We start from the raw sequence: 57,671 nt of genomic DNA on the forward strand, positions 1-57,671 counted from the left end.
CGACCCCTTGGGGAAGTACGTCCCCGACATCCCCCACGGGGATGCGATCACCGTCCATCACCTCCTGGGCATGCGCGGCGGCGTGTACGACTTCGCCGCAGACGAGCAGTTCATGGCGCGGTACGTCGCCGATCCGCTCCTGCCGGGGTGGTCCCCCTACGACGTTCTCGAGATCATCCGCGCGCACGCCGACGAGGCCACCCCGCCCGACCAGGCGACCGTGTACTCCAACTCCGAGTACGTACTGCTCGGGCTGGTCATCGAGCAGGTCACCGGCCGCTCGGCACAGCAGTACACCACCTCGGTGATCGAGGACCTCGGCCTCCCGGAGACGTCGTATCCCACGACCGCGGCCGTGCCGGAGCCGTTCACCCACGGCTACATGAACACCGACAGTCAGTTGGCACCGGCCGACCCCGCCGCGGAGGAGCCACGGGACGTCACGCTCAGCAACCCCGCGGTCCCGTTCACCGCCGGTGCGGTCATCTCCACCGTGCCGGACATGACCCGCTACGCCGAGCAGCTGGCGACCGGCGCGGGCCTCGCACCGGAGACCGCGCGGCTGCGCCAGGAGTGGACGCCGCTCACCTCGACCGGCATCCGGGTGCAGTACGGCCTCGGCGTCCTCCAGCTCGGTGACTGGGTGGGCCACAACGGGTCGATCTTCGGCTACAGCGACATGGTCTCCCACCTGCCGGAGGAGGAGGCGAGCGTGGTGGTCATGGTCAACGCGGCCGACGGCGAGGCCGTCCCCGCGACCGACCTCTGGGGTGGGATCGTCACGCTGCTGTACCCCGACAGCCTGCCGACCTGGTGACCGTCAGGGCACCGCGGCCCACCCCGACCCCGCGGCACCGGGGCACGTCCGGGCGAGACCCCGTCGACCACCGTGGCAGCATCTCGACGAGATCACCGCGCAGGCTGGCGCAGGGTGCGCTCGGGCCACCTCGACGGCGGCGACCAACCTGGTGACCGCGCCTATCTCCGGCGGCACGTGGGCAGCCAGCCGCCGCGCGCTGGCAGCAGTCCCGGCTCAGGACACGGCGGCGACCGGTCAGAGGACTTCACGTGGGCCAGAGGCGTGTGCGCATGTAGCGTGTCGTCCCTCGGACCCAGTCTCACCCCGGTCTTCCTGCAGCTCAGGAGCTCGGGGTGTCTTGCTGTCGGGGTCCTGAGGCCCTCGTGGTACCTGCGTGATCCTTCGCGCGCCGAACCAGCCCTCGAGCAGCGCGGCGAAGCGGTCGGGCGCCTCGCGGTCCACCGTCGACTTCTCGGCGGCGGCACGTCGGGCTGCAGTCCCATCCGCACCCATCGGCGCCCGACCCACTCGGGGTGGTCGCGTGCTACTCGTGCCCGGTCGATGCCGACCCGGTCGCCGGCACGTCGGGCCTTGGCGGCAGCGGCAACGTCCCCCGTGCATCCGCACCCGAGAACGGCCGCACCTCATCGGTCACGTCCCCGCACACCCGACTCGCGTTCAGGCACCCCTCCACCAACGTCTGCATCTCTCCTGGGTCCCACGCCAGGATCGCGTCCGCGTGCAGCCCGTACGGCGACAGCCCGCCCTCGAACCCCATCCCCTCGTACGTCGACCCCTCCGCGTACGAGGACTCCAGCGACAGCTGCGGAATCGCCACCGGATGCGACGCCGGGCACTCACCGCCCCGCGGATACGCCATGTGCGCCACCCCCTTCAGCCACAGGTTCACCCCGTCCCAGCACTGCGGGAACTCGACGTCCGACCGCAGGAACTCCCCCGGCCCACAGTCCACCGCGGTGCCGTGGACGGAGTTCACCAGCCCATACGACGTCCCCAAGCACAGGTAGTCGATGTCCAGCGGTTGCCGCGACGTCGCCATCGGATCCCCCGCCACCAGACGCAGACCGAACGGCGCCGGCTCGATCAGCTGTGGATCCACCTCACCCGCCCGGTAGTAGGCGCGGAACGACTCCGGCACCACCGGCTGACCGGCCTCTTCCACCAACGTCGGCTGCCAGTACGCCGACCGGTCCGCCGAGTCCTTGCACCCCGAGCCCTCTGCGAACAACTGGCCGGCCGTCGACGACGCGTGCACCGCGGGGTTGCCCCCGAACGTGTGCAGATGAGGCCACGACCCGCCCGGGTTCAGGATCGGGTCGATGTGCGCCGTGCCGACCTGGTCGCACTCCACGATCCAGTGCACGTCCACCGGCACGGCCTGCACGGCGGCCCCATCCGGGGCGGGAGTCATCGCCGCCGCCACCACGAACACCGCCGCCACCGACGCCGTCACACGACCCCACATGGGCCGAGTCTGGAGGTGTTCAGCTTCACGGTGTCCAAGTCCCCTCTCGGACACCGGAAACTGAGAGGCAAGCTCCGCCCGATCCCACGCTGCCAGGGCGGCTGGTGGGGTCCGTGCACGTCCGCTCGTGTCCATTGCTGCTGGTCGACGCCGGGTGTGGTCGTCAGGGAGTCGCTGCGGACGACCGTGAACAGCAGGGTATGGTCACCGCCGTGGCCCCACCCAGAGGCCGCCTGTCCAGGCCTCTGGCGGGAACAGGAGTGGGAACGCCGTCTTCGCCGAGGGACGTACCCCGGTGCACAGTCGACCGGAGTCCCGCCCACCGTTGGCGGTGTTCCCCGCTGGTTCGAGCCAGCTGTTCACGGACAGACTGCGTCGTCGACCCGCGCCCGATGACACGACCGAGGAGACGCCATGAACCACCTGCGCCGACTGCAGGTTGAGCAGCCTGTCATCTTCTGGGTGCTGGTGGCGCTGGGCCTCTTCCTCGGCTTCCAGCTCGTGCTCTCTGTCGTGGGCCTACTGCTCGGACCGTTCGGGCTGCCGTCGTGGGTGCCCATCGTGGTCGTCGTGGGCGGCCTCGCCCTCATCGCCCGGGGCCAGCAGCGGTCCCGGTGAACACGCCTGCCGCCCTCCGCTCCTGACCCGGGGCTTACTGACGACCTGCTGTGTTCGGGTCGAGCCCGGCGAGGGCGCTCGCGGCCAGTCGACTGCAGTCGACTGGGGCACCGACCGGGTAGGCCCTCCTTCGCCGCAGCCTCACCATCACATGCTGCGAGGAGCGGGATGTGGGCAGCAAAGGTCGCGACTCCTGCGCCGAGCCGGGAACGGGTGGGACACGCCTCAAGACCCCCAGTCACATTCGCGGGGTTCGCGATCGTCCTCGGTTGTGCTGTGCGCGCAGGCCACGAGCCCGCAGCGTCCGCCGTCGTTCGGCCAGGTACGGGCTCGTTCGGACCGCGTTGCCGTACCGGTTGCTGTCGTTCTCCCCGGCACCCGGGCGTGTCGTCCATTGCGGCGAGCATTCCAGTGCTGAACCCGGGCGGAAGCCTGGTGCCTGAGCGGTCGGGGTTCCGACTTCTTCGTCAGCCACGCCGGCCGGGACACCGCCTGGGCGGAGTGGCTGGCGTGGCAGCTGCAGGACGCCGGGCACAGCGTCGAGCTGGCCGTGTGGGACTGGGCGCCGGGCGAGGACTTCGTGGCCCGCATGCAGCAGGCGCTGGCTCCTGCTCGGCGGCGACGCCGCCGCCGATCACCCGAGGCGGCCGCAGTGAACGCCCCATCCTCCGCCAGGAACCTGGAACCTTGCCTATGAGGATCCTGCGCGGCCAGCGGCGTCAGCACATCGCGGCCGGGCGGATGCGGTCGGCCAGAGCTTGATCACCTCGGTTCTGCAGCGGCTGCAGCGCTTCGGGGCGAGCTGCGCCGGTGTTTGGGCCGGCGCGGGGATGCGCCGTTCGGGCTGGTCGACGCGCTGCTGGCGGCCGCAGGGGATGCCGTCGCTGCCGCATCTGAGCCTGCTGCCGACTCGTCGGCGTGGTCGGGGCAGCGTGTATGCCACCCTGGCCGCCGGGGAACTCGACGCCGAGGAGTTGGCCCGAGGTGCTGGTCGCTGACCGCGGCGGCGAGGGGGCGCCTGCCTGCGCGGTGGATGCCGGCACCTGGGCTCGCGGCGACGCCGAGTGCTCCCCGGCCGGGGGTTCCACTACCCGCCGACCGGCACTCGGCCGGTCAGTCGATCGTGGCCTGCAGGTGCTCCTCCTGGATCGCCCAGCTGAGCTGGGCGCGCGACTCCTGGACCGAGCCGCTGGATGTCCGGCTCGACGCTGTCCCACAGCCCGTCGAGCACCAGCGTCCGACCCAGCCGTCCCATGCCCGGAAAGCTCCGCGCGGCAGTCGAGGTCGGACGGCTGCGGCGAGTACTGGGCGAGGAGGCGTCGTCCGTTGCACCTCCCCCTGAGGGGAGCGTCGGACGGGTCCGCTGATACGACGATCCCTCGGCGAACTGGCCCCACTCCGGGGGCGCAGAGGGTATGTCAACCGAATGGAACCCCGCAAGGGTGAGGATCAGCGAACTCTGACGCCGTTCGTCGTTCCTCGATGGATAGGAACGGCGGTCAGCCCAATCGACGGCTCATGACCGGGTAGGCGTTGACGCCACCGTGACAGCCGGCTTGTAGGTGTTGCCGGGTGAGCACGGATGCGGGCATTCAGGCGTCGGGGCTGGCGGCAGCCGATGTGGCGGCCGCACTGGCCGAACTCGCGGCCGCCCGGAACCGGGTCTACTACGACGCCGAGACCGACGCCGTGGCCGCCGACGCCTACTACCACGGGGTCGCGCTCGAGCGGTACGCCGACCTGGTAGCGCGTTCGCACACGCGCCGGCCTGCGTACAAGCCGGCGCAAGAGCTGTATCCGTGGGTGGATCTGCAGCCCTCCGGCATGCTGCGCAGCCTGTACACCGGTCACGAGTGGGAGCCCGAGGCGCTGATCCGCGCCGATCTGGCCATCGCCGAAGCCCGCGCCCAGGAGCTGACCGCCCGGCTCGCCGCCCTGCAGGCGCGGGCCGATGGCCCGGCGCGAGCCGAGGTGGAGGCCGCGGTGGAGGCGGCGTTGCCGTTCAACTGCGAGCACGTGGTGCCGCAGAGCTGGTTCGCCAAGCGGGAGCCGATGCGCGGCGATCTGCACCATCTGTTCGCCTGCGAGGCCGGCTGCAACAGCTTCCGGGGCAACACCCCGTTCGCCGAGTTCCCGGACTTTCCCGAGCCCACCGCGGTGCGCGCGGCGCTGCGGGTGGTGCGGGGCGAATGCGGCAAGAGCGAGGGAAACGGGTTCGAGCCGGTCCGCGGCAAGGGGGCCGCTGCGCGGGCCGTTCTCTACTTCTTGCTGCGTTATCCCGGAGAGGTGCAGCCCGGCGAGATGCCACCGCCGCGGCGGCAGATCCTGCTGGCCTGGCACGCGCAGGACCCGGTCACCGAGTGGGAGCGGCACCGCAACGCCGCCATCTTCGACCGGCAGGGCAATCGCAATCCCTTCATCGACCATCCCGCACTGGCCGAAGACCTGCTCGCCACGGCGACGACGCCGCCGCCGTGAGGCGAGGACGCCGGCACAGGACCCGGGCGGAGGACCAACGGCCCCTGGTGCCCGGCGAGGCAGCCTCACCGATGAGCCTGCAGGCGCGGAGTCACAGACTGCCTCGGAGGGCAAGGTCGACTGCGCGGTCGCCTCGGATGTGTGCACGCGGCAGGTGGCGGGCTGGTCGATCGACGCCTCACCGACCGCGGCACTGGTCACCAGCGTCGGCCCTGATCGGGAAGGGAGGGCTAGCGCGCTGGTACCGCCTTCCCGACCTGGCGAACACCGCCTTGCGTCACGGACACGGAGCGATACCGAGGGAGCGTGATCCCGTGCTCATCACGACGATGAACGACGTGCCGGGCCACTGGGTCGAGGAGGTGGTCGGAGAGGGCTTCGGGTTGACCGTTCGCTCGCGTCACGCGGGTGACGAGCTCGGCGCGGCGATGAAGTCGCTGACCGGAGGTGAGCTGAAGGGCCTCACCAAGAGCCTGGGCAGAGCCGACAGGAGGCGCTCGAGCGACTGACCGCCGCCGAGGCCAAGGGCGCTGACGCCGTCGTGGCGATGCGCTTCGACACGACGGAGATGGGCGGCACCTGGAGCGAGGTCTGCGCCTACGGCACTGCGTGTCGTCTGACCCAGCTCTGACTGGCCTCGGTACCGGAGCCCGAGGCGTCGGTCCCGTCTGGTGCTGCCGTCGAGCGTCGGGCTGCACGCCCCCGTCGGACCGGGCTGGCTGCTCCGTTTCGTCGTCATCCGCCCGACCGACGTCTCGCGGTCAGCCGGCGACGGCGAGGGCGGCACTGCAGCCGAGGTCGACGGTGAGCACGCTCGGCAGGCGCAGCAGCCGCGCCGCCAGCAACTGGGCGCCGTCGGCATCGGCCATGGTGTCGATGCTCAGGCGCCAGCGCCCGGCGCCGGCCGCCTCGGCCTCGAAGCGGGTGAGTGAGTACGCGCGTCCGGTCAGCAGGGTGAGCACCCGCTGGACGCCAGGCAGGTCCTCGACGGTGACGCGCACCGTGACGGGTGACAGCGGAAGGGGGGACATCGCTTCCTCGGCGAGCCCAAAGGGCTCGAGGTCGACGGAGCGCTCTCGACGGCCACGCCTCGGACCCGCCGACCGGGAGTCAGGAGCCGGCGGGCCCGCGGGGAATCTGCTCGACTGCCACGGACGAACGGTACGACGTGCGGTGGTCGCCACACCAGCGTGCCGGGAGGCCCGGACCGGGTGCCCGACCTCACCGACCCGGTGGTCACGGACACCGCTCCTCGAGCTTCACCACCCCGAAGTCGATCTGGCCCTCGACGTCGCCCACGACCTGTTGGCCAGCGGGATGTTCTCGTCGCAGACCTGCCAGTTGCCCGTCCAGCACCTGACTCCGCATGCCCAGCAGGTCGTGCGAGACGGAGTACATGACGCCGTTCGCCTGCATGGTGTTCTGAGCGATCTGCACGTCCATGCCGACAGATTGGGCATGGGGAGATTGACGGCCGGCGCCGCTGCGCCTGGCGGCTGAGGGGCGGGCGCGGCCACCGGTGCCGGTGCCGGTGCCTCCACGGTCTCCGTGACCGTCGCCGGCTCGGCGCTGGCGTCGGGCTCGCCTTCTCCGCAGCCGGCCAGCCATCGCTCCCCAGGTCAGTCGGACTGATTCCGCCTCTTGCCCGCGAGGCGATCACGGGGTGCCAGGCCGGCATCAAGTTAGGACAGGCTAACCTCGCCTGATGCCGAAGAGATCGGGCCCGTCGCGCCCGTCCCGTCTCGCCGTCCCCCTCACCGTCCTGGCCCTGTCCGGAGGGCTCACCGCCTGCGGCGGCTCGGAGGACGACGGCTCCGCGCCCGTCGTGGAACCGTCCTCATCGGACGCCTTCCCGGTCACCATCGAGAACAAGTTCGGCACCACCGAGATCCCCGCGGAACCACGGCGCGTGGTCACCGTCGGCTTCAACGACCAGGATTTCGTGCTGGCCCTGGGCGCAACGCCGGTCGGTGAACGGGAGAACCTGGGTGAGTACGACGCCACGGCCCGTCCGTGGGCGGAGGAACTGCTCCCGGCGGAGGACATCCCGACCGTGGGAGGCGAGGAGATCAACCTCGAGGCGGTCGCCGCCTTGGAGCCCGACCTGATCGTGGGCGTGTACTCCTTCATGGACCAGACGGTCTACGACCAGCTGTCCGGCATCGCGCCGACGCTCGCGCAGACCGACGAGTACGCCGACGGTGCCACCCCGTGGCAGGAGCAGACTCTCCTCATCGGTCAGGCGCTCGGCCGTGCGGAGAGGGCGCAGCAGCTCGTCGACGACGTCGAAAGCCAGTTCGAGCAGGCGGTCGACGAGAACCCCGATTTCGCCGGCAGCTCGATCGCCGTGGACCTGACCGGCGTCGGCTCAGGCCACTACCTGCTCGGCAAGGACGACCTGCGCACCCAGTTCTTCACCGATCTCGGCTTCACCGTCCCCGACGCCAGCACCGACCTCAGCCAGGAGCGGCTGGACCTGCTGAACGCGGACGTGCTGGCGGTGAACGGCTACGACCGAGAAGACGCCGATGCGGACACGCTGTTCTCCAGCCTCGACGTGGTGACCCAGGGCCGCACGGTCCTGCTCGGTAGCTACTCCGGCGATGTGTCCGCCGCGCTCGGCTTCGGCAGCCCACTGTCGCTGCCTTACCTGCTGGACGCGGCCGTGCCGGCCCTGGCCGCCGCTGCCGACGGCGACCCCTCCACCGTGGTCCCGGCCCTCGGTTGAGTGCTCGACGCGCCCTCGGCCGCCCGGCCGGGGGCGCGTGCCGCCTCGGGGAGATGCCGACCTGGACGGGGCATACCAAGACGAGCGCGACGACCTTCCCGCCATCGGACCAGTGGAAGGACGCCGACTGCTCAACGGCGCCCTGACGGTGCGGCACAGCATTCACCGCGTCCGGAGTCACCGCCGGCCTGCCGATACCCACCTCATGCGCAGGACGATCATCATGACCATCGCAGCGGCGGCGCTCACCGCCGGCTGCGGGGGCGGGGACTCCGCGGAGGCGACCGCCCAGGCCACCGAGTCCAGCACGAGCGCCGCAGCACCCGAGTCCGCGAGCGCGGCCGTACCGTCCACGACCGCCCAGGCGGTGGACGCGGAGACCGCCCTGGCCACCCTGAAGGACGCCGGCCTGCCCATCACCGACAGCGCGGTGATCACGGAGACCAACGACGCGAACGCCCTCATCGGGCGGCCAGGGCAGTACGTGTCCAAGGTGGCGTTCGCCGACAGCCGCCTGGGCGTGCCGATCGACCTGGCCGAGCCGGGCAACGAGGGCGGCGGCTCGATCGAGGTGTTCGCCGACGGCGCCGACGCGCGGGTCCGGTCGGACTACATCCAGCAGACTCTGCAGAGCCTCGGCCCAAGCGCCGGCACGGAGTACCACTACCTGGCCGGCCCCATTCTCGTCCGAGTCACCGGCGAGCTGCCCCCGTCGGTGGCGGCTGAGTACGAGGCTGCCGTCGCCGGCTTGTCCTGAGACGACGAGGAGCCTGGCTGGTCGACCTCCGAGTGGTCGACGAGCCAGACTCGCGCCCAGCAGCAGCCAGTGGGCAGGATTGCGTCCGCGGCTGTGGCATCCCTGGTGCTCACGGCGGCTCGACGCGGTGGCAGAGCTCCGGCGGTGACCGACCGGCGCGGCGTGGATGCGCTACACCCCCCGGCGGTGCAGCAGGTAGCCGAGGGCGGCAACGGCCGGTACGAGGTCGCGGGAACCAGGTCGAGCGGCACGCCGGCCCTGCGCGGCAGGTGCCTGGCCTCGTCCTCGACCGCGGTGCCGGGGTGGCCAGCGCACCGAAGAAACGCGCTCACGCGACCGCCGGCAGCAGCGCGGCGGTCGTGGCCGCCAGCTCCCGCTCGGCGGCGGACGACGCCGGTCGCCACAGCAGCCACAGCAGCCACAGCTGGGCGCCGGCGACCGTGCCCCAGCCGGCGGCGCGGTGGAAACGGGCGTGCGGGGTCAGTCCAGGTTGAACACATGGGTGGCGTTCAGGTCCGCGCGCGCCGTGCCCACGATCGTGCCGACCGCGGCGCCGGTCAGCACCAGCCGACTCGTCCTCATCGCTCCTCCCTCCGCGCCGCCACCCCGGGCGAGGGCTGGCGGTGCCGCGCCGAGGAGCGACGGCCTGCTGCATCAGCGTCGGCTCTGCCCGACCGGGACATCAGGGGGCGGGCGGCCCCGCGCGCAGATGTGGACAGGTGGGACGCGCACGCCACTTCGGGGAGACGGCGAGTCAGCGCCTGCAAGCCGGGGACGTGGCGGCGGGATCGGTCGGCGTCGACCGTTTCGTTCAACGGCCGCTCCTGGGCCGACCGCGGACTCGGCGGCTCCGCCGGCCGTCACGGCCCAGTGCAGGCGCCCACGGCACCCCGTGCGAGTAGCCGGGTCCTCGGCGCCTTGCCTCCGCCGGACGCTCACTCGTCCCGAGCAGATCGATCCTGCACCACTGAACTGGATGAGATTGCAGTCTGGCGCGACGGCAGGCTAGCTGCGATGCGCCACCCCACCGTCAAGTCCGCGATGGCCTTGCCACGGCCCGATCTGGGCCAAGTAGCACCCGGCGACTGTAAGAAGCTCCCACAATGGGAACACTTCGTAGAAGGTTGCTGTCCAGTAGGCCAGCCAGACCCCGGACAATGCTACTGCAACGAGGCCGACCACGCGTTGCAGTTCACTCACTTGCAGTACCGTAATCAGGATCGCAACAGCGGCGAGCAGGATGAAACTGATGTTGACAAGGGCGCCAATGTAATACCAGAACCCGCCTGTGGCAACTAGCTTGAAGATGACGAATAAGACGATGAGTAGTGCGCAGCGGCTCCCTAAGTCACGACGAAGGGACATTCTTGTCGCGGTGGGGGGCGGGTGATGATGACGACCGCAGCGGTTGCAGTGAATCCCCAAGCGAGGATACTGAAGAAATCCAACGGACCGTGTGCAGAGAAGCCGAACTTGAGCCCGTCGGCGGCAAGTCCGGCCACTGGACCGGTCAATGAGAGAGCCGAGCCTACGACAAGACCGAAAGCCAAGGCCGTCCCCCTGGTCCTTCGACGGGGCCATAGCAGTATCGCCGCCACCAGAAGTGGTACTCCGACTCCTACTGCGAGAGGGATTGCCATGAACCCGCCACTATAGAATCCAGGTATGGCCACGGAAATAAGCAGGGTGACGAGGCCTGACAGGATAAGAACTAGCAGGCTCGGGCGCTCGGGTGGCCGACCGACCTCTGCGTCCGCTCTCTCGTCCGTTTCCTGCTCGACCTCTACCGAGGGGGCGTCCCGTACGTCGTCTTGAGTGGCTTGCTGATCGTCTTCCCCTGGCCGGTTCTCAGCCCCCCGCGCGGCGATGGCGGGCGAGCCGGTCGGAGCCTGATCGTGCCCGAGTTGCTCGACCGCCTCGGTTTTGGTCTCGGTGACCGGCTGTGAATCATCCGAGAGCCTGTCCTCTAGCTCGTTCCAGGAGCGCGCCGTGCGTCCTTCCGTAGTAAGAGTCCGAGGGGACGGTACGACGTGCTTATCGAGATGCCGTTCGGCTTCTCGAAGTCCCTCGGAAGGTGTCGGCGACGCAGTCACCGCCGGCTGCTTCTCGAGCAGGAATCTCCGGAGCCGTTTGAGCCCGTCTTCAAAGTATTCGGGGAGCGACATCCGTACGGCGTTGAACCCGGCAATCTCACGGATGGCCTTCGGTGCCGCGGCGAGGACGTCCCTGACATCCGAAGCCTCGAACGAGAAGTCGACGTCGAACACGGGGATGATTGTCCGAGTTGCATTACGCGCTGTCAGGATCTCTTTCCTCAGCCAGTCATCCGGATCGTGCAACCGATCAAGGCTGCCCTTCGTGAGCACGATGATGAAGTAATCGCGTGATCCGATCTGCTCCAGGGTGATGTTCTCGAACTTCCCTGCGCCGAGCTGTTGGATGTCCATGGAAACGTCGTAGCCACACTGCTTCAAGTGGCCGTAGATTTTCTTGGCGAGATAGAAGCCGCCCTCGCGCCGGTAGCTTATGAAGATGCTGACGGCCTGCCCGCCCTGACCTGACATGTGGGTCTCCCCTGAAGTGCAGGTGTTGCTGGCATTGCGCCGGTCACTCACTGGCTCATGGGATGCTAGGGACTCGCGCAACCGCGGGCCACCACCTTCCTCGCGACGACCGGCCTATCGCTATGGATTGTTTCTGGGGAGATCGTCAGGAGCTTGATCCAGGTCGAGTAGGCGCGGATGACCCAAGAATGCGGGAAGAAGACGGCCGCAAGCATGACGACCAAACCCTTGAGGCACATGAGCCACTGCATAGGCATCTGCGCACCGCCGTGCTGGTCCGTTTCCTGACCCGGCTTGTTAGCCCGTCGGGATACGCAGCTGATCTTGACACGGGTCACGGACAGCGGTGCGTGCCGATGGGACCGCTCCGCATCCAGCTGGCATCGGGTCTCGCATGCGGTGGGTAATGGGTGTAGCACTGAGGGGTGAGCGGTCGCAGGACCGACTTCTTCGTCAGCCACGCCGGCCGGGACACCGCCTGGGCGGAGTGGCTGGGCTGGCAACTGCACGAAGCGGGCTACACCGTCGAGCTGGACGTCTGGGACTGGGCGCCGGGCGAGGACTTCGTGGCCCGCATGGCCGCGGCCCTGCAAGGCGCCGACCGGCTGCTGGCGGTGTGCACCGAGGCCTACTTCTCCAGCACCTTCGGCGGGGCGGAGCTGCGCGCGGCCTTCGCCCAGCAGGCGGCGGGGCGGATCGTGCCGGTGCTGGTCGAGCCGGTCACCCTGCCCCCGCTGTACGCACCGCTGATCCCGGTGGACCTCACCGGCCTGGACGAGGCCACCGCGGCCGCGCGGCTGCGGACCCGGCTGATCGGCGGGCGTCCGACCGGCCCCCCGCCATTTCCCTGCCCGGGTCCGACGCCTGTGTCGAGGGACAAGCCAGGGTTCGCCGGCCGTCTGCCGGCGGTGTGGAAGGTGCCGCCGCGCAATCCCCGCTTCACCGGCCGGGACGGCATGCTCACCGAGCTGCGGAAGCGGCTACGCGCGGACGAGCCAACGCTGGTGGTGCAGGCGCTCTACGGGCTGGGCGGGGTCGGCAAGACCCAGCTGGCCCTCGAGTACGCCCACCGCTTCGCCGCCGACTACGACATGGTCTGGTGGATCGACGCCGAACAGCCGGTGCTGGTGCCGGAGCAGCTCGCGCGGCTGGCTGCGCGGCTTGACCTGCCCCTCGGGCCGACGGTGGCCGACACCGTGGACCGACTGTTGGCCGAGCTGCGCCACCGCGACGGCTGGCTGCTGATCGTCGACAACGCGGAACGGCCGGCCGACGTCGCCCCCTACCGGCCGAGCGGTCCTGGGCACGTGCTCGTCACCTCCCGGTCGCCGGGCTGGGGGGCGCTGGGCGGGCGGCTGGAGGTCGACGTGCTGGCCCGCACCGAGACGATCGCGCTGCTGCGCGCCTGCATCCCGGCCCTGGATGAGGAGCTGGCCGACAAGCTCGCCGCGGAGCTGGGCGATCTGCCCCTGGCCGCGGCGCAGGCCGCCGGCTATCTCGAGCAGACCGACCTGCCGCCGGTGGACTACCTGCGCCGCTTCCGCGCCCGACGGACAACCCTGCTCGCCCGCGGCGAGGTGCTGGACTATCACGGCCGACTCGACACCGCCTGGGCGCTGTCCCTGGAGCGGCTGCGCGGCGAGGACCCGGCCGCCGTCCGGCTGCTGGAGCTGGCCGCCTTCCTCGCGCCCGATCTCATCCCCCTGTCCCTGTTCGGCGACCACCCCGACCTGCTCGACGAGCCGCTGCGCACCGTCGCGGCCGACCCCGACGCCCTTGCTGACACCGTCGGTGCGCTGGTGGGCTACTCCCTGGTGCGTCGCTCCCCCGACGGCTTCGAGGTGCACCGGTTGGTGCAGGCGGTGATCCGCCACCGGCTGCCCCTGGATCAGCAGCGGACCACCGCCGAGCAGGTGGTGGCGCTGCTGGCCGCCGCATCCCCTGGCGATCCGGAGGATCCGGCCAGCTGGGTCGGCTACGCCCAGCTCGCCCCGCACGTGCTGGCCACCGCCCCGCTGGGTGACTACCACCCCGCCGGTCGGAAGATCATCCTGGACACCACCCGCTACCTGCACGCCCACGGCGACAGCTCCGGCAGTCGGGCCGTCGCCGAAGAGCTGCTGGGCCGCTGGCGCGCCATCCTCGGCCCCGACCATCCCGACACCCTCGCCACCGCCAACACCCTGACCCTTGCATTGTTCTGGGCTGGCGAGGCGGAGCCAGCGCGCGCCCTGGGTCAGGACACGCTGCAACGCTGCCGCCGGATACACGGCCCGGACCACCTCATGACCCTCTGGGTGGCGGGCGCCCTGGCCCTTGCTCTGGACCAGCTGGGCGAGGCCGCACCGGCCCGCGCCCTCGGTGAGGACACCCTGCAGCGCGCCCGCCGCGTGCTCGGCCCGGACCACGCCACCACCCTGCTGGCGGCGACCGCCCTGACCGTCGCCCTGGTCGAGCTGGGCGAGGCCGCACCGGCCCGCGCCCTCGGTGAGGACACCCTGCAGCGCGCCCGCCGGGTGCTGGGCCCGGACCATGCGGCCACCCTGTTCACGGCCGCCGCGCTGACCTACGCCCTGAACGGGCTGGGTGAAGGGGACGCCGCCCGCGCCCTGGGCGAGGACACCCTGCAGCGCGCCCGCCGCGTGCTCGGCCCAGACCACCCCACCACCCTGGAGGCGGCCGCCGCCTTGACCTACGCCCTGAACGGGCTGGGTGAAGGGGACGCCGCCCGCGCCCTGGGCGAGGACACCCTGCAGCGCGCCCGCCGCGTGCTCGGCCCAGACCACTTCACCACCCTGGGGGCGGCGACCGCCCTGACCGTCGCCCTGATCGCGATGAGCGAGGCGGAACCGGCCCGTGACCTGGGTGAGAACACCCTGCAGCGCTGGCGCCGGGCGTTCAGCCCGGACCACCCAACGGGTCTGTTGGCAGCGGCTGCCCTGACCGTCGCCCTGATCGCGATGAGCGAGACGGGGCAGGCCCGTGACCTGGGTGAGGACACCCTGCAGCGCGCTCGCCGCATACTCGGCCCGGACCACCCGACCACCCTGCTGGCTGCCGCCGCCCTGTCCCTTGCGCTAGTTGAGCTGGGCGAGGCGAAGCCGGCCCGCGTGCTCGGCGAGGACACGCTGCAGCGCAGCCGCCGGGTGCTCGGCCCGGACCACCCGATCACGCTGCTGGCGGCAGTGGCCCTGACCGGCGCCCTGGCCCGGCTGGGTGAGGCTGAGCCGGCCCGCGTGCTCGGCGAGGACGCGTTGCAGCGCTGCCACCGGACTCTCAGCCCGGACCACCCATTCGCGCTGTACCTCACCCAGTTCGCCCGCAGCGGCCATCCCGTACCCAGTGGCCACGGTGCAGCGGACCGCCCGAGTCGGCCGCTGTGAACGTGGACCTGCGGAGCTCGTGCGCCTCGTCGGGGAGAGGACCCTGCGGGCCGCCGATCCGTCATCTTGTCCGACGGCCGCGCTGCGTCTCGACCATGTCCACGAAGCCGGGCACACCGCGCCCCTCCCCACCTGGACGGCCGCTGGTGGGACCGCTGCCACCTCGCGGTGCCCAAGTCCCCGCCTCGGACACCGCTTCACCCCCGTGCTCCTGCGGGTCAGGAGCCCGGGGTGTCTTGTTGTGGGGTCTCTGAGGCCCTCGTGACACTCACGTGTCACTTCGCGTCGATGAGCCCTCGAGCAGCGCCGCGAAGCGGTCGGCCACCTCGCGGCCATGCCCGGGTGGACGTGCTGGTAGACGGTGAGCGCGATGGTGGCGCTGGCGTGCCACAGACGCTCCGAGACCACCTGCACCGACACGCCGTCGGCCAGCAGCACCGTGGCGTGGGTGTGCCGCAGGTCGTGCAGCCGGACCACCGGCAGTCGCTCCTCCCCCAGCACCCTGCGCGCCCGGGCGACCTGGCCTGCGAAGCGGCGGGAGAGCCGCTCGGGGTGCCGGTAGCTGCCGTCGAGGTGGCTGAGCACGAGCGCCGGGTCGCGCACGAGGTCGAGAGCCAGCGCCGTCCACGAGCTGCCCGGCAAGCACGGAGCGCGGCCACGGGGTACCCGTGCCGAGGTCGACCACCCAGGACCGGCCCGACGTGGTCGCGCCCTCGGCCAGCCGCTCGCCGGCGCCCTTGGTCCTCACCACGCCGCCGCTGCGGCGCACCGTGGGCCGGCAGCCACGACCCGCCGACCAGCATCGTCGCCCGCGCTACTCGCTCCGTGTGCCGTCAACCGTGGAACCCGACCAGGGGGATCGAGGTGGCTGACGACCTGGTACCACTCGCTGTGCCTGACCGCACCGACGAGGCCGAGCACGTCTCCCTGGCGTTCGAGTGCCGCGCCGAGCCCGCACACGCCGGCCTGGTGCTGATCGACGACCGGGCGTTCCTCGCGTTCGCGTGCCCCGAGCATGAGTCGAGGCTGATCGCCGCGCGCCGGAGGCTCGACCGCGACCGCGCAGGACTCGGACGTCGCCGCCGCTGCTGGGCGTGAGCCCGCGCCGGGCACCCGCCGCTGCCGATCGGGCCTCTCCGGACCGGGACGGCCGCGCAGCCCTCTTCGCGGAGGCACTGGCCTGGGCGGCCGACCGCGCCGAGGACGGACAGCCCGGAGCTCTCACCCCTGATCGGCAGCAGGTCGTCCTGACGGCTGGAAGGCGTTCCCATCGGGGGAGACGTGCGCCGGGACCTCGATGTCACAGATGGCCGGGGCTGTCTCGTCACCGGTCTGAGAGCCAATCCTGGGATCGGGAAGGTGATGGTCATGCGGGTTTTCGTGGCCGGTGGTACCGGGGTCATGGGGCGACGGCTGGTACCGCAGCTGGTGGCCCGGGGTCACCAGGTGACGGCTACGACGACGGGCTCCGGCAAGTTGGGCCTGCTGGAGGAGCTCGGTGCCGATGGTGTCGTGATGGACGGGCTGGACGCGGTGTCGGTCGGTGGGGCCGTGGCGGCCGCCCGGCCGGACGCGATCGTGCACCAGATGACCGCGATCAGCCCCGCTCACGCCGGCAAGCCCGACATGAAGCACATGGATCGGTTCTTCGCCACCACGAACCGGCTGCGCACCGAGGGGACCGACCACCTGCTGGCCGCGGCCGAGGCGACCGGCGTCTCCCACGTCGTCGCCCAGGGCCACGCCAGCTGGAACGGGATCCGCGAGGGCGGATGGGTCAAGACCGAGGAGGACCCGCTGGACCCGGGCCCGCCGAGCATGCGCAGAGGGATGGCGGCGATGCGCCACGTCGAGGACGTCGTCGTCGAGGCTGGCGGCGCGGTCCTGCGATACGGCGGGTTCTACGGGCCGGGCGCCACCGATGACGTGGTCGAGCTCGTGCGCAGGCGGCAGTTCCCGCTCGTCGGAGGCGGCACCGGCTACAGCTCGTGGGTGCACCTCGACGACGCGGCGAGCGCGACCGTCCTGGCCCTGGAGCAGAAAGCGACCGGCGTGTTCAACATCGTCGACGACGAACCGGCGCCGGCCAGCGAGTGGCTGCCCTACCTGGCTGCGTGCACGGGCGCGAAGCGGCCCGTGCGGGTCCCCACGTGGCTCGCCAGGCTGCTGGCCGGGGACGTGGCGGTGACGATGATGACCGAGGGGCGCGGTTTCTCCAACGCCAAGGCCAAGCGCGAGCTCGGCTGGGAGCTGCGCTATCCGTCGTGGCGGCAGGGCTTCAGGGAAGGGTTGGCGTGACCCGGGCCGAGGAGTTCGAGGAGCTGCGGTCGCTGCTGTTCGCGATCGCCTACCGGATCCTCGGCAGCGTGAGCGAGGCCGAGGACGCGGTCCAGGAGACCTGGCTGCGCTTCGAGTCCTCCCCGACACGACCCACGTCGACCAAGGCCTTCCTCTCGGCCGTCGTCACCCGGATCTCGATCGACGTGCTGCGCTCGGCCCGCGTGCGGCGTGAGGAATACGTCGGGCAATGGCTCCCCGAGCCGCTGCTCGACGACCCCTACGAGGATCCGGCGCGCTCGGCGGAGCTGGCCGACTCGGTGTCGATGGCGGCCCTGCTGCTGCTCGAGCGGCTCAGCCCGCTCGAGCGCGCGGTCTTCGTGCTGCGGGAGGTGTTCGGGTTCGGCTTCCCCGAGGTCGCGTCGGCGGTGGGGAGGTCCGAGGCGGCGTGCCGCCAGCTCGCGGTGCGGGCGCGCCGGCACATGGACGCCGGGCGCCCTCGGTTCGAGGCCGACCGGAGGGAGCGCGAGGAACTCGCCAAGCGGTTCCTCGACGCCTTCAGGGAAGGGGACGTCGACGGTCTGCGGGAGCTGCTCGCCGCCGACGTCCAGCTGGTCGGGGACGGCGGTGGGAAGGCCCCGCAGCTGGCCAGGGCCGTCGTCGGCGCCGCGAAGGTGGCCCGGCTGCTCGCCGCGATCGCCCCTCCGTTGGGCCGGATCGACGTGACGTTCGAGCCGCACGAGATGAACGGCCAGCCGGGCGCCATCTTCCGCGATCGGGACGACAAGGTCCTCTTCACGTGGACGCTCGACATACTCGACGGGCGGATCCAGACGATCCACTCGCTGATCAACCCCGACAAGCTCGGGCACCTGGGTCCGGTGGCGGACGCCTGGGCCGTCACCCGCGAGGTGAACCAGGCTCGCCGGCGCACCGATTGACTCGGGAACGGAACGGATCGGTGCAGAGTCCAGCGACTGCGAGCTCAGGCCGGGGTCATCGAAGCGATCCGTGCGCAGGATCGCCGCGTGCTCGTCGGTCGCGGCCGGGCGGGCTTGGCTTCGATGGACCCGCGCACGAGCGACCGCGGTGGCCGCTGACGTCCGCATCGACGGGGCGACGAAAGCCGCGAAGCTCGTGGTCGCTGGCGACAGAGCCAGCCGCTGTGAACCGGTGACCACGCCCTGACCCGACCGGGACCCCGATCGGGTCCTGACACAGTTCGCCCACAAGCATCCCTCGAGTCCGCCGATATCGCGGAACCCTCGGGCGACTTCCGTTCCCATGCCCCGTCGTCGCCTCGGCGCGACAGCCACTCGAGCGGGTGCTCGATAGCGCCCGACATCGAGCCGCTGTCACGATGCGAGATCCGATCGCTCCCGGATTCCGTCCTCAGGCTCTCTTGCTGGGGACGGGGCAGCCCCGGCTGCCGGACACCAGAACCCACGATGATCCGGAGCAACTCGTGGCTGGACGGATCTGACCGGACCGACGTCATCAGCCGCGCTCGTGGGTCGCGGCACGACGCCACTCGGCTCTATCGCCTTCGTCACCGGGCCAGCCGGTTGCCCACACGCCGACTGCTGCGCCGTCCACTGGACCTCGCCTGCGCTCGACGTCCAGGGGACTTCGGTCCGGTAGGTGAGCAGCTTCGAACCAACCGCCAGCGTCCCGATGTCACAGACGGACCGGTTGCCTCGTCTCGGGGTCGAAGCCGTGATGCCGAGGTCGGCCCGGTCCCCTCACCGACTGAGGCGGCCCGGATCACCTGCACATCGCCAGGAGAGAACTCATGAACCTCACCCTGTGGATCGCTGCCGGACTGCTGGCCGCAGTCGCCACGGCCGGCGGCATCAGCAAGACGTTCGTGCCCAAGGCGAAGCTGGCTGCGGCCCATGGCGGAGAATGGACCGCAGGTGCCAGTGTCGGCTTCGTCAAGACCCTTGGGGTGCTCGAGCTACTGGCTGCAGTCGGCTTGATCCTGCCTGCCGTCGTCGACATCGCACCGGGAATCGTCCCGGTGACTGCCGTCTGCTCGGTCCTGCTCATGATCGGCGCGATGATCACCCATGGCCGCCTTGGCCAGTACAAGCTCGTGATGCTGAACCTGGTCTATCTCGGGCTCGCGGCCTTCATCGCCTGGGGCCGCTTCGGCCCTGGATCCTTCGCGGGCTGACGAGGACCAGGTGAGCCGGCAGGAGCCGGTCGGGACCTCGGTCGTTCGCTCGAGCCGCCGGCCTCCCACACCGGCACATCTGACGGCGCAGGCGGAGATGCCGGCTCCGTCGTCACCCCCGGGGAGGAACCCAGCACGTCCCCTCTCGCCGCTGCTGACGGGACGCGTCCCCGTCTGGCGCCTTTGGTCGTCGCCGGTCCCCTGGTCGTGGTCGGTGGCGACCGAGGCGTCGCCGGTCGGCGACGGCTCGTTCGAGCCCTGGGTGGGCCCGGTCGTCTACTCCGGTCTGCGTCTCCGGTCCGCGTCGCGGCGGTCTGCTCGTACTCCCCCGGACTGCGGGCGCTGTGGACGCTCCGGCGTCGAGGCCGGCGTAGGTCGCTACCGCCCGCCCTCGGCGCGGGGCCTTGCGCCGGCGGTCGGCCCGCCGATGACTGCCACGCGTACGACGATCACCGCGAGCCCTCCGGGCGCGCCGACCGCGACGGCGCGTCGTCCTCCAGGAGACCGCGGAAGCCTGCAGGGGACCGCGGGACGGTCACGCGGTCGTCGTCAGGCCTCGCCGCAGTTCGTCCATGGCTCGTGCGAGGCCCACCCGCGGCGCCCAGCCCCACCCTCGCGCGCGGCCGGTGCGCAGCTGCCCGGTCCAGACCGGTTCGTCGGTCCACTCGGGCGCGACACCCAGCGCGTCGGTCACCGTGCCGAGGTAGTTCCGCCACGTCGCAGGCTCGCCCGCGACGATCACCGGAGTCGTGCCGCCGGCCACGGGGCCTCGCTCCGGGTCGTCGGCGGTCGCGACGGCACCCGTGGCGACGTCCGCGATCAGGGCTGCGAGGTCGTCGACGTGCACCCACGCCCAGGTCTTCGCCGGGTTCGCCCGGCGCTCACCGTCACGGATCTCCTGCGGCCGCAGCGTGTTCCAAACCGACGTGTCGCCGGCGCCCATGATCGCCGGCGGGCGGACCAGCACGGTCGTGAGCCCGCCGACCTCCGCCAGCGCGGCGTCGGTGGCGTTCTTGGTATCGGGGTAGTCGCCGCTGCCCTCGGGCAGGAGGGCACTGTCCTCGGCCACGTCCCCGACGCCGGCCGAGCGGTCGTAGACCCCGGCCGTGGACACGTGCACGAGCCGGGCGACGCCGGCATCCCGGGCAGCCCGAGCGAGGACCGGTGTGCCCTCGACGCCCACCCGGTGCTGCACCTCTCGGGACGAGCCCATCGGGTGGACCGTCGTGACCACCGCGTCGGCGCCCTGGGTCACCGCGCGGGCCAGGCCCTCGTCGGCGAAGTCGCCGACGTGCTCGGTGACACCGTCGAGTGCGGGCGCGCTGCCGGCGCGGCGGACGACGGCGCGCACCTGCGCCGACCGCTCGACGAGCGCCCGGCACACCGCGGCGCCCACCAATCCGTTCGCACCGGTCACCACGACGACGGGAGAGGGAGTGACCATGCCGTCCACACTGCCAGCGACCACACGACGGTGCCCGCTGCGCGGCACGTCGCAGCGTCGGGGCGTCCCTGACCGCCCGGGACCCACCGGGCGGGACGGTCGGCCTCCGGCGGGCGGCGCTCCACGCCCGAGGCGTGCGCATGTGGATCGTCGCCTCTCGGACACCCCCTGCGATGTCCCGAGACACCGTTGACAGGTGTCTCGGGACGTCGTTCGTCTCGGGGCCTGTGGTCGGTGGTCCCGGGTGGGTCGAGGACCAGGTCGCGTAGTCGTCCGCGGCTGGCGATGACCGGACGTTCCCCGAGCACGGGAACCAAGGACGGTGCGCCGAGGTGGTGGCCCGGTGCGGAGCCGATGCGTCCTGGCCGCCGGCTCGGGGAGTAGGACGTTCCGGGTGTCGGTGACCGATCGGCCCCTCGGCGGCGGCCACGCGGTCCGCGACCGCCGCCGCTCCGGCCTACGGCCTGATCTCGTAGACCAGGTTGAACGGGCTCTGCGCGGCCCGCCGGAAGCGGGTGAACCCGGCCTCCGCCACCACCGCCCGGATCGCGGCCTCGCCGGCCTGCGCACCCAGTGCGTGACCCCCGGGCTGGGACAAGCTGTTGGGGACGCAGAGGAAGGTCGAGCCGGCGTAGTAGAGCCGGCCCACCGGATTGAGGTTCTCCTCGACCCGATCCGAGGCGAAGGGCTCGACGAGCAGCCACGTGCCGTCGGGAGCGAGAGCCTCACGGATCCGCCGGGCGGCCCCCACCGGGTCCCCCATGTCGTGCAGGGCGTCGAACATGGTCACCAGGTCGTAGCCGGCCCCGCTGAAGTTCTGCGCGGTGGCCACCTCGAAGGTGACGCGGTCGCTGACACCGGTCTCTGCGGCGTTCTTCCGCGCCAGCTGGATCGACTCCCTGTGGTAGTCCGAGCCGACGACGGTCGTGCGGGGGTAGGCCTGCGCCATCAGCACCGACGACGAGCCCAGGCCGCACCCGAGGTCGGCGACCCGGCCGCCGGCGGTCAGCTTCGCCTCGACGTCCTCCAGCGCGGGGATCCACTCCGGCACCAGCGCGGCGACGTAGCCGGGGCGGAAGAAGGCGTCGACCCCCACGAAGACGTCGTCGTCGTGCCGGTGCCAGCCGAAGCCCTCACCGGTGCGGAACGCCTCGGTGATCTGCGGCTCGGCCCGCAGGTAGCCGAGCACGGTGAGGAACGCCGCCGGGAGGTTCGGGCCGTTGGGGTCGGCCAGGCAGAACGCCTGCTCCTCGGTGAGCGAGAACTCCCCCGTCGCCGCGTCGTAGCTCACGTAACCGCCCGCGGCCTGACCGCGCAGCCATTCGGTGAGGTACCTCGGGGCGCACCCGGTGCGCTGTGCGAACTGCTCGGGCGTCGCCGGGCCCTCGGCCAGGGACCGGTAGAGGCCGAGCCGGTGGCCGATCACCACCAGTCCGGCCGCGCCCGTTGCGCCGGCGTCCGTGACGAACTGCCCCAGGAACGCCTCCACCTTGCTCTGATCCATCTCTGTCCTCCTCGGTGTCGTGCCGGTCGGTGCCGGTCACGACAGACGGTCGGCGCAGGCGCTCGCGCGCGACTGCCACGCACTTGCACCGCGCTGACAGGCCGGGCTGCCTTCCCCTCCCGGCTCCGACACGCGCACGCTGTCGACCGGAGGTGCGCGATGGCGGACGGGCAGACACCACCACACGTGCGGGTGGAGCTCCTGGGGCCGCTACGACTGGCCGTCGACGGGGTGGCCGTGGACGTCCGGGGCCCGAAACGGCGGGCCATCCTGGCTCTGCTGGCCCTGGCGGGGGGCCGCACCGTGCCGGTGGACGCCCTCGTCGACGCCCTGTGGGGCGGGGACCCGCCCGAGTCCGGCCACCAGGCCCTGCACAGCCACGTCTCCCGCCTGCGCGGGGCGCTCGGCTCCGCGGGCGCCCGGCTGGAGCACCGGCCGGACGGTTACCGGTTGCACCTGGAGGACGGCGAGCTTGACCTGGCGCGGGCACGCGCCTTGCTGGCCGATGCGCGGACCCGCGCGGCGCACGACCCCGCGGGGGCGGCGGACCTGCTCCGGACGGCGCGGGAGCTCTGGCGGGGGCCGCTCCTCGCCGACCTCACCGAGGTGCTGCCGATCGCCACCGCGGTCGAGGACTGCGCGCGGCTGCACCGGGAGGTGACCGACGCCCTGATCAGCAGCGCTGTCGCCGCGGGTCAGGCCGAGCGGGTCCTCGGTCTGGCGGCGGCAGCGTGGACGGACGACCCCCTGCGCGAGTCGGCCGTGCTGCTGCACATGCGCGCGCTGGCGGCGAGCGGCAGAGCAGCCGACGCGCTCCGCGTCGCACGCGAGTACCGACACCGGCTGGCCGAGGAGACCGGCCTCGACCCCTCGTCGGACCTGGACCAGCTGGAACGAGAGGTCGCCGCCGGGGCGGCCGGTCCAGCGCCGCGGCTGCGGACGGCGCCCCGGCCCACCACCCGGTTGATCGGACGGGAGGCGGACGTCGCGGTGCTCCGCCGGCGGCTGAGCGAGGAGCGGCTGGTCACGGTCGTCGGACCCGGTGGCGTGGGCAAGACCCGGGTCGCCGTCGAGATGGCACGGGTCGGCGAGGTGGTGGGGGTGCTGCTGCTCGCGCCGGTCACCGATCCCGCTGGGGTTCCACACGCCCTGGCGGCTGCCCTGGGCGTCGAGGTGGTCCAGGGCGACGTCCTCACCGCCTGTCTCGCCGTCCTCGGTGACCGACGGGGTCTGCTGGTGGTCGACAACTGCGAGCACCAGCTCGACGCGACCCGCGCCGTGGTCGGCGCGCTCCTGTCGCACTGCCCACGGCTCGCCGTGCTGGCGACCAGCCGCGAGCCGCTGGGCCTGGCGGTCGAGTGCGTCGTCCGCCTGGCCCCGCTCCCGCTGCCGGCCGGCGACCAGGAGTTCGGGCGCGTCCCCTCGGTGGAACTGTTCCTGGAGCGAGCCGGCCGGGTGCGCACAGGCCCTCCGCCGACCCGGGACGACCTGCACGTGGTCGGCGACATCGTGCGCCGGCTCGATGGGATCCCCTTGGCCATCGAACTCGCGGCCGGCCGTCTGTCGGCCCTCTCCCTGACCGACCTGCGCGGCCGGCTCGCCCGGTCGCTGGACCTCCTGGGCGGCGGGTCCAGCGGGGACGCCCGGCACCGGACGCTGCGCGCGACGGTCGAGTGGTCCTACCAACTCCTCTCGGCGGACGAGCAACGCCTGTTCCGGCACATGTCGGTCTTCGTCGACGGACTGGACCTGCAGACGGCCGAGCGGCTGGGCGCCGACCTCGACCTCGGCACCGATCCGGGCAGCGCCCTCGCCCACCTGGTCGACGCTTCGATGATCGAGGTCGCGTTCGAGCAGCGCACCCGCTACCGCATGCTGGAGACCCTGCGCGCCTTCGGCCTGGACCGGCTGGCCGCGACCGGTGAGGAGGAGGTCGCCACCCGGCGCCTGCAGCGGTGGGCGGTCGAGCTGACCGCATGGCTGAGGGACACGCTGGCGACCGAGCGCGAGCCCGCGGCCGACGCCGTGCTGCGCCGGGAACTCGCCAACCTCCGGGCCGCGTGGCGCTCCGCGCGCAGCGGAGGAGCCGTCGACGACGCCGCGGCGATGGTGACCGCGCTGTTCGAAGCGGTCGGTTACCGCGATCTGCTCGAGATCCGCGACTGGGCCGAGGAACTGGCCGGCGATCCAGGGCTCGACGGCCGCCCGCTGGCGGCGGCCGTGCTGGGCACGGCGGCCGAGGCGGCCTACCACCGCGGGGACCACGCGACCGCCGAGCGGCTCGCCCGGGCCGGGCTGCAGCAGGCAGCCGACGACGGCCTGCAGTGGTACTGCCGGTATCCCCTGTCCGTCGTCGCCCTCGCCCGCGGAGCTCACGCCGACTGCGTCGAGCACGCCCTCGCCGCCGCGGCGGGGGGGCCCGGCCCCCGGGACAGCCTCGGCATCGCGGCTCTGGCGCTGGCCTACTCCGGAGACGTGGATGCGGCGCGCACGCTGAACGATCGGGGGCTCCGCGAAGCGGCCTCGCCCTCGATGCTGTCGTGGGGGGCGTACGTCACCGGGGAGATCGAGACCTGCGCCGGACGCCGGGACCTCGCCGAACAGCACTACGTCAGGTCCGTCGAACTCGCCCGGACGTCGGGTGCCACGTTCCTCGTGGGGGTGGCCTCCGTCGGCCTGCTCGCGGCTCGAGCCGCTGCGGGCCGGGTGGCCGAGGCCCTGGTCGGCTACCGCGAGGTGATCGACTACTTCTCCCGCACCGGCAACTGGACCCACCAGTGGACGACGCTGCGCAATCTCGCCGACCTGCTCCGCCGGCTCGGCGACGCGGGGCCGGCCGAGGTGATCGACGCGGCCGCCGACGCAGCGCCCGACGCCCCGGCACGGGGTGACCGTTCCCAGCCCCCGCCGTCCGGGGCCGGAGTGGTGGACCGGGACGGCGCACTCGCGGTCGCCCGGGACGCGATCGCCCGGAACCTCACCCGGCCGTGATCCCCACGGCGGCCGGCCGGGTCATGACGGCCGGCCTCCGGTGTTCGACGAACGACTCCTCACCGACCCAGGCGCTGTAGCGGGCGGCCCCCATCACGCTGATCAGCGCGGCCGTCTGCGTCGCCTGGGCCTCCAGTGCCCGGACCTTCCGCCGCACGACCTCCGGCGCCAGCACCAGGTCGACGGTGAGGCCGTCGTCGGGGACCGTGAGCGGGTAGCCCGGCAGGTACACGCCGAGGCTGTCGTCGAGCGCCCTCCACCGGGGCACCCGACGCTCCGGGACCGCCGAGTACAGCAGCCGGCTCCCCGGCGCAGCCGCCCGGTCGAACGCCGCGGTGCCCCACGCCGACACGGCCTGGTGATCCGGATGACCGGTGATCCCATCCGGGCCGAACGTCAGCACCGTGTCCGGGCGGACCTCGTCGATCACCTCGCAGAGCCGGTCGACGGCGCCAGCGCTCGGCGCGAGCGAGCACTCGCCGTCCCGGTAGCCCAGCCACCGGTGCTCGGACACGCCGAGGATCTCCAGGCAACGGGCCAGTTCGCGGGTGCGCTCGGTGGCGAGGCGCTGCGGCGGCCACGTCTGCGGATCCGGTGTGCCGAGTTCGCCGCGGGTCGCGGTCACGCACACCACTCGCGCCCCGGCGTCTCGGGCCATCGCCATGACTCCGCCGGAGAGGTACGCCTCATCATCGGGATGGGCCCAGACACCGAGCACGGTGCCCAGTTCGGCGACGACGTCCGCACTGCGGGTCATGATCAGACCTCCAACTCGAGGGTGCACGATCCTCCTGCCCGGACAGACTGGCGGGAGCCGCTCACAGGGCGCTGTCACGGCACTGACGTGGGGTCTTCGAGGCCCTCGTCATGCTTCGCCCCTCGGATCAGCCCTCGAGCAGCGCGGCTGGGGACGGCCTCCGGTGGCCGAGCGACGGTCGTACGTGCTCGATGACTCCGGCCTACGAGACCACGCTGGCTACGGGTCGCTCCTGAGCGCGCTCCCCGCGTCGGGCACCCCCGGCATACCGGTCCCGGGGACGTCCTGTGCCCGCTGAGCTGCCGAGGTGGTGGTGATCCAGGCGTCGATCGTCTCCCACCACTGGTACAGCCAATCCGTCAGCTGCGTCTCGTCCCGCGGCACCTCGGCGGCCGGGACGAACCACCAGCGCAGGTGCAGGGTCTTGTCCATGGGCAGGCTCCGCCACAGGTCGCGGACCGTGCTCAGGTGTTCCAGCCCGGTGTGCGCGACCAACACGACATCGGCGTGCGGGGCCGCGTGCAGCGCCGCGACGACCCCGCCCGGACGCGGCGGCAGCAGGTTCCGCATCGCCTCGGCCCGGCGCACCGCGGCCAGCAGCCCCCGATCACGAAGTCGCTGGATGGCCCGGGTCCGGCGTCGCACGGTGAAGTTCGCCCCCTCGGGGAAGATCAGCAGCGCGTCCTCCTCACCGAGGTCACGGGCCAGGTCGGCGATCGCCTCCTCGGAGCCGGACCCCGCCGCCGGATCGGCCGGGACGAAGTGGTTGGGCAGCCTGTTGAGGTAGACGTCGATCAGCGGGTCCAGCTGCAGCACGTCCTTGAGCACGATCCGCGGCTGGCGCAGGTGGTCACGGTTCATCAACGTGTGCACGAGCAGGAACGAGTCGCCCGGGCCGGCGTGCCGGGAGAGGACGATCATGGCGTTGGTCGAGCCGGGCACCCCGTCGTCCAGCGGCGACCAGGACGTGCCGTCGGTGACCAGCCGCAGCGCGAACAGCCGCTGTGCCACCCGCATCAGCGTGTCGAGCAGCAGGCGCAGCACGGTGTAGTGCGTCGCCCGGGCCCGCGGTGTCTGCAACCGGCGACCGAAGCCGCTGAGCACCCACAGGACCGCCGCGACCGCGAGCCCGGCCACCTCCAGCGCGAGGTAGACCAGCGCGAAGGCCAGCAGCCGCAGCGCGCGCAGCCGGCCGGGCAGGAACACCGAGGCGACCACCGCCACGACCACGAGCGCGGGCAACAGGACGACCGCGGCCACCAGCGCGGCGACGAGGAGCGGACCGGTGACCCGGCGGACGCGGCGTGGCGGCAGCACCTCAGGCTCCCCCGGCCCGGGACGCGCCGATCCGGTCCAGGTGGGTACGGGCCGCGCGGTACGCCTGGTCGATCCTGACCTCGACCCCGGAGAAGTCGCGGTAGCGCAGGTTGGCGGCCCCGGGCGGAGTCGGGTCACCCGAGGGCAGCACGTGCACCGTGACGCCAGGTGGCAGGGCGGCGAGGTCCGCGGCGAAGCGGTGCCGCCGCGCGATCTCGAAGGCCACTTGCGCGACCTCCCACGGCCCGGTCGGTGGGCTCAGCGGACGGTCGATCCGCCCGACGTGCAGCACGAAGATCGTGTCGGCGCCGAGCGCGACCGCCCGGCCGACCGGGATGCTGTGCACCAGCCCGCCGTCGAGGTAGTGCTCGCCGTCGAGCTCCACGGGCGGCAGCAGGCCGGGCACCGCGCACGAGGCGAGCACCGCCTCGACCAGCGCACCCTCGGTGAACCAGTGCTCGGCGGCCCGCTCGATGCTGGCGGCGACGCACTGGAACGGCACGCGCAGCTCGGCGAAGGTGCGCACCGGGAGATGCTCGGTGAGCAGGTCCCGCAGCGGCTCCCGCGGGTGCAGGTGCGTGCGGGTCCGCACCAACGTGCGGGCCCGGCCCAGTACGGACCCGGCGAAGATCCGCTGGGAGGCCAGCTCCTCCCACACGCCGCGCAATCGGTCCACGGCGCCCGGCGCGGGGTCGGCGGCGACGAACGCGCCGTTGATCGCGCCCACCGACGTACCCACGACCAGGTCGGGTCGGACGCCGTGCTCGAACAGAGCCTGCAGCATCCCGATCTCGGCCGCGCCGAGCACTCCCCCGCCACCGAGGACGAATGCCGTGCCGCTCCGCTCGACGGGCACCCGCGGCGAGGCCATGGCCGCATCGTGCCATCCCACGGGGCACCATCAGCTCGACGGGCGCCCGGAACAGCGGCTGCCACGGCCCCGGACGCCGGCCCGCCGGCGCTGCGGCGACCGGCCTCGTGCTCCCGCCGCGGAGGTCCACGCCGAGCGGAACCGCAGGATCCGGGACGGCGACCCGGAGCTGCCATCAGCCGAGGTCGCCGGCTCGTCCACCCAGATCAGCCCGATCCGGACGGCCCGGACACCCCTCGGAGGTTCACGCGCGCCGGACCGTCGGTGGTTGACCGGTGCTGCCTCGGTTCACGCCCACGAGCCCCCGTGCTCGCGGCTCACCCCCGTAGGCGGCGTGCATGCGCGGCCCGGCGGCGCGCAGCCCGCCATCGACGGTGATCTCCTCGCCGGTCACGAACCGGGCCGCGTCACCGGCCAGGAAGGCGATGACCTCGGCGACGTCCTCGGGGGTGCCCAGGTCCGGCCACGGCTGCGCCTCCCGCATCACCGCCCGCGCCGTCTCCAGGTGCGGACCGATCAACGGCGTGACGACCAGTCCCGGGCACACGGAGTTAACCCGGATCCGGTCTGCGGCCAGCTCGGCCGCAGCGACCCGACCGAGGTTGAGCACCGCAGCCTTGGCGGCCGAGTAGGCCTGCGGGCCGGCTCCCCCGCTGAACGCTGCCACCGAGGCCGTGTTGACGATCGACCCGCCCCGCCCGGCGGCCTGCATGGCCCGAGCTCCGTGCTTGATGCCGAGGAACACGCTGCGTACCAGCACCGCGAACGTGTAGTCCCAGTCCGCTACGGCGATGTCGGTGAGCGCGCCGAAGGCACCGCCCACGCCGGCGTTGTTCACCACGCAGTCGATGCGGCCGAACGCCGCCACACAGGCACCCACTGCTCCGGCGACATCGGCCTCCTCGGACACGTCCGCCCGGACGAACCGCACCCCCGCGCCGAGCTCGGTCGCCGCCCGCTCGCCGTTCTCCGCGTTGAGATCGGCCAGGACCACCTGCCACCCCTCGGCGAGCAGCCGCGCGACGGTAGCGCGGCCGATCCCGCTGGCGCCGCCGGTGACCAGCGCAGCTCGGGCGGCAGCGGTCACGGGTGCACGGTCCACTCTGGTTCCGGTCGGTCGGAATGGCCGATGGGCACGAGGTTCCTCCTGCAGCCGACGCCTGTGTCACCGGGCGGACAACGTACCGACGTGCCCGGTCATGTCACCGAGATCCGCGTGCGCACGTGTCGTGTCCCCCTCGCTCGTCCTCATCGGTGAGCCGCGGGACCGGTCGGCCGTCCCGGTTGCCTCCCGGATCCGGTCAGGCCGATCGGCCCTCGCCGCGACGCGGGCGCCCCGCGTGGCTCCGAGCCCCTGCCCGCCGTCCTCAGGTCCACCAGCCGCGAGCCGGGTCCGCGTCTGGTGCCAGCCGGCCCCACCTCCCGGCGACTCGGGCACCAGGTCAGTCCGACCAGACCGGTGGTCGCCTGCCGAGGAAGGCGTCCAGCCCCTCGCGGAAGTCCGCCGTCGCGCCGAGCGCCACCGCCTCCTCCCGCTCGATGGCCAGGCCCTCGTCGAAGGGCAGGTCGACGCCTTCGGTGATGCAGCGCCGGATCGCCGCCAGCGCCCGCGCCGGCTTGCGGGCCAGGCCCTCGGCGTAGCCCTGCACCTCCTCGCGGAGCCGCTCGTCAGCCACCACGACGTCGACGAGGCCGATGGCATGGGCCTCCTCGGCGCTCAGCAGCGTGCCGTCGTAGAGGAAGCGCAGCGCCCGTGACCGGCCCAGCAGGCGGGCCAGCGCCTGCGTCGCGCCGACCGGCGGGATGAACCCGATGTCGATCTCCGGCTGCCCGAGCCGGGCGGTGCGCGACGCGAAGCGGACGTCGCAGTGCAGCACAATCTCCAGACCGCCGCCGACCGCGGTGCCGTGGACGGCGGCCACCAGCGGTTTCGGCGACGCGCGCATCCTCCGCACCAGGTCGTGGCACACGTCGACCCAGCGACGCATGCCCTCGTCGTCCATGTCGGCGAAGACCCGCAGGTCCGCGCCCACGCTGAAGTGGGCGTCCAGGGCGCTGCCGAACACCACCACCCGGACGGCGGGGTCCCCGAGGTGCTCCTCCAACGCCTCCGGGACCTCCCGGAGCATCTCCCAGTGGAAGGCGTTGACCGGCGGGCGGTCGTACTCGATCCACCCCACCCGGTCCTGCACCGTGACCCGCAAGAAGTCGGCCATCCGCCCCCCTCCACCGTTGCCGACCCTGGCGGCCCGGCTCGCCATCACGGCGTACACGGCTTCCCCGCGCGGCGGTAGGGCCGTGGTCAGCCCCCCACCGGCTACGAGGGGGCGGACACAGCCGTGTGGGCATGTGGCGAGTCGCCCCTCGGGCACTCAGGCGATGCCGCGGGACACAGCCTCCACAGGTGTCCCGCGGCATCCGCTCGTCCCAGGCCGTGGCCTGCGGTCACGCCCGCTGACAGGGGGCAGACCCGCGGGAGCGCCCCGCGCACGCCGGCACCGCCCCGTCCGGCAGCTGCCATCAGGCGGCCGGGCGCCACATCGGCCAGAGCGGCGGACCCCCAGGAGCCGCGATGGGCGCCGCGGCCACGAAACCGTGACGCTCGTAGAGGGCGCGGTTCCGCGGGCTGGTCGCCTCGAGGTAGGCCGGATGGCCGGAGCGGTCGGCACGCTCGAGCACCGGCGCCAGGAGTCTGCTGCCGATCCCCCGTCCCTGGGCGCCCGGCGCGACGCCGAGGAACCACAGGTACTCGTGCGGCTCAGCGGGGTGGACCGCCTCCATCTCCGCCATCACCTGCCCGACCCGGTCGCTGTACGGATGGAACAAGTCGGTGACCCGCGCCTCGAAGCGGGCCTCCGCTTCCGCGGACATCGCCGCGTGACCGTACGGGATCCACAGCGCCGCACCGTGGACGCCGTCGCCGGTGGTCCAGGCGTCGTCGTGCGGAGCGAGGACCTCCAGCACGAGGTCGAAGAACTCCTGGTTCGTGGCGGCGCGGACCTCGTCGTCGGGGATGAGCCAGCGGAACACCGGATCGTCGGTGAAGGCGGCGGCCAGGACGGAGCTGACCGCGGCAGCGTCTCGGGGCTCGGCCTGGCGGACGTCGGCGGACAGGACGGACAGGGTGCTCATGTCCCCTCCAGGGCTGTGGATCGACGGAGTGCACACACCCTGGGGGCGCCGTGTGTCACCTCCGTGTCGGCGACCTGACGAGCCGGTCGGCGTGGCCGACAGGCGACGTCCCACGACCGCGTCCCGATCGGCACCCGGCCGCTCGTGCGGCGGCTCCGGACACCCCTGGTCCCCGCCGGGTGGCCCGCCCCACCGGTCCGGCCGCGGTCCGGACGGAGGGCGTCCGGACCGCCACTCAACGGCGCGAGAGCTGGCGCGCCAACGCCACCGCGCCGGAGTCGCCCAGGCCGGCGCCCTCGGCCAGCAGGTCGTCGAAGTCGGCGCCGAGCGCCTGGCGAGCGACGGCCGCCACCCGGCGGATGCGCTCGGAGTCGGCCCCGTACACCTCGGTGGCACGGGGGCTGGCCCGGAGGGCCCCGAACAGCCGGGCGACGTCACGATGCCGTCCGTCGCGCGACAGGACCTCCATGAGGGCCCGGACGGCGATCCAGAGCTGGGTCCAGGCTCCGAGACCGTGCCAGGTGTCCAGCAGCGGGCCGAACCGCTCGACCGCCGCCGGTCCCCGATCGGCGCGGGCGGCGGCGGTGAGCAGGGTGTGCCGGGCGACACCGGCCAGGAAGGCCGCGTCGACCTCCTCGGCCAGGGTCACGGCGCGCTCCAGGTACGGGACGGCGTCCCGCTCGCCACGCTCGGCGCGCCGCTCCCCGGCTGCATAGGCGGCCCACGCCCGCGTGACCGGTGAACCGAGCTCGGCGGCCAGTGCTGCGGCTTCCCGCTCGGACCGGGTCGCCGCGGCGTCGTCGCCCGCATACGCGGCCATGATCGTCAGGTCTGCGTGTGCCATCAGCTGCAGCGCTCGATCGCCCGCGGCCGCCGACGACGCAGCGGCCTGCGCGCACAGCGAACGCGCCCGCCCGAGGTCCCCCCGGAACATCGCGACGTTGGCCAGGCCCTCGAGGGCCTGCCGCCCGGCGAGCGGATCGCCGATCGCCTCGGCGACGGCCACCGCACGCTGGCCGCGCCGCTCGGCGCCGTCCAGATCGCCGCGTTGCCACGCCGCGGCGACGGTCGCGCCCAGCAGGAGCGGCGCCAGCGGCGGCAGGGCGGAGACCGGCGCGTCGGGCTCGGCCTCGGGATCGCACCCCGTCGCGGTCAGTGCCTCGTCGGCCATCCGGACCAGGTCCGCCCGCGCCCGCAGGTACCCGAGATCGGCGAAGACCAGGCCCAGTTGCAGCAGCTCCTCGGCGGGTCCGCACCTGCACAGCCAGGAGTGGGCGCGCCGCAGGTCGGCGAGGTGGGCGTCGAACCGGCGGATCGCCGTCGCCTGGTCCGGCCGGCAGGAGGACTCCGCCACGTCGGCCCCGAGGGCTGCGGCCCAGGCCGCATGCCGCCTGCGCAGGTCGGCTGCGGCCGGGTGCGTCTCCAACCGCGCCCGGCAGAACGCGCGCAGGGTGTCGAGCATCCCGTAGGTGAGCGGGTCCCCGTCGCGGCGCACGACCAGGGACCGGTCGACGAGGTCCGGCAGCCGGGCGGCGCTCCCGCAGACCGCCGTCACCGCGGCCGGTTCGACCGCGCCGGCGAACACGCCGAGCTGGACGAACAGCTCACGTTCTCCTTCGTCCAGCAGGCCGTACGACCACTCGACGACCTCACGCAACGACCGGTGCCGCCGCGCGGCGGTGCGCCGCCCTCCGGCGAGCACGTCCAGCGGCTCCTCCAGAGCGGTGAGCAGTCCGCGCAGCCCCAGGGCAGGTACCCGGGCAGCGGCGAGCTCCAGGGCCAGCGGCAGCCCGTCGAGGCGCCGGCACACCTGGGCGAGGAGCTCCGCCTGTGCGGGGGCCGGGGCAGAGGCCGGATCGGCGGCACGGATGCGATCGGCGAGCAGGGCGGTGGCCGGTCCGTCCGGCAGCGGGGCCACGGGGAGCACCTGTTCACCGTCGACCCGCAGCGGCTCCCGCGCCGTGACCAGGACGTCGACGCCCGGCGCCCCGCCGGCCAGGGCCTCGACCAGTGGAGCGACCTGCTCGGCCACGTGGTCGCAGTCGTCCAGGAGGAGCAGATGACGGCGCACGGCGAGCACCTCGACGATCCGCTCGGTCAGGCTCGTGGCACCCACCTCGGCCAGCCGGAGTGCCGCTGCGACCGCCGGCTCCACCCGTGACGGGCCGACGTCACCCAGCCCGACCGTCACCACGCCGTCGGCGTACCGGTCGGCCACGGCCGCTGCGGCGTGCCGTGCCAGCCGGCTCTTGCCCACGCCACCGGCACCGCTGAGAGTGACGACCCGGCGTTCCGCCAGCATCGTCGTGACCCGGTCCAGGTCGGCGTCCCGGCCGACGAACGAGCTGAGCGGCAGCGCCGGTCTCCGTGGCGCGACGCCCCGCAGGACCTGTTCGTGCAGCCGGACCACCTCGTCGGAGGGGTCGAGTCCGAGCTCGTCGGCCAGCGCGGTGCGCAGCGCGGCGAACGCCCGGGCCGCGTCACTGGGCCGCCCCGCGGCCAGGAGCGCGCGCATGAGCAGCGCCGTCGCCGGCTCGCGCAGCGGGTCCTCCGCCACCAGGGCCTCCGCGGCGGTCACCGCGTCAGCGGGACGGCCGGCCGCCAGCAGCGCGGTGACGTGCCGTTCCACGCCCGTGGCGCGCAACCCCACCAGGCGCGCCACCTCGGCCTCGACGCTCGGGTGGTCGAGATCGGCGTAGGGACGGCCACGCCACAGCGCCAGCGTCGCCTCCAGCGTCCCGAGGTCGGTGGGAGCGTGCTGCAGACGGGCCGTGAACTCCTCCGCGTCGATCGCCCCGGGGTCGGCCTCCAGGACGTAGGCCCGCCGGCCGGTCCGGATGTGCAGGCCCGCGGGCAGCACGCGCCGCAGCCGCGCCACGTAGGTGTGCAGCGTGGCGTCCGGGTCAGCAGGCAGCTTCTCGCCCCACACCAGCTCGGCCAGCAGGTCGCAGCCGACCGGTGCCCGGGCGTGGAGCGCCAGCCCAGCGAGCAGGCGGCCCTGGCGGGGGCTGCCCAGCCGTACCGGTGATCCGTGCGCGTCGCACAGGACGACCGGACCCAGCACCCCCAGGAGCACCACCGCGCCATTCTCGCCGCCGCCCCCGGGGCCGGACAGCCTCTCGCGGGCGTGACAGACCGGTGACAGGGCTCCGTCACGACCGGGGCGCAGCGTCCTCGCCATGACGACCTCGACCGCTCCTGCGGAGCACCTCACCGACGGATGGGAGCCCGGCACGCCGGACAGCGACTCCATGTGCCGGCGCTACGTCCACCACTGGGCCGCCGAGTGCGCCGCGTTCGCCGCCGCTGCGGGCGGCACCGTGGTGGTCACCGACTCCTACGTGGTCACGGACTACGGCCGGGCCAGCGGGTACTTCAACGGGGCCGTGCTGCTCGCCCCGCCCCGGGACTGGGACCAGCTGCTCGCCGAACTCGATCCGCTGCTCGCCCAAGGGAGCGGCGAGGTGCTGCTCTGGAGCCTGTGGCCGACGCCGGACCTGCGTCTCCGCGGCTGGACCCTGGAGGGGCACCCCCCGATGCTGCTCCGCCCCCCAGCCTCACTGGCCCCGGTGCCCGCGCCGGTGCCCGCGCCGGTCGAGGTCCGCTCCCCCGCGGACCTGGCCAGGTGGGAAGGGGTGGCGGTCGCCGGCTACCCGCTCGACCTGGACGGCGGCGCGCTGACCGGCCCCGAGCTGCTGACCGACCCCCGGATCACCTTCTTGCTCTCCGAGGAGGAGGGCGAGCCGGTGTCGGCCTCCGCGCACTTCGTCACCTCCGGCCTGGGCAGCCTGGCGTTCGCCGCGACCCTGCCGACCGCCCGCGGCCGGGGGCACTGGACCCGGCACGCCCTGGCCCGGCTGCGCCTGCGCCCGGACCTGTGGCACAGCGGCGTCTTCTCCGACTTCAGCAGGCCGCTGGCCGAGCGCCTGGGGTTCGTCCCGATCCTCCGATTCACCTTGTGGCAGCGCTCACGCCCCGCCCCACCGCACTGAAGGCGCGCGTCAGCGAGCACGCGGTGCCGGGCCGCGGCCAGGCCGACGGTGTCGGCTCCCTGTGCGCCGGTGACGAACCCGACCGAGGCCGTCCCCGGTGACCCGAGCACCTCGTTCGACCACGCGGCGGAAGCCCCCTGGCGACCGAGGACACCGGGACCGGTGGCCGCGCCCTAGGAGGTGACCGTGCGCCCGACCGCGGTGACGACCGCGGACCTGCCGGGCGGTCCGGCGCCCTGCACGGCCCGGAGGTCGAGCGCCCGGTCCGCGCGTGGGCCCACCGGGCGGACACCAGCCAGGCTCCCCGCGCCCGATCGGCTCCCGGCACGTGGTCGGGGCGCACGATCCGGCAGCACTCGGCCCATGAGCGGCTAGCGGCGCGGGGAGGCCGCCGAGCCGGGCAGGCGGTTGGCCGCGAGGTAGTGGTTGCGTTCGTCGGGGTCCAGCTTCCCGACCGCGGCCCGGAGCATCGTCCGCGGCATCGCAGGTGCGAGTTCGTCGAGGAACGCGCGGAACGCCGGCCGGTCGGTGTCGCTGGCGTAGCGGAGCATCCAACCGACGCCCTTCTGCACCAGCGGGTGGTCGTCATCCACGAGGAGTCGGCTGATGGCGAAGGTGTCGTGGACCTGTCCGCGGCCGAGGAAGGCGGCGGTGGCGACGATCGCGCTACGCCGCTCGGGCCAGAAGTCCGAGCCGGCAAGCCCGTACAGCAGGTCTCGGGGACGCTCGAGGAGCCACGTCCCGAGCACCTGGTAGGCGGCGAGGTCGACGAGATCCCAGTCGTCGATGCGGTCGTGACGCCGCACGTACAGCTCGACGAGCCCTGCGTGCCGTTCGGGGGTGACCCTGCTGTGCGTGGCTGCCTTGCCCATCACCGAGCACGCACCCGCTCGGGCTTCGTGCACCGGGCTCTCCAGAAGAGCCTCGATCTCGGCCAGCGGCATCGCGAGGCACTCCTTCGCGAGCGCGAACACCGTGCCCATCCGCACCCCGATGAACGACTCGTCACCCGGGAAGTACCGGCGATAGGCGATGCGCTGCTCCTCGGTCGCCTCCGCCTCCAGCCGGGCCAGGAATGCGCCCGCGGTCGGTTCAGCGGCAGTCGGCATCGCGTCCGGTCCTCTCCGTGCCGGAGCGGGGGACGCGGTCCAGCTCGACGAGGCACTGCCCCATACCGATCCGGGGGAACTCCCGCGTCTGCCCTTCCGGCCAGCCGCACACCGTGACGGTCACCAGCGTCGAGCCGCCACGAGTATCCGACTCGATCACATGCCGCTGCGCCCGCGGGGAGTCCGACGGCATCCCTACCGACGGGGGGTCGACGGGCGTGCCGGTCGCGTCGCAGAGGTCGTGCATCAGCTCGATGCGGCGCTTCGGCCCGATCCGAGTGAACGACCACGGGCTGGAGGAGTCGCCGCTCCCGATCTCGGTCGGGGCGCGCACGCCCACCACCGCCGACCCGCCCTCACGCAACTCGATCACCGCGCCGGGACGGGAGAACCCGTCCGGGCCCCACCACTGCCCGAGGTAGCCGGGCTCCGAGCACGCAGGCCACACCGCCTCGGCCGGCGCCGCGATCTCACGCGACACCACGAGCTCGTCCATCCGGCCCGGCCCCTTCTCGGTGAGCACCCGGGTCGTCCACACCGACGGCGAGACCTCGCCCCGCTCCGGAACTCATCGATGCCATCGCACTCCCCGCGGCGGTCGCGGCTGGGGCACGAGCCGATCGCGAGCGATGGCCGGCGACGTCGGATGCTTCGGGTCCCCACGGATCGAGGGCCAGCTCGAGTCCACCCGGGAGGACCGCGAGCGCTCTGCGGCGCCTCGGTCCCGCGCTCTCAGGAGTCCTCGCCGCCTCGGTCCTGAGGGGACCGCTCCTCGAGAACTCCGACGAAGGCCGCGGCGACGAGGGCGACAGCGCGGTCGTCGTCGTGGGCCAGTTGGCGCAGGACCTCCTGCACGCTGGTCCCCGGCAGCTCGACCAGCGCCTGGGTCAGGCGTATCCGCGTCGCGGGGTCCGCGGTGGGCGAGGCGAGTTCGTCGACCAGTGCGGTCAGGATCCGGTCTGCGCACCCGGGGTCCTGGGACAGCGTTCCCAGGACCTCCGCCGCGTCGACGTCGCTGGAGCCCTCGACCACCATGCCGACGAGTGTCGGCACGGCCGCGGTCACGCCGAGCCTGCCCAACGCCAGAGCGGCGTGCCCGTGCACCGTCGGGTCCGGGTCCCCGAGCGCGTCCGCGAGCACCGCGGTCGCTCCCGGGGCCCGGGACATCCCGGCGATCGCCAGCACCGCGCGCCGTCGGGTGTCGACGTCCTCGGAGTGCGCGCCGGCGGCCAGCGCCGCCACACCGTCGCCGCCCGATCGGGCCAGCGCCCAGCGCAGGGCGCCCGCGACGTTGGGGTCGGATTCGGCCAGGACCGCGCCGGCCAGCAGCTCGGCGGGAACCGCCACACCCTCCGGCCGGGCCAAGGCGGCCTGCTGCCTGCGCGCGGCGCTGATCGAGTTGAGCCCCTGCATGAGTTCGACGATGCGCAGGACGCCCTGCCAGCCGGTGGGCGCCGACGCATCGATCGCGCGGAGCCGCTCGAGCAGCTCCCGGTCCCGCTCCAAGCGGTCTTCCGTCCACCTGATGAGGTCGCCGACCAGGGCGGACGGCGTGAAGGCCGGGTCCTCCAGCGCGCGCCCGATCTGCCTGAGCGAGAGCCCGAGGGACCGCAGGCTCTCCACGTGGAAGATCCTGCGGACGTCCTCGGCGGAGTACTCGCGGTAGCCGCCAACGGTGCGACCGGTCGGTCGCACCAGCCCGAGGGCGTCGTAGTGGCGGAGCATCCGGGTGCTCACCCCCGAGTGGCGGGCCACCTCCCCGATCAGCAATGCGCGGTCCCCGCAGTCCTCGCGGCCCTGGCAGCCTGGTTCGACTCGGTCGCCTCCGCGGGCTCGGCGGTCCCGGCGTCGACGGTCCCCGAGGTCCCGGCGAATCCCGACGCAGCCGCGGCGGCGGCAGCGGCTCGTTCCGGGCCGAGTGCGGCGACGCGCTTCGCCTCGTCGACGGCCGCGTCGAACCCGGTGTCCGGGTCCTGCAGGAGCAGCACGGTGGCACGAGCGTGCGCGGCCACCGCCGGGTCCGGGTTCGCCGCGGCCTTCTCCAGGGCGGGCTCGATCACGTGGCCGAGGTCGATGAGAGCCCGGCTCAGGCTCCGCTGCACATCGGCAGCGCCGCGGCCGAGCTGCATGACGAGTTCGTCGACCAGGTCCCTCTTCTCTTCCTCGGGCACGAGGGCGGCCGCGACGCGCCATGCGGTCCGCGCGACCTCGTCGTCGGCGTCGCGCAGCAGGTCGCACGTGATCCAGGCCCATGCGCGCTCGTCACCTATCTTGGAGAGCGTGTGCAATGCCTGATCGCGGGCCTGCGGGCGCTCGGAGCCGAGTTCCTGACGGAGGCGGGGCAGGGTGATCTCCGGCGAGAAGCGGGTCAGCGCCCAGGACAGCATGTCTCGCACGAAGAAGTCCGGCTCGACCGCGCACCGATCGACCAGCGTCTCCAGGAGGCCGGGGTCGGGATTCGAGCCGACCGCGAGGGCCGCCTGAAGCCGGACCGAGGAGTCCTCGGCGCCCAGGGCGCTGGCCACCCGCGACTTCTGCGGGGTTCCGTTCGTCGTGTTGATCGGGATCACCTCCTGCACCCAGTGGACGCCTTGTCACTGTGTCAAGGTCAAGCCCGGGGCAGCGGGCCTGGAGGACATGCACCGACCCTCGCGACGAACCGGGCTCGCCCTCGCAGGAACTGCGGGATCGTCACCGCGTGCGGCCCGCTGCCCGAGGGTCAGGCCTCGGCCGAGGGCATCGAGCTTCACTCGGTCACCGATCGCTCGGCAGCCGCCGGACGGTCCAGTCCGGTCCTCCCGGTCACGAGGACCAGCTGGGGACGGCGTCCCGGCAGCGCCGGGCCTGCGCGCGGAAGGCTGCCACGAGTTCCGGCGGGCCGTCGACGAGGGTGAAGTCGGCGTCGAGCGAGGTGACCATCCAGACCAGCGCGGAGACGGTGTCCGCGCCCACGTGCACGGAGCAGCTGCGCTCGTCGACCGGCTCCACGACGCCCATTCCCGGCCAGATGCGCGCGCTGATGACCTCGGGGGGCTCGTGCACGCGGACCGTCGCCCGGTACGGCCAGGTCCGTACCGACAGCTGGCGCGCGAGATAGGTGGCGACGTCTCCGTCCGGCAGGTCGCGGGGTTCGAACCGCGGCCCCGTCGGCGTCCGCAGCGCCAGCCGGTCGACCCGGAAGGTCCGCCAGTCCGCCCGGTCGACGTCCCAGGCGACCAGGTACCAGTGCCGGCCGAAGTTCACCAGGCGGTGCGGTTCGACGCTTCGCAGGCCCTTCTCGCCCGTTGCGTCGGTGTAGTCGACGCGCAGCCGCTCGGAGCGCCGGCAGCCATCGGCGATGGTCATGAGCGCGTCGGCGGAGACCTGCGGACCAGGGGCGCTGCCGGTGCGCACGGTGGCCTGCTGCAGCGTCTGCACCCGGTAGCGCAGCCGCGACGGGAGCACCTGCTCGAGCTTGGCCAGCGCGCGCAACGACGTCTCCTCGATCCCGGCGACCGAGCCGGCGGTGGCGGTGCGCAGCCCGACGGCGACGGCGACTGCCTCGTCGTCGTCCAGGAGCAGGGGTGGGAGCGCCGCTCCCGCGCCCAGCCGGTAGCCCGCCGTCCCCTGCAGCGCGTGCACCGGGTAGCCGAGCTCGCGCAGCCGGTCGACGTCGCGGCGGACGGTGCGCGTGGTGACGCCGAGCCGTTCGGCGAGGGCCGCGCCGCTCCGGTCGCGGTCGGTCTGCAGGAGCGACAGCAGGCGGAGGAGCCGGGCGGACGTCTCGAGCACGGGTCAAGACTGCCGGATGCTTAGGATCGATGTCGTCCTAAGTGCTGCCTAGCGTCTCCTCCATGACCTCGTCGCCGCTGGACATCCGCCCCTTCCGCATCGACGTGCCGCAGGAACGAGTCGACGACCTGCACCAGCGGCTGGCGCGCACCCGCTGGCCCGGGGAACTGTCCGGCGTCGGCTGGACGCGCGGCGTGCCGCAGGGCTACCTGCTGGCGCTGGCCGAGCACTGGCGGACCGGATACGACTGGCGGGCCGCCGAGGCGGCACTGAACGAGTTCCCGCAGTTCCTCACCCGCATCGACGGCCAGCGGGTCCACTTCCTGCACGTCCGCTCCCCCGAGCCCGACGCGACGCCGCTGCTCCTGCTGCACGGCTGGCCGAGCACAGTGGCCGACTTCCTCGACGTGGTCGGTCCGCTCACCGATCCCCGCGCGCACGGGGGCGACGTGGCGGACGCGTTCTCGTTGGTGATTCCGTCGATGCCGGGTTTCGGGTTCTCCACGCCGCTGGCCGGGCCCGGGATGCACGCCGAGCGAACCGCTCGGATCTTCGCGGCGCTGATGGCCGCCCTCGGGTACGAGCGGTACGGCGTGCACGGCGGCGACACCGGCTCGTTCGTGGCGCCGGAGGTGGGCCGGCACGACGCCGAGCACGTCGTCGGCGTGCACCTCACCGCGGCGATCACATTTCCGGCCCGCGACGACGACGTCGCGGGACTCGACGACGCCGATCGCCGCCGGTGGCGACGGATGCAGGAGCACAACGACGGCTACCTGCAGATCCAATCGAAGTCGCCGCAGACGCTCGCCTACGGATTGACCGACTCCCCGGTCGGGCAGCTGGCCTGGATCGTGGAGATGTTCCAGCGGCTCACCGACCTGCCCGCCGACGGTCTGCCAGAGGTCGCCGTCGACCGCGACCGGATCCTGACCGGGGTGTCGATCTACTGGTTCACCGCGTCGGCGGGGTCGGCGGCTCAGGTCTACTTCGAGGCGATGAACCCAGCGGCGTGGGACGTGGGGTCGGCGGACTCCTGTGACGGGTACGGCGGCGGCTGGGACGGCGCCGACGCCGGCAGCTGGGCACCCGAGCGCGGCACCGTGCCGACCGGCTTCCTGCTGTCGACCAACGACGTCACCGTGCGCGCCTTCGCAGAGCGCGACCACTCCGTCGTCCACTGGACCGAGGTGCCGCGCGGCGGACACTTCCTCGCCATGGAGCAGCCGGAGCTCTTCACCGCGGACGTCCGCGACTTCTTCCGGGGGGTCCGTTGAGATGGGCGCCGGCGGGCGCACGGTGGTGGGCCCGCGGGCGCCCGGCCGGCCACCCCGGAGCGGCAGTTGCTGCGCCGAGCCGCCCAGCCGGTGGTGCCGACCGTCGAACGGCTGCTGGGTCTCGACGCGCAGGACCCCGAGCTGTCGTACCTGGCGCTGTGGAGCCGGCTCCGCCCGTTCTCCCCGGTCGACCAGCAGGTCACGCCCCGGTTCGCCCTGCAACGTGTCGGGCGGTCGGGTGTGGGTAGGCGCTGACCGCTGGGCAGCCGGCCCGGTGCGAGCGGCTCGTGGCGCCGGGGCCGCGGCTTCCACCGCCCGGGGGCGTTCCGCCGTCCCTGCGGCGCCATCGCGCGGCAGGAGGACGACATGCCCACCGGACGCCGGCTGAAGGGCCGCAGGATCGCCGCCCTGGCGGCCGACGGTTTCGAGCAGGTCGAGCTGGTCGTCCCGCTGCGAGCCCTGAAGCGTGCCGGCGCGAGGGTCGACGTGGTGTCCCTCCGCCGCGGACGCATCCGCGGGGTGAACCTGCACCTCCCCGCCAGGCGGGTCGGCGTGGACGAGGAGATCAGCAGAGCCGATCCGGCCGACTACGACGGCCTGCTGCTACCCGGCGGGTTCATCAATCCCGACCTGCTCCGGCAGTCCGCCCAGGCACGGGCATTCGTTCGCGCGTTCGTCGAGAACGACAGACCCGTCGTCACCCTGTGCCACGGACCGTGGGTCCTCGCCTCCGCGGGTCTGCTCGATGGACGCACCCTCACCTCCTGGCCAGGGATCCGGGACGACCTGGTGAACGCCGGTGCCACCTGGCTCGATCAGGAGATCGTCCGGGACGGGAACCTCACCACGAGCAGAGGGCCCCAGGACATGGCGGCCTTCGTCCCCGCGATGCTCGACGCCTTCGCCCAGACCTCGCCGGAGCCGACGCCGGCGCCGGGGCGCGCGTCCGATGCGCAGCGGAACACGCCTCCGGACGTGGCGGTCGCCGCGCTGCGATGGTCGCCGAGGCCATCGGTCATCGCAGCGGTGGGCATCGGCTTGGTCGCTGCCGCCGGGCGAGCTCGGCGTGGCCCGGCTGCGCCGAGCTAGCGGAACTCGAGCCGCAGACCGTCCGGGACGTCGCCGCCGCCGTGGCCTGACCGGTCATGGCCGGCGGCAGGTCGGTTCCACCATGCCGCCGGCCATGAGGTCTCAGCGCAGCGGGATCAGGTCCCGAGCGCTGCCGCTGACCGTGAGGGCGAGGCGCCGGCCGACCCGCAGTCCCTGGTCGGCGAGGGAGTACGTCGCCTCGATGAGGTCCTCGGGCCGCACCAGTGCCGCCGGGACGATGCTGCGGACGATCGTGGTGACGCTGCGGACGACGCCGGCGACAGCGTCCTCGCTGCTGCGTGCGGCGTCGGCCAGCTGACGCCGCGCCTGCTCCTGCTGCTCGTCGAGCAGCTGCTCCAGGAGGTCGGACCGGGCGGCGGAGAGCATCCTCCCGACGCGTGCCTCGTCGCCGCCGTCCGAGCCGTTCTCCACGACCCGGCGTGCGACGTGCTGGCGAGCTTCCCGTGCCAGGTCCTGCTGAGCACGCGCCAGGTCGTCGAGCTCAGCCGGTGACGAAGGAGCCTGGGTGGTGCCGTTGGGGTTCTCGGCGCGTTCCTGCCGGCTGTGTCGGCGGTCCTCGGCGGCCGAGGTCTGCGCGGTGGACTCGTCGGTGGTGGGGCTGCTCATCGGTGTCCTCCGGGGTGGTCCGTGTGTGGACCGCCCCAGCGTCCGTTCGGCAGGTGAACCGAATGCGGGGTCGTGGTGCCGGGCACGCGAGCTGCCACCGAACATCTGCCGACGGAACATCCCGCGGTCGGTGACCGCGGGGCTTCTGCTCGTACGGGGCCCGAGCCGCATCTCCGGACCCGGCGATGGCCCCACCGACCGCCCGCCTGCCGAGGAGGCAGGTGTCAGTGGGGCATGGTCAGGATGGGTTTGACGACCGCGCCGCTGTAGGAGGCCTCGACGGCGTCCTCGATACGGTCCAGCGGGAAGTACTGCACCAGCTGGTCGAACGGGAACCGCCCTTGGGCGTGCAGGTCCATCAGCGCGGCGATCAGCTGCTGGCCGTGGCCGCTGCCGCCGAGGGTGCCGCGGATGGTCTTGCCCCAGAGCGTGGTCAGGTGGTCGGCGCTGAACTCGGCGCCCGCAGGAGCGCCGCCGATGAGCAGGGCTGTCCCGAGCATGCCCACCGAGTCGATCGCCTGCCGGATGACCGAGGTGTTGCCGGTGCAATCCAGCGACGCGTCGGCGGGACCACCGCAGATGTCGTTGACCGCCTGCACCGGGTCGGTGTCGGTCGCGTCGACGGTGTGCGTGGCGCCCAGCCCCTCGGCCAGCCGCAGTCTGGCGGCGTACCGGTCGACCGCGATGATCGTCGTCGCCGCGGAGCTGCGGGCTGCCATCACCGCGGCCAGGCCGACGGTGCCGGCGCCGTAGACGACGATCGAGCTGCCCGGCTCTGGTCGCAGCGTGTTGAACACCGCGCCCGCGCCGGTGGCCAGCCCGCAGGCCAGCGGGCCCAACAGCTCCACGGCCAGCCCGGCGGGGACCGGAACCAGCGAGGAGGCCGTGGTCATGGCGTAGGTGCCGAACGACGACTGCCCGAAGAAGTGGCTGGCCAGCGGGGAACCGTCGGTGCGGCGCAGCGCCGACGGCCCCCCGAGGCGGTGCCCCCCGCCGACCAGCTCCGCCATGCGCAGGCAGTAGCGCGGCTCGCCGGCCTGGCAGTTGCGGCAGGTTCCGCACCACGGCCAGCCGAGGACGACGTCCTGTCCTTCGCGGACCCCGGTGACCCCTTCTCCCACCGCCACCACCGTGCCGGCGCCCTCGTGGCCGAGCACGCCGGGCAGCGGGAAGGGCAGGTCGCCGTCGCGGGCGATGCCGTCGGTGTGGCAGAACCCGGTGGCGGCCACCCTGACCAGCACGTCTCCGGGGCCCGGCTCGTCGAGCTCGACCTCTCGGACGACGAAGGGGCCGTGCAGCTCGTCGACGACGGCGGCAGTGATCCTCATGCGGGCCCTTCCTCGGGGATCCGGGCTCCGGGTCTCGGGAGCCAGTGCCTCTCGACGGCGACCCTAGGAGCATTCCCTGGTCGCCGCTGGTCGCGACCTCCTGGTAGCCGGCGCGCCGGGCCGGGACGCCGTCGATGTGCGGCATGACGACCGCGGTCCCCCGGGACGCCGGCGGCCGTGTAGCCGGGCGACGCCTGCGGCGGCGGCGTCGTCCTGCGGGCCGCACGTGCGTCAGCGGACGGGTGGGAGCCGTGTGCGTGTGCAGCGAGTCCCCCTCGGACACCGGGTCGAACCACCACGGCCCCTGCGCCGGGGAGCTCCGATCCGTGGTGCCGGGACCTCCGTCGGTCCGTCCGAGCACTGTCTCGGCGAGCCGGCCAGTCCGACTTGCAGGCACCCGCTCAGCAGGCGTGCGGGCGCCGGCCGGGGTGGCAGGCGCGGGACAGCTCTCCGATGGCCGCTCCGGCACGGGCCTCATCCGGAGAACACCGATGTCAGGGCCGGTGCCACGTCCCGGTGACCGCGCACCAGCCGGAATCGACCCCGCCCGAGACGCGCGAGGTCGCGGCCGAGCTCGACGTCGTCCTCGCCGGAGACGTCGAGCAGGACGTCGAGTCGTGGCAACCTGGCGGCCGCCGGACGGGGATCCGGGCCGGCGTTGTGCACACAGTCCGACAGCAGGAGCACCCGGGCGTCCCGAGGGGGCACCCCGACGAGCTGCCGACCGGCGACCTGCAGAGCGAACGCCACGTTGGTCAGGCCGCGGGCCGGGATGCGCAGCAGGAGGTCCAGCACCCGCCGTGGCGGCACCGGCTCGCCCAGGCGGACGAGCAGCGCGGCGTCGGACCAGAAGGCGACGACGGCGAGCCGGTCGCGGTGCAGCTCGCCGGCGAGCGCACCCACCGTCGCCGCCGCCGTCCGCACCCGCTCCCCCCTCATCGACCCCGACACGTCGACGACCAGGACCACTGAGCGACGGGTCCGCTCCCGCTCCCGGACGACGATGTCGTCGTCCGCCGGCGTCGGCGTGCTGGCCAGTACGTCGAGCGTCCGGTCGAGGTCGATGTCGTCGGAGCCTGCCCGGTAGGGCACGCTCTCCAGCTCGCCGAGTCCGCGCCGGGCCCGGGTGTCCCGTCGGGGCCGCGGCACAGCCAGCCGGGCGGCGATGGCCCTGGCCCGCTGCCGCACCAGCCGCTCGTCTGCCGAGGTCAGCTCCAGGTCGGCCAACGGGATCACCGCGGCGGGCTCGCCGGACTCCCCCGCCGCCGTGCTGCCGCCGGCCCGCGCCGCCGGTCCTCGCCGGCTCCGGTCGCCGGTCGTGAGCACCAACCCGCCCCCACCCCCGGGCGCGGGCGCGAACACGGAGGGCTCCGTGACGAGCTGCTTGGGCTTGCGTCGCAACGGCCCGAGAGGGTGCCGTCCGGACCTCCGTCGCCGCAGCGGTGACGCGGCGGCAACCGACCTTCAACCGGGCTCGGCGGCCGCCGGGCGGAGCAGGAAGTGGTCCTCGCACACTTGCCGGATCACGTCTTCGGGGGACTCCTCGATCGTCTCGTCGAGGTGGATCCGGCCGGAGAGCGCCATCAGCGCGGCGTCCAGCACCAGTTGCGTGTAGGCCTCGGGTAGCCCGCGCCGCGGCTCGACGGCGGGCTCGTCGGGGACGTCGACCCCGCGGATGGCGGCCAACTGGGCTGCGATCAGGACCAGGTCGATGGCGCCTCGCACACTGCTGCCCTGCTGCACGTCCTCCCGGTCGCGCGTGGCGCGAACGAGCGCGACGGCGTCGGCGACCAGCCGCGGCGAGTCGGTGCCGGTGCGCCGGACGACGATCCCGCGCTCGGCGGCCGCGTCCTGGTAGGTGATGGCCAACCGACACAGCCGGTCGTGCACCGATGACGACAGCCGGGTCGTGCCGATGTTGTCGTACGGGTTCATCGACGCGACCACCCGGAAGGTGGGCGCTGCATCGACCGTCCCCACCCGCGGCACGGCGATCCGCCGCTCGGCCATCGCGGTCAGCATCGTATTCAGGGTGTCCTCCGGGGCCCGGTTGAACTCCTCCACGTAGAGGAACCCCCCGGTACGCATCGCCTCCACGAGCGGTCCCGGCACGAAGTTCTCCTCCGAGTAGTCCTCGCGCAGCACCCGCGCCGGGTTGTGGTGCCCCACCAGCCGGGAGGGGGTGAGGTCGGCGTTGCCCTCGACGAAGAGCAGCGGGATCCCCCACTCAGCCGTGATCGCGCGCAGCAGGGTGGACTTCGACGTCCCCGGCGGTCCCTCCAGAAGCACGTCGCGCCCGGCAGCGACCGCGGCCAGCAGGAGATCCAGCTCTCGCTCCCGGCCGACCAGGTGGCCGGCGACCCGACCCCGTGCCTCGCGGACCGCACCTCCGTCGTCGCGGGTGACGCGGCCACCGCTGAGGGTGGGGTCGGCAGCCGTGCCGGGGATGCGTGCGGCGTCGGTGCTCAGCGTCTCCTCCCAGGAGAGCAGGGGGGTCCGGGATGTCGACCGCTCACCCACCCGGCGGCTCCCCGCCGAGCCGGTCGGCGGAGCCCTCGGGCGGGTTGCCCGAGCATCACGCCGAGTGCGGGATCTTGAACGGCTGCATGGCGCCGGCGTCGATCACCGTCGTCGTCCCGGTGACGTACCGGGCCTCGTCGGAGGCCAGGTAGAGGACGGCATTGCTGATGTCCACCGACTCCACCCAGGGGACCGGCATGGCGTTGAGCGCCTTCATGCCCTCGGTCGCCTGCTCGCGGGTGGCTCCCTGCACCCCGCCCAGGAACAGGCCCCAGATCGCCTCGTTGGCGATCATCGGGGTGTCGACGGTCGTGGGGTGGATGGAGTTGACCCGGATGTGGTGCGGGGCCAGTTCGACGGCCAGCGCGCGCATCAGGCCGGTGACGCCGTGCTTGGCCGCGGTGTAGTGCGCGAGGTTGGGGAACGCGATCAGGCCGGCGATGGAGCTGGTCAGGATGATGGAGCCGCCCTGGCCGCGCTCGACCATGGACGGCGCCGTCGCCTTCACCGTCTTCCAGACCCCGGTCAGGTTGATGTCGACGACGTCCTGCCACGTCTCCTCGGTCAGCTCGAGGGCCGGGGCGAAGCTGCCGATCCCGGCGTTGGCGCAGACGATGTCGATGTGCCCGAACTGGGACAGCCCCTCGTCGACCGCTGACTGCAGGGACGCCAGGTCGCGCACGTCGGCCTGCCGGGCCACGATGCGCCGGTCGAGCGCCTCGACCTCCTTCACCGTCTGATCCAGGTCGGCCTGGGTCGCCCCTTCGTAGGGCACGGTGTCGAAGCTGCGGCACACGTCCACGGCGATGATCTCGGCGCCCTCTTGCGCCAGGCGGACGGCATGGGAACGGCCCTGTCCCCGGGCGGCTCCGGTGATGAAGGCGACCTTGCCCTGGACACGCTCCACGGCCAGCTCCTCCGCTCGTTCGAGGCGCCGGGGATCCGGCCACGTCAATGTATGGCGTGGATCACACCGAGTGGCGAGGATGCACCGTGCCACCTGCCATGCGGGCGCGTCGTGCTTCTGGGGGAACGCCGAGCGGTGTCGTACCGCTCGTCCACTGCCGTCACCGTTCTCCCTCTCGGTCCGCGTGTGCGGGGACGGTGCCGATCCGCCCACTCCTGCCCTGCGGCACAACGCCGTCGCCGCCCCGCCTCCTCTGCTCGCGCGGTCGAGCGAGCTGGTCGGGCGGTGGGGGCGGCTCAGGGCGGTCGTGGTCCGGCCCCACCCCGCCGTCCGGAACGACGGGGTGGGGCTGGTGGTGTCGCCCTGCACCCGCTCAGCGGCTGGTCGCGCGAGCTGCCTCGTCGATCAGCCGGGCGACGGCGCCGGGCTGGGAGACGGTCACGGCGTGGGAGGCGTCGATCTCGACGGTGTGGGACTTCGCGCGCTCGGCCATGAAGCGCTGGGACTGGGCGGGCACGGCGAGGTCCTGGACCGTGACCAGGTTCCAGGACGGGATGGTCTTCCAGGCGGCCTGCGTGGCCTTCTCCTCCAGCGCGTCGGCGACGACGGGCCGCTGCGTGACGGCCATCAGCTCGGCGACCTCCTCCGGGACGTCCGCAGCGAAGACCTCCCGGAACTTCTCCTGCCGGATGTAGAGGTCGCTGACCGTCCCGCCGTCGGGGCCGGCGACGGGCACGGGACGCAGCGCCGGCCCGAGCTCGTTACCGGGGAACCTCCCGGCCAGCTCGCCGGTGCTCTCACCCTCCTCGAGGCAGAAGCTGGCGACGTACACGAGCGCTCTCACCTCGGGGTTCCCGACGGCGGCCTCGCCCATCACGGTCCCGCCGTACGAGTGGCCGGCGAGGACGATCGGGCCGTCGACGCTGTCGAGGACGCTGCGGAGGTACTCGGCATCGCTGTGCAGGCCGCGGAGCGGGTTGGCCGCCGCGATGGCCGGATAGCCGTCGCGCCGGAGCTGCTCGACCACCCCGTCCCAGCTCGAGGACTCGGCGAAGGCGCCGTGGACGAGCACCACCGTGGGCTTCGTCGCGTCGGTGAGGGGCACTGCGGTGCTGAGGGACATGGGTGACTTCCTCTCGAGCCGTGGGCGGCCGGACCGCCCGGTTCCACGCCGCAGCCCGGATGCTGCGGGCATCCGTTCAGGGGGCGATGACCAGCTCGGCGATGAGATCGCCGTCCATCGTGAAGCGGTGGTCCAGCTCGGCCACGCCGCCGGGGAAGTCGCCCCGCAGACGGTTGGCGGCCACCCACCGCGCGTCGTCGATGCGCTGCGCGCCGATGAGCTCGGTCGTGTAGGTGAACTCGGCTCCGGCGCCGGAGAGGAATCCGCGGATCTCGTCGGTCCGGCGGAAGGTCTGGCCCTGGTCGGTGACCACGGCAGTGGGGCCGAAGGCGCGGATGGCGGCGTCGACGTCGCGGGCCGCGTGTGCGGCGAGGAAGCCGCGGATCGTGGCCGGGAGCTCGCTGTGCTGGATGCTGGTCGGTGCGGTCATGCCCCGACGGTGCGGCCTCCCGCCGCGGGAGGGTCGAGCACCGGACCGTCCCCCGGGGAGAGGGTGCACAGTGCTCGCGTGCTGGCGATCGGCGAGTTCTCGCGGCTGACCCACCTGAGCGTGCGCACGCTGCGCCGCTACCACGACGCCGGCCTGCTCGAGCCCGCGACGGTGGACCCGGCGAGCGGCTACCGGTACTACAGCGCGGACCAGATCCCGACCGCCCAGGTCATCCACCGCCTGCGCGAACTCGACGTCCCGGTGTCCGACGTCCAGCGCATCCTGCGCTCCCCCGACCCGGGCACCCGTGCCGCACTGGTCGCCGACCACCTGCAACGGCTCGAGTCGCAGCTGGACCAGACCCGCGCCGCAGTGGCGTCACTGCGCCGGCTGCTGCAGCCGGCGCCGCCCCCGATGGACGTCGAGCTGCGCGCGGTACCGGCGACCACGGTCGCCGCGGTCGAGGACGACGTGGAGCACGACGACGTCATCGCCTGGTACGCCGGCGCCATGGCCGAGCTGGACGCCGTGGTCGACGAGCCGACCGGCGTCCCGGGAGGGCTGTACGACAACGCGCTGTTCGAGACCGGCCGCGGGCACGTGCTCCTCTACCGGCCGACGGCGGTACCCCCGCGCAGCGGCCGGGTGCGCGCGGTGACCCTGCCCGCCGTCGAGCTGGCCGTCACCACCCACGTCGGCGAGCACGACGACATCGACGTGACCTACGGCGCACTCGGCGCCTGGGTGGTGGCCAACGCGCTCGCGGTCGCCGGACCGGTGCGGGAGACCTACCTCGTCGGTCCCCGGGACACAGCCGACCCGGGAGCATGGCGCACCGAGATCGGCTGGCCCGTCTTCCGGGTCGCCCCGCGCTGAGCCGCACGAGAGGCCGTGCCTGGTGCCGGGCGTCCGGACACCATGGACGACGAGCTCGCGGGCGCGGTCCCTGAGGCGACGGGATCGGAGCGTTCCGGCGAACTGTTCGCCGCGGGGAGCCGGCTGGGCCGGCAGGACGTGCGCGACCTCGCCCGCGGCAGTCTGCGGGCCCCGTCCCCCTCGGCACCGCGACAGGCACGGGTACCCCGCGACGTTCGTCGTCCCGCGCTGGTCGACGGTCCCGTCCCCCCACGACGCTCAGGCGGACAGCACGTGGACCTGGATCGTCTCGGGCATGCCGCGCATCCGGTCGACCACGGCTGGGGCGAGCGGGCCGCGCACGTCGGTGACCACGTAGCCGACCGATCCGGAGGTGGCGAACACCTGCTGCTCGACGGCCAGGTCGCCGTCGGCGAGCAGGTCGTTCACCTGGGCCAGCGTGCCCGGCTGAGGGCGGTGCAGGAGCGCCAGGCGGGTGGTCCCGGCCGGGCGGGCCGGCTGGACCTCGGGCAGGTTGACGCTCAGCCCGGTGGCGCCGTGCTGCAGGTACCCGATCAGCTTGGTGGCGACGAACTCGCCGATGTCCTGCTGCGCCTCCTCGGTGGAGCCGCCGACGTGCGGCGTGAGGATGACGTTGGGCAGCCCGCGCAGGTCGGACTCGAACGGGTCACCTGCCGCGGCCGGCTCGTCCGGGAACACGTCGACGGCCGCGCCGGCCAGGTGACCGCTGTCGACGTGCCGGCGCAGAGCGGCGTGGTCGACGACGAAGCCCCGGGAGAGGTTGAGGAACAGCGCACCGGGCACCATGGCCGCGAACTGCTCCTCGCCGAACATGCCGCTGTTGCCGGGCCGGCCGTCGACGTGCAGCGACACCACGTCGGAGTCGGCGAGCAGCTCGTCGAGCGTCGCGCACCGGCGGGCGTTGCCGAGAGCGAGGCGATCCGCGGTGTCGAAGAAGGACACCCGCATGCCCAGCGCCTCGGCGAGCACCGAGAGCTGGCTGCCGATCTTGCCGTACCCGACGATGCCCAGCCGCCGCCCCCGCACCTCGTGGCTGCCCTTCGCCGACTTGCGCCAGATCCCGGTGTGCATGGCGTCGTCGTGCACGGTCAGCCGGCGGGTGAGCGCGATGATCTCGGCCACCGCGAGCTCGACCACGCTGCGGGTGTTGGAGAACGGGGCGTTGAACACCGCCACCCCGTGCGCGGTGGCCGCCTGCAGATCGATCTGGTTGGTCCCGATGCAGAACGCCCCGACCGCCTGCAGGTCGGGGGCCTGCGCGAGGACGTCAGCGGTCACCTGCGTGCCCGAGCGCAGTCCCAGCACCTGCACACCGTGCAGGCGTCGCACCAGCTCGTCGGGGTCCAGAGCCCGATCCACCCGTTCGACGGCGACGCCGCAGGCGGCCAGCAGGTCGGCCGCGATCGGGTGGACGCCCTCGACCAGCAGGGCCCGCACCGGACGCGGGGGAACCGGGATGGTCATGCGGGGCTCCTCGCCTCGGTTCGACTGCAGCAGGGAACACCTCGGCCCTGCGATTCCAGCTACTGAGAGGCGGACGGTCTGCGACGAGATACACGCACGAGGAACTCACCGGCACGACTCGGTGCCCCCGCGCGGCCGATCCACCCGGCACCGCGGTGACCTCGATCGGGGCCGTCGGCCCTGGAACCGGTGGGCTGCGTCCCCGAGGATGAGGCACGCCGGCCGCGGACGGGACCGGGCCGCGGAGGGGACGGACGAGGGCGATGGACGAACTGGCGCGCAGTGCGGTCCGCTGGGCCGCCACCCACGGAGCGATGCGGGTGGCGATCCGGGCACGCGCCCGCGCGGGCAACCCGGACGCCCGGGTCATGACCGATCCGGCCCTCCGCGCGGACCCGTACGCGCACTACGAACGGCTGCGGACGGCGGCCCCCTTCGCCGACGGGGCCCTGGCGCGCATCAGCGTGCACCACGACGTGTGCACCGACGTCCTGCGCAGCGAGGACTTCGGGCAGATCGGTGCCCACCGGACCGACCGGCTTCCGGCGGCGTTCCGGCTGGCGCTGCGGCTGGCCGGCGACCGGCCGGGGGTGAGCCCCATCGACCCGCCGTCGATGGTCGCCGTCGACCCGCCCGAGCACACCCGCTACCGCCGGCTGGTCAGCCGGGCCTTCAGCGCCCGCGCCGTCGCCGGGCTGCGCGAGCGCACCCGCCAGATCGCCGACGAGCTCCTCGACGACCTCGAGCGCGAGGCCGCGGCGCACGACGGGCAGGTGGACCTCGCCGCCCGCTACGCCAGCCTGCTGCCGGTCACGGTCATCTCCGAGATGCTGGGCGTCCCGGTGGCGATGCGCGAGCAGTTCCTCGCCTGGGGCGACCGCGCCGCGCCGGTCCTGGACCTGGGCCTGGACTGGGCCACCCACCGCGACGTCGAGCGCACCCTCGCCGAGCTCGACACCTGGTGGCGCGAGCACCTGCGTCGGCTGCGCCGGGATCCGGGCCCGGACCTGCTGTCCAGCCTGGTCACCATGGTCGACGACGACGGTGGCGGCCTCACCGAGACCGAGCTGCGGGCCACGGCCGCGCTGGTGGTCGGCGCCGGGTTCGAGACCACCGTCAACCTCATCGGCAACGGCGCCGCGCTGCTGCTCGCCCACCCCGACCAGCGCCGGCTGCTGGCCGAGGACCCGTCGCTGTGGCCGAACGCGGTCGACGAGGTCCTCCGCGTCGACCCGCCCGTGCAGCGGACCGGACGCCGGGCCAGGCGGCACACAACCGTCCACGGCGTCCCCGTCGCCGAGGGCGAGTGGCTGATCCTGCTGCTCGCCGCGGCCAACCGGGACCCTCGGGTGTTTCCCGACCCGCACGTCTTCGACGTCACCCGTCCCAACGCCCGCGACCACGTCGCGTTCTCCAGCGGCATCCACTTCTGCCTCGGCGCCGCGCTCGCGCGGATGGAGGGCGAGGTCGCGCTGCAGGCGCTGTTCGAGCGTTTCCCCGACCTCGGCCCCGCGGGTGCCGGGCGCCGCCGCGGCACGGTCATCCTGCGTGGCCACGAGTCCCTGCCCGTCGTCCTCAGGTCCACGACCCCGCAAGCAGGATCCGCGTCCGGTGCGAGCCGGCCCGACGAGGAGCCGGTCGCGACGAACTCCGCCTGACCCCGCGGCGGCGCGGTCACGGTCTCGTCTCCCGGGCGGAGCCGGGCCGGCCCCGTCCTCGGCACGCCGCCCCTCAGGCTGCGTGGGCCCTGCAGACCAGACCGTCTGTAGCGTCTCGCCGTGACCGCGGAGACCAACTGGGCCGGCAACCACACCTACCGGGCCGAGCGGCTGCACCGGCCGACGACCCTGGAGCAGGTGCAGGAGATCGTCGCCACCGCCCCGCGCATCCGCGTCCTGGGCTCGCGGCACTCCTTCACCGGCATCGCCGACTCGGCGGAACTCGTCTCGCTGGAGGCCGTGCACACCGCGGCGACCCCACTGGCGGGGATCGACGTCGATCTCGAGGCCGGCACCGTCTCGCTCGGAGGAGGGGTCAGGTACGGCGAGCTGGTGGAGGTCCTGCGCGACGCGGGGGCCGCCCTGCACAACCTCGCCTCACTCCCCCACATCTCCGTCGCGGGCGCCGTGGCGACGGCCACCCACGGCTCAGGCGTGCTGAACGGCAACCTCGCGACGGCCGTCGAAGCGATGGAGGTCGTGACCTCCGGCGGCGAGGTCGTCCGGGTGTCGAGAGGCGATGCGGACTTCGACGGGATGGTCGTCGGCCTGGGAGCGCTGGGTGTGGTCACCCGGCTCACGCTCGACATCGAGTCCGCGTTCGAGGTCGAGCAGCGGGTGTTCGAGGGGCTGGCGTGGGATGCGCTCGACGAGCACTTCGGCGAGATCACCGGCTGCGGCTACAGCGTCAGCCTGTTCACCCTCCTGGGCGACGACGTGGAGATGGTCTGGGTCAAGAGCCGCACGGATCAGGGCGCCGCCCCGGGCGGCGACCTCTTCGGCGCCGTCCCCGCGGTCGTGGACCGGAACCCGGTCATCGGCCTGGACCCGACCCCGTGCACCCCGCAGCTGGGCAGGCCCGGGCTGTGGTCGGACCGCCTACCGCACTTCCGGATGGGCTTCACCCCGAGCGCGGGCGACGAGCTCCAGTCGGAGTACCTGGTCCCCTCCGACTCCGCCGTCGCCGCGCTCCAGGCGGTGCGCTCCCTCGCCCGGCGGATCCGGCCGCTCCTGCTGGCGTGCGAGATCCGCACGGTCGCCGCAGACCGGCTGTGGATGAGCACCGCCTACGACCGGGCGAGCGTCGCCCTCCACTTCACCTGGAAGCCCGCTCCGGCCGCCGTGGAGGACGTGCTCGTCGACCTCGAGCGCGCCCTGTCGCCGTTCGCGGCGCGCCCGCACTGGGGGAAGGTCTTCCGGGCCGATGCCGCCGCGATCGCCCCGCTGTACGACCGGCACGCCGACTTCCTCAGCCTGGTGGAGCGGCTCGACCCGCGCGGCGCGTTCCGCAACGCCTGGCTGGAGGACCACCTCCTGACCAGCTGACCGCGGACGGTGCCCCTCGGGCACAACCTCATCCGGTGCTCCCCCGGATCGGGAGCTCGGTCAGGCGCGCGGGAAGAGCTCCAGCCAGCTGTCGTTCTGGGCGGCCAGTCGCGCCTCGACCTCCGCGACGAACCGCGCCTGCGTGGCACGGTCCGGTGACACGGGGAGCCGGGCCAGGAAGCGGTCGAGGACGTCGGCGGTCACGGCATAGCTGCCGGCGATGCGCTCGTGGTTCGTGGCCGCCCGGTGGGCGGCGAGCGTCGCGGCGACCGTCGCGGCCGCCCCCACCCAGCCGGCGAGACCCGAGGTCCCGGTCCCGGCGGCCACAGCTCCGAGGGCTGCCCCGACCAGCGACGCGGCCACCTCGGCGCGGCGGAGCAGGGCCGCGCGCCCGGCGTGCTCCCGGATCTTGCGCCGGTGCCACTCCGCCTGGCCCCTCGCCCGCTCGGCGCGGTACGCCTCGAAGCCGTCGATGTCCGGCAGCCCCTCCCCGTCGGGCTGCGCCAGGTGGAAGTCGGCGAGGCCGGACGGAGCCCTGGTCCCCCGCTCCTGCACACGGTCCACCTGCTCGTTGAGGACGACGTCGCGCGTTCGCCCGTCCTCGTAGGGTGCGACCCCCGCCAGGTAGCGGACGACCTCGGCCTTGAGCGTCTCGGACGCGGCACGCGCCGTCGGCCAGCGCCCGACCTCGGTCGCGTTCAGGTACCGCTGCTGCACCAGCCCGGCCACGGCCAACGCCAGGCTCGCCACCCCCGCCGCGGAACCGGTGACGGGCCGGGACCAGCCGGTCTGGCTGCCTGCGGCGCCGGCCACGGCCCCGACGACGAGGAGCACGAGGACGAGGAGCCTGCGGCGTTCGATGCGGCGCCGGGCCACGTCGGCCGCGACCGACCACCGGCGGTGCCGGTCCCACGCGTCGAGGACGGCTGCGGTGTGTCCCACGGCTCCTCCGCGGATCGCTCGGATCTCGTCCACGAGTCTCCTGAGGAGCCACCCCCCGGGGCAGATACGGGCTCACGGGAAGACCTGTACAGCCCGCCGCCATCACGTCACGCTCGGCCGTGCCGGCTCGCCAGGTGGGTGCCGGCACGACGTGCTCGTCGACGGGTGGGAGGTCGGCACGTGCTCCTCGTCCACGCCGGCAACCGCGTCGACACGGACGGCGACGGGTCCCCCGGCCGCTTCCCCGCCGAGCAGGTGCCGTACGTGCGGTACCGGCTCGGCCGGCTGCTGGCGCACCTCCGGCCGGACGTCGTGGTGAGCGCAGCCGCCGCCGGCTCCGACCTGCTCGTGCTGCAGGAGGCGCTCCGGCTCGGCGTCGCCGTGCACGTGGTCCTGCCCTTCGCCCGGGAGACCTTCCGCGAGCGCTCGGTCGCCGACCGGGGCGGCGACTGGGCGGAGGCCTACGACCGGGTCCTGGACACCGTGACCGGCGGCGCAGCCGGATGCGCCCTCGTCGAGCACGACCTGCCCGGCACCGCCGCGGGGTTCCGCCAGGGCAACCAGGCTCTCCTCGACCACGCCCGGGGGCTGCGCGGCGACGGCGAGGCGCTGGCCGTGGCGCTGCGCCCCCGGGACCGGCAGGGCCCGCGGAGTGTCACGGACGACTTCGTCGAGCGCGCCCAGGAACAGGGGCTCCCGTGGATCGACCTGGACCCCGGCGTGCGGCCGGGAGACCAGCGCTCGGCCTTCGTGGCCATGCCGTTCGGGGTGAAGCCGCACGGGACGGGGTCGGTGGACTGCGACCGCGTCTTCGGCACCCTCGTCGTGCCGGCGCTCGAGGACGCCGACCTGCGCTGGGAACGGGCCGACGCGCAGGTCGACACCGGGATGATCCACGTCGGGATGATCGAGCGCCTGGGCAACGCCGACGTCGTCGTCGTCGACACCGTCACCCGGAACCCGAACGTCTTCTACGAGCTGGGGCTGCGCCACTGCCTCGCGGACCGGACCACGGTGCTCCTCGGTCCCGCGGGGGACCCGCCTCCGTTCGACGTACGACCGATCCGGCACTTCACGTACCGGCTGGCCGACGGTGTGATCGACGAGAGCTCCGCGGCGGCGGTCGTGCAGACGCTGAGGGCCGTGCTCGACCCCGAGCGCCTGGAGCACGCCCGCCGGGACAGTCCGGTGTTCGAGTTCTTCCAGGTACAGCGGCAGCGTCTCCGGGTCCGGGGGGACGCGGAGACCGGCGTGTCCCGCAGTCTCGAGCTCCACCAGCAGGTGACGGGAGCGGTCACGGGGCGCGACGTCGCACGACTGACGACGCTGCTCGGGGACGTCCGCGCGGCGGAGATCGACGAGGACCAGCGGCGCCAGCTGCTGCTGCGCGTCGGCGCCGCGCTGCGCGAGCTCGGCCGGTACGAGGAGGCGGTCGACGCGCTGCGCGGACTGGACCTCGGGCGGGGCCACGGGTCGTTCGTGCTGTGGGTGCAGCAGCTGGCCCTGGCGCTGCGCCGACGTGGCGAGGCGGACCTGGCCGGCGGCCGGGACCCCGAGCCGGCGTGGACCGAGGCACAAGACCTCCTCGACCGGTTGCTGCGGCTCGGCGACGACCCCGAGTCGTGCGGGATCGCCGCAGGCCTGCAGAAGCGCCGGGGGCTGCGCGCCCTGACCGCCGGCGACCGGAGCCTCGCCGCGGTCCACATCCGCGCGTCCGCCGAGCTGTACGAGAGGGGCTTCGCCGCGGCGCCGTCGGACTACTACACCGGGTCGAACGCCGTCGCGACCCTCCGGCTCGTGGCCCAGCACCTGAGCGGCTCCCCCGACCTGCTGGTTCGGGCGCAGCGCCTGGCACCTGTCGTCGAGTTC

48 protein-coding genes and 2 pseudogenes (2 of these 50 cut by a window edge) are annotated in these 57,671 nt (G+C 73.2%); 21 read left to right on the plus strand and 29 right to left on the minus strand.

The window, feature by feature from the left end; all coding sequences use genetic code 11:
* Positions 1-817, plus strand: partial view of a serine hydrolase domain-containing protein gene (locus tag ACWIX3_RS17340; protein ID WP_448608582.1) — the 3' portion only. Its footprint begins 365 nt before the window's first position; only the last 817 of its 1,182 coding nucleotides appear in the window; its start codon lies beyond the left edge, outside the window; the stop codon is at positions 815-817.
* Between the two features lie 526 nt (positions 818-1,343).
* Here the strand turns inward: ACWIX3_RS17340 and ACWIX3_RS17345 are convergent.
* Positions 1,344-2,261 (minus strand): DUF1996 domain-containing protein, encoded by a 918-nt coding sequence (locus ACWIX3_RS17345; RefSeq protein ID WP_448608583.1) that lies wholly within the window; start codon positions 2,259-2,261, stop codon positions 1,344-1,346.
* 438 nt (positions 2,262-2,699) lie between these two features.
* On the opposite strand from ACWIX3_RS17345, the gene ACWIX3_RS17350 reads away from it, so the two are divergent.
* The 4 genes and pseudogenes from ACWIX3_RS17350 to ACWIX3_RS17365 all read left to right on the plus strand — a co-directional run bounded on the left by ACWIX3_RS17350 (position 2,700) and on the right by ACWIX3_RS17365 (position 6,012).
* Positions 2,700-2,903 (plus strand): hypothetical protein, encoded by a 204-nt coding sequence (locus tag ACWIX3_RS17350; protein WP_448608584.1) that lies wholly within the window; start codon positions 2,700-2,702, stop codon positions 2,901-2,903.
* Between the two features lie 439 nt (positions 2,904-3,342).
* Entirely contained in the window at positions 3,343-3,600 is a 258-nt protein-coding gene (locus tag ACWIX3_RS17355) for a toll/interleukin-1 receptor domain-containing protein (RefSeq protein ID WP_448612485.1), read from the plus strand.
* An 875-nt stretch (positions 3,601-4,475) separates the two neighbouring features.
* Entirely contained in the window at positions 4,476-5,381 is a 906-nt protein-coding gene (locus ACWIX3_RS17360) for an endonuclease I family protein (RefSeq protein ID WP_448608585.1), read from the plus strand.
* A gap of 329 nt (positions 5,382-5,710) precedes the next feature.
* Positions 5,711-6,012 (plus strand): annotated as a pseudogene (locus ACWIX3_RS17365) (YbjQ family protein).
* A gap of 130 nt (positions 6,013-6,142) precedes the next feature.
* Here the strand turns inward: ACWIX3_RS17365 and ACWIX3_RS17370 are convergent.
* Positions 6,143-6,412 carry a hypothetical protein gene (locus ACWIX3_RS17370; RefSeq protein ID WP_448608586.1) on the minus strand — a complete coding sequence of 90 codons (270 nt, stop codon included), beginning with the start codon at positions 6,410-6,412 and terminating at the stop codon, positions 6,143-6,145.
* A gap of 205 nt (positions 6,413-6,617) precedes the next feature.
* Positions 6,618-6,824 carry a hypothetical protein gene (locus ACWIX3_RS17375; RefSeq protein WP_448608587.1) on the minus strand — a complete coding sequence of 69 codons (207 nt, stop codon included), beginning with the start codon at positions 6,822-6,824 and terminating at the stop codon, positions 6,618-6,620.
* A 262-nt stretch (positions 6,825-7,086) separates the two neighbouring features.
* Between ACWIX3_RS17375 and ACWIX3_RS17380 the strand changes: the two genes are divergently transcribed.
* Positions 7,087-8,109, plus strand: a complete 1,023-nt coding sequence (locus ACWIX3_RS17380; protein WP_448608588.1) for an ABC transporter substrate-binding protein — start codon at positions 7,087-7,089, stop codon at positions 8,107-8,109.
* A 223-nt stretch (positions 8,110-8,332) separates the two neighbouring features.
* Positions 8,333-8,866: a hypothetical protein gene (locus ACWIX3_RS17385; protein ID WP_448608589.1), complete on the plus strand. Its 534-nt coding sequence runs from the start codon at positions 8,333-8,335 to the stop codon at positions 8,864-8,866.
* A 1,005-nt stretch (positions 8,867-9,871) separates the two neighbouring features.
* Here the strand turns inward: ACWIX3_RS17385 and ACWIX3_RS17390 are convergent.
* On the minus strand, positions 9,872-10,231 hold the full coding sequence (locus tag ACWIX3_RS17390) for a hypothetical protein (protein WP_448608590.1): 360 nt from the start codon (positions 10,229-10,231) through the stop codon (positions 9,872-9,874).
* Positions 10,210-11,430: a TIR domain-containing protein gene (locus ACWIX3_RS17395; protein WP_448608591.1), complete on the minus strand. Its 1,221-nt coding sequence runs from the start codon at positions 11,428-11,430 to the stop codon at positions 10,210-10,212. Before ACWIX3_RS17395 ends, ACWIX3_RS17390 begins: the two co-directional genes overlap by 22 nt.
* A gap of 425 nt (positions 11,431-11,855) precedes the next feature.
* On the opposite strand from ACWIX3_RS17395, the gene fxsT reads away from it, so the two are divergent.
* On the plus strand, positions 11,856-14,813 hold the full coding sequence (gene fxsT, locus ACWIX3_RS17400; protein ID WP_448608592.1) for an FxSxx-COOH system tetratricopeptide repeat protein: 2,958 nt from the start codon (positions 11,856-11,858) through the stop codon (positions 14,811-14,813).
* 354 nt (positions 14,814-15,167) lie between these two features.
* On the opposite strand, the pseudogene ACWIX3_RS17405 reads toward fxsT, so the two are convergent.
* A pseudogene (locus ACWIX3_RS17405) lies at positions 15,168-15,416 on the minus strand (tyrosine-type recombinase/integrase); the annotation flags it as partial.
* Between the two features lie 288 nt (positions 15,417-15,704).
* Here ACWIX3_RS17405 and ACWIX3_RS17410 point away from each other — a divergent pair.
* From ACWIX3_RS17410 to ACWIX3_RS17425, 4 genes are all read left to right on the plus strand, one after another.
* Positions 15,705-15,911 carry a hypothetical protein gene (locus ACWIX3_RS17410; protein ID WP_448608593.1) on the plus strand — a complete coding sequence of 69 codons (207 nt, stop codon included), beginning with the start codon at positions 15,705-15,707 and terminating at the stop codon, positions 15,909-15,911.
* A 270-nt stretch (positions 15,912-16,181) separates the two neighbouring features.
* Positions 16,182-17,111, plus strand: coding sequence for an NAD-dependent epimerase/dehydratase family protein (locus ACWIX3_RS17415; RefSeq protein WP_448608594.1), 930 nt, complete (start codon positions 16,182-16,184; stop codon positions 17,109-17,111).
* Positions 17,108-18,031, plus strand: coding sequence for an RNA polymerase sigma-70 factor (locus ACWIX3_RS17420; RefSeq protein WP_448608595.1), 924 nt, complete (start codon positions 17,108-17,110; stop codon positions 18,029-18,031). The genes ACWIX3_RS17415 and ACWIX3_RS17420 overlap by 4 nt, the downstream gene beginning before the upstream one ends.
* An 851-nt stretch (positions 18,032-18,882) precedes the next feature.
* Positions 18,883-19,266, plus strand: coding sequence for a DoxX family protein (locus tag ACWIX3_RS17425; protein WP_448608596.1), 384 nt, complete (start codon positions 18,883-18,885; stop codon positions 19,264-19,266).
* Between the two features lie 535 nt (positions 19,267-19,801).
* On the opposite strand, the gene ACWIX3_RS17430 is transcribed toward ACWIX3_RS17425, so the two are convergent.
* Both ACWIX3_RS17430 and ACWIX3_RS17435 read right to left on the minus strand, forming a co-directional pair.
* Positions 19,802-20,710 (minus strand): NAD-dependent epimerase/dehydratase family protein, encoded by a 909-nt coding sequence (locus ACWIX3_RS17430; RefSeq protein ID WP_448608597.1) that lies wholly within the window; start codon positions 20,708-20,710, stop codon positions 19,802-19,804.
* Positions 20,711-21,167: 457 nt separating this feature from the next.
* Positions 21,168-22,214: a class I SAM-dependent methyltransferase gene (locus ACWIX3_RS17435; protein WP_448608598.1), complete on the minus strand. Its 1,047-nt coding sequence runs from the start codon at positions 22,212-22,214 to the stop codon at positions 21,168-21,170.
* A 186-nt stretch (positions 22,215-22,400) separates the two neighbouring features.
* On the opposite strand from ACWIX3_RS17435, the gene ACWIX3_RS17440 reads away from it, so the two are divergent.
* Positions 22,401-25,205 (plus strand): BTAD domain-containing putative transcriptional regulator, encoded by a 2,805-nt coding sequence (locus tag ACWIX3_RS17440; RefSeq protein ID WP_448608599.1) that lies wholly within the window; start codon positions 22,401-22,403, stop codon positions 25,203-25,205.
* On the opposite strand, the gene ACWIX3_RS17445 is transcribed toward ACWIX3_RS17440, so the two are convergent.
* The 7 genes from ACWIX3_RS17445 to ACWIX3_RS17475 form a co-directional block, all read right to left on the minus strand.
* Complete coding sequence (locus ACWIX3_RS17445) at positions 25,192-25,962, minus strand: PIG-L deacetylase family protein (protein WP_448608600.1); 771 nt, start codon at positions 25,960-25,962, stop codon at positions 25,192-25,194. The genes ACWIX3_RS17440 and ACWIX3_RS17445 overlap by 14 nt on opposite strands.
* A 219-nt stretch (positions 25,963-26,181) precedes the next feature.
* Positions 26,182-27,279 (minus strand): lysophospholipid acyltransferase family protein, encoded by a 1,098-nt coding sequence (locus tag ACWIX3_RS17450; protein ID WP_448608601.1) that lies wholly within the window; start codon positions 27,277-27,279, stop codon positions 26,182-26,184.
* A 1-nt stretch (position 27,280) separates the two neighbouring features.
* The gene (locus ACWIX3_RS17455) at positions 27,281-28,150 is read right to left on the minus strand and encodes a patatin-like phospholipase family protein (RefSeq protein ID WP_448608602.1); all 870 of its coding nucleotides are present in this window, start codon (positions 28,148-28,150) and stop codon (positions 27,281-27,283) included.
* A 244-nt stretch (positions 28,151-28,394) separates the two neighbouring features.
* Entirely contained in the window at positions 28,395-29,237 is an 843-nt protein-coding gene (locus tag ACWIX3_RS17460; protein WP_448608603.1) for an SDR family NAD(P)-dependent oxidoreductase, read from the minus strand.
* A 355-nt stretch (positions 29,238-29,592) separates the two neighbouring features.
* Positions 29,593-30,366, minus strand: a complete 774-nt coding sequence (locus tag ACWIX3_RS17465) for an enoyl-CoA hydratase/isomerase family protein (protein WP_448608604.1) — start codon at positions 30,364-30,366, stop codon at positions 29,593-29,595.
* A gap of 304 nt (positions 30,367-30,670) precedes the next feature.
* Positions 30,671-31,282 (minus strand): GNAT family N-acetyltransferase, encoded by a 612-nt coding sequence (locus ACWIX3_RS17470; protein WP_448608605.1) that lies wholly within the window; start codon positions 31,280-31,282, stop codon positions 30,671-30,673.
* A 235-nt stretch (positions 31,283-31,517) separates the two neighbouring features.
* Complete coding sequence (locus ACWIX3_RS17475; protein WP_448608606.1) at positions 31,518-34,361, minus strand: BTAD domain-containing putative transcriptional regulator; 2,844 nt, start codon at positions 34,359-34,361, stop codon at positions 31,518-31,520.
* A 100-nt stretch (positions 34,362-34,461) separates the two neighbouring features.
* On the opposite strand from ACWIX3_RS17475, the gene ACWIX3_RS17480 reads away from it, so the two are divergent.
* Complete coding sequence (locus ACWIX3_RS17480) at positions 34,462-35,274, plus strand: GNAT family N-acetyltransferase (RefSeq protein ID WP_448608607.1); 813 nt, start codon at positions 34,462-34,464, stop codon at positions 35,272-35,274.
* A 371-nt stretch (positions 35,275-35,645) separates the two neighbouring features.
* Here the strand turns inward: ACWIX3_RS17480 and ACWIX3_RS17485 are convergent, their stop codons facing one another.
* From ACWIX3_RS17485 to ACWIX3_RS17505, 5 genes are all read right to left on the minus strand, one after another.
* Positions 35,646-36,383 (minus strand): DNA alkylation repair protein, encoded by a 738-nt coding sequence (locus ACWIX3_RS17485; protein ID WP_448608608.1) that lies wholly within the window; start codon positions 36,381-36,383, stop codon positions 35,646-35,648.
* Positions 36,367-36,921, minus strand: coding sequence for an SRPBCC family protein (locus ACWIX3_RS17490; RefSeq protein WP_448608609.1), 555 nt, complete (start codon positions 36,919-36,921; stop codon positions 36,367-36,369). Before ACWIX3_RS17490 ends, ACWIX3_RS17485 begins: the two co-directional genes overlap by 17 nt.
* A 194-nt stretch (positions 36,922-37,115) precedes the next feature.
* Positions 37,116-38,138, minus strand: a complete 1,023-nt coding sequence (locus ACWIX3_RS17495; RefSeq protein WP_448608610.1) for a HEAT repeat domain-containing protein — start codon at positions 38,136-38,138, stop codon at positions 37,116-37,118.
* Positions 38,139-38,146: 8 nt separating this feature from the next.
* Complete coding sequence (locus tag ACWIX3_RS17500) at positions 38,147-38,962, minus strand: HEAT repeat domain-containing protein (RefSeq protein WP_448608611.1); 816 nt, start codon at positions 38,960-38,962, stop codon at positions 38,147-38,149.
* A 223-nt stretch (positions 38,963-39,185) separates the two neighbouring features.
* Entirely contained in the window at positions 39,186-40,154 is a 969-nt protein-coding gene (locus ACWIX3_RS17505) for a helix-turn-helix transcriptional regulator (protein ID WP_448608612.1), read from the minus strand.
* 62 nt (positions 40,155-40,216) lie between these two features.
* Between ACWIX3_RS17505 and ACWIX3_RS17510 the strand changes: the two genes are divergently transcribed.
* From ACWIX3_RS17510 to ACWIX3_RS17520, 3 genes are all read left to right on the plus strand, one after another.
* On the plus strand, positions 40,217-41,431 hold the full coding sequence (locus ACWIX3_RS17510) for an epoxide hydrolase family protein (RefSeq protein WP_448608613.1): 1,215 nt from the start codon (positions 40,217-40,219) through the stop codon (positions 41,429-41,431).
* 66 nt (positions 41,432-41,497) lie between these two features.
* Entirely contained in the window at positions 41,498-41,686 is a 189-nt protein-coding gene (locus tag ACWIX3_RS17515; protein WP_448608614.1) for a hypothetical protein, read from the plus strand.
* Positions 41,687-41,797: 111 nt separating this feature from the next.
* Complete coding sequence (locus ACWIX3_RS17520) at positions 41,798-42,520, plus strand: type 1 glutamine amidotransferase domain-containing protein (protein ID WP_448608615.1); 723 nt, start codon at positions 41,798-41,800, stop codon at positions 42,518-42,520.
* A 102-nt stretch (positions 42,521-42,622) separates the two neighbouring features.
* Here the strand turns inward: ACWIX3_RS17520 and ACWIX3_RS17525 are convergent, their stop codons facing one another.
* The 7 genes from ACWIX3_RS17525 to ACWIX3_RS17555 form a co-directional block, all read right to left on the minus strand.
* Positions 42,623-43,147 (minus strand): hypothetical protein, encoded by a 525-nt coding sequence (locus ACWIX3_RS17525; protein WP_448608616.1) that lies wholly within the window; start codon positions 43,145-43,147, stop codon positions 42,623-42,625.
* Between the two features lie 224 nt (positions 43,148-43,371).
* Entirely contained in the window at positions 43,372-44,475 is a 1,104-nt protein-coding gene (locus ACWIX3_RS17530) for an NAD(P)-dependent alcohol dehydrogenase (RefSeq protein WP_448608617.1), read from the minus strand.
* 474 nt (positions 44,476-44,949) lie between these two features.
* Positions 44,950-45,837 carry a vWA domain-containing protein gene (locus ACWIX3_RS17535; protein WP_448608618.1) on the minus strand — a complete coding sequence of 296 codons (888 nt, stop codon included), beginning with the start codon at positions 45,835-45,837 and terminating at the stop codon, positions 44,950-44,952.
* A 102-nt stretch (positions 45,838-45,939) separates the two neighbouring features.
* On the minus strand, positions 45,940-46,995 hold the full coding sequence (locus tag ACWIX3_RS17540; protein ID WP_448608619.1) for an AAA family ATPase: 1,056 nt from the start codon (positions 46,993-46,995) through the stop codon (positions 45,940-45,942).
* 55 nt (positions 46,996-47,050) lie between these two features.
* Positions 47,051-47,902, minus strand: coding sequence for a mycofactocin-coupled SDR family oxidoreductase (locus tag ACWIX3_RS17545; RefSeq protein WP_448608620.1), 852 nt, complete (start codon positions 47,900-47,902; stop codon positions 47,051-47,053).
* Positions 47,903-48,275: 373 nt separating this feature from the next.
* Complete coding sequence (locus tag ACWIX3_RS17550) at positions 48,276-49,025, minus strand: alpha/beta fold hydrolase (protein WP_448608621.1); 750 nt, start codon at positions 49,023-49,025, stop codon at positions 48,276-48,278.
* A 76-nt stretch (positions 49,026-49,101) separates the two neighbouring features.
* On the minus strand, positions 49,102-49,455 hold the full coding sequence (locus tag ACWIX3_RS17555) for a nuclear transport factor 2 family protein (protein ID WP_448608622.1): 354 nt from the start codon (positions 49,453-49,455) through the stop codon (positions 49,102-49,104).
* Between the two features lie 78 nt (positions 49,456-49,533).
* On the opposite strand from ACWIX3_RS17555, the gene ACWIX3_RS17560 reads away from it, so the two are divergent.
* Positions 49,534-50,331, plus strand: a complete 798-nt coding sequence (locus ACWIX3_RS17560) for a MerR family transcriptional regulator (RefSeq protein WP_448608623.1) — start codon at positions 49,534-49,536, stop codon at positions 50,329-50,331.
* A gap of 258 nt (positions 50,332-50,589) precedes the next feature.
* Here ACWIX3_RS17560 and serA read toward each other — a convergent pair whose 3' ends face one another.
* Positions 50,590-51,816: a phosphoglycerate dehydrogenase gene (serA, locus tag ACWIX3_RS17565; protein WP_448608624.1), complete on the minus strand. Its 1,227-nt coding sequence runs from the start codon at positions 51,814-51,816 to the stop codon at positions 50,590-50,592.
* A gap of 263 nt (positions 51,817-52,079) precedes the next feature.
* On the opposite strand from serA, the gene ACWIX3_RS17570 reads away from it, so the two are divergent.
* Entirely contained in the window at positions 52,080-53,474 is a 1,395-nt protein-coding gene (locus ACWIX3_RS17570) for a cytochrome P450 (RefSeq protein WP_448608625.1), read from the plus strand.
* Between the two features lie 120 nt (positions 53,475-53,594).
* Positions 53,595-54,860: a D-arabinono-1,4-lactone oxidase gene (locus ACWIX3_RS17575; protein WP_448608626.1), complete on the plus strand. Its 1,266-nt coding sequence runs from the start codon at positions 53,595-53,597 to the stop codon at positions 54,858-54,860.
* Between the two features lie 60 nt (positions 54,861-54,920).
* Here ACWIX3_RS17575 and ACWIX3_RS17580 read toward each other — a convergent pair whose 3' ends face one another.
* Positions 54,921-55,802: a DUF4231 domain-containing protein gene (locus ACWIX3_RS17580; protein WP_448608627.1), complete on the minus strand. Its 882-nt coding sequence runs from the start codon at positions 55,800-55,802 to the stop codon at positions 54,921-54,923.
* A 180-nt stretch (positions 55,803-55,982) separates the two neighbouring features.
* Between ACWIX3_RS17580 and ACWIX3_RS17585 the strand changes: the two genes are divergently transcribed.
* Positions 55,983-57,671, plus strand: the 5' portion of a protein-coding gene (locus tag ACWIX3_RS17585) for a tetratricopeptide repeat-containing protein (protein WP_448608628.1). The gene runs 318 nt beyond the window's last position; 1,689 of the gene's 2,007 nt are visible here — the first part of the coding sequence; it begins with the start codon at positions 55,983-55,985; the stop codon falls past the right edge of the window.

Source organism: Geodermatophilus sp. URMC 60, from assembly GCF_053502585.1.

What these genes read in the sequence shown, in the direction of transcription:
- ACWIX3_RS17350 (WP_448608584.1), top strand. Translation starts at nt 2,700, where the DNA reads ATGAACCACCTGCGCCGACTGCAGGTTGAGCAGCCTGTCATCTTCTGG.
- ACWIX3_RS17370 (WP_448608586.1), bottom strand. Translation starts at nt 6,412, where the DNA reads ATGTCCCCCCTTCCGCTGTCACCCGTCACGGTGCGCGTCACCGTCGAG.
- ACWIX3_RS17375 (WP_448608587.1), bottom strand. Translation starts at nt 6,824, where the DNA reads ATGGACGTGCAGATCGCTCAGAACACCATGCAGGCGAACGGCGTCATG.
- ACWIX3_RS17380 (WP_448608588.1), top strand. Translation starts at nt 7,087, where the DNA reads ATGCCGAAGAGATCGGGCCCGTCGCGCCCGTCCCGTCTCGCCGTCCCC.
- ACWIX3_RS17385 (WP_448608589.1), top strand. Translation starts at nt 8,333, where the DNA reads ATGACCATCGCAGCGGCGGCGCTCACCGCCGGCTGCGGGGGCGGGGAC.
- ACWIX3_RS17390 (WP_448608590.1), bottom strand. Translation starts at nt 10,231, where the DNA reads ATGTCCCTTCGTCGTGACTTAGGGAGCCGCTGCGCACTACTCATCGTC.
- ACWIX3_RS17395 (WP_448608591.1), bottom strand. Translation starts at nt 11,430, where the DNA reads ATGTCAGGTCAGGGCGGGCAGGCCGTCAGCATCTTCATAAGCTACCGG.
- ACWIX3_RS17415 (WP_448608594.1), top strand. Translation starts at nt 16,182, where the DNA reads ATGCGGGTTTTCGTGGCCGGTGGTACCGGGGTCATGGGGCGACGGCTG.
- ACWIX3_RS17425 (WP_448608596.1), top strand. Translation starts at nt 18,883, where the DNA reads ATGAACCTCACCCTGTGGATCGCTGCCGGACTGCTGGCCGCAGTCGCC.
- ACWIX3_RS17430 (WP_448608597.1), bottom strand. Translation starts at nt 20,710, where the DNA reads ATGGTCACTCCCTCTCCCGTCGTCGTGGTGACCGGTGCGAACGGATTG.
- ACWIX3_RS17435 (WP_448608598.1), bottom strand. Translation starts at nt 22,214, where the DNA reads ATGGATCAGAGCAAGGTGGAGGCGTTCCTGGGGCAGTTCGTCACGGAC.
- ACWIX3_RS17445 (WP_448608600.1), bottom strand. Translation starts at nt 25,962, where the DNA reads ATGACCCGCAGTGCGGACGTCGTCGCCGAACTGGGCACCGTGCTCGGT.
- ACWIX3_RS17455 (WP_448608602.1), bottom strand. Translation starts at nt 28,150, where the DNA reads ATGGCCTCGCCGCGGGTGCCCGTCGAGCGGAGCGGCACGGCATTCGTC.
- ACWIX3_RS17465 (WP_448608604.1), bottom strand. Translation starts at nt 30,366, where the DNA reads ATGGCCGACTTCTTGCGGGTCACGGTGCAGGACCGGGTGGGGTGGATC.
- ACWIX3_RS17470 (WP_448608605.1), bottom strand. Translation starts at nt 31,282, where the DNA reads ATGAGCACCCTGTCCGTCCTGTCCGCCGACGTCCGCCAGGCCGAGCCC.
- ACWIX3_RS17480 (WP_448608607.1), top strand. Translation starts at nt 34,462, where the DNA reads ATGACGACCTCGACCGCTCCTGCGGAGCACCTCACCGACGGATGGGAG.
- ACWIX3_RS17485 (WP_448608608.1), bottom strand. Translation starts at nt 36,383, where the DNA reads ATGCCGACTGCCGCTGAACCGACCGCGGGCGCATTCCTGGCCCGGCTG.
- ACWIX3_RS17510 (WP_448608613.1), top strand. Translation starts at nt 40,217, where the DNA reads ATGACCTCGTCGCCGCTGGACATCCGCCCCTTCCGCATCGACGTGCCG.
- ACWIX3_RS17520 (WP_448608615.1), top strand. Translation starts at nt 41,798, where the DNA reads ATGCCCACCGGACGCCGGCTGAAGGGCCGCAGGATCGCCGCCCTGGCG.
- ACWIX3_RS17525 (WP_448608616.1), bottom strand. Translation starts at nt 43,147, where the DNA reads ATGAGCAGCCCCACCACCGACGAGTCCACCGCGCAGACCTCGGCCGCC.
- ACWIX3_RS17530 (WP_448608617.1), bottom strand. Translation starts at nt 44,475, where the DNA reads ATGAGGATCACTGCCGCCGTCGTCGACGAGCTGCACGGCCCCTTCGTC.
- ACWIX3_RS17550 (WP_448608621.1), bottom strand. Translation starts at nt 49,025, where the DNA reads ATGTCCCTCAGCACCGCAGTGCCCCTCACCGACGCGACGAAGCCCACG.
- ACWIX3_RS17555 (WP_448608622.1), bottom strand. Translation starts at nt 49,455, where the DNA reads ATGACCGCACCGACCAGCATCCAGCACAGCGAGCTCCCGGCCACGATC.
- serA (WP_448608624.1), bottom strand. Translation starts at nt 51,816, where the DNA reads ATGACCATCCCGGTTCCCCCGCGTCCGGTGCGGGCCCTGCTGGTCGAG.
- ACWIX3_RS17570 (WP_448608625.1), top strand. Translation starts at nt 52,080, where the DNA reads ATGGACGAACTGGCGCGCAGTGCGGTCCGCTGGGCCGCCACCCACGGA.